Source organism: Parabacteroides caecihominis, assembly GCF_023656785.1.
Lineage (GTDB): Bacteria > Bacteroidota > Bacteroidia > Bacteroidales > Tannerellaceae > Parabacteroides > Parabacteroides segnis.
Map to the genome: position 1 here is coordinate 57,672 of NZ_JAMOKS010000001.1, position 57,671 is coordinate 115,342.

General features: G+C 41.2%; 37 protein-coding genes and 1 pseudogene (1 of these 38 only partly in view). 2 read left to right on the forward strand and 36 right to left on the reverse strand.

Translation table 11 applies throughout. From position 1 onward, the window contains the following. From NBH14_RS00115 to NBH14_RS00170, 12 genes are all read right to left on the reverse strand, one after another. Window positions 1–1,490 carry the 5' portion of a carbohydrate-binding protein gene (locus NBH14_RS00115; RefSeq protein WP_186957840.1) on the reverse strand. 814 nt of this gene lie to the left of the window's left edge, so the window shows 1,490 of its 2,304 coding nt (coding positions 1–1,490); it begins with the start codon at window positions 1,488–1,490; its stop codon lies beyond the left edge, outside the window. A gap of 125 nt (window positions 1,491–1,615) precedes the next feature. Beyond that, window positions 1,616–3,502: a right-handed parallel beta-helix repeat-containing protein gene (locus tag NBH14_RS00120; protein ID WP_250817006.1), complete on the reverse strand. Its 1,887-nt coding sequence runs from the start codon at window positions 3,500–3,502 to the stop codon at window positions 1,616–1,618. Between the two features lie 153 nt (window positions 3,503–3,655). Then, window positions 3,656–5,326, reverse strand: coding sequence for a RagB/SusD family nutrient uptake outer membrane protein (locus NBH14_RS00125; protein ID WP_186957842.1), 1,671 nt, complete (start codon window positions 5,324–5,326; stop codon window positions 3,656–3,658). Between the two features lie 20 nt (window positions 5,327–5,346). Then, window positions 5,347–8,700, reverse strand: coding sequence for a TonB-dependent receptor (locus NBH14_RS00130; RefSeq protein WP_186957843.1), 3,354 nt, complete (start codon window positions 8,698–8,700; stop codon window positions 5,347–5,349). A gap of 194 nt (window positions 8,701–8,894) precedes the next feature. After that, a complete protein-coding gene (locus tag NBH14_RS00135) occupies window positions 8,895–9,875 on the reverse strand; it encodes a FecR family protein (protein ID WP_186957844.1) in 981 nt (326 codons plus the stop codon). A 65-nt stretch (window positions 9,876–9,940) separates the two neighbouring features. Beyond that, on the reverse strand, window positions 9,941–10,486 hold the full coding sequence (locus NBH14_RS00140; protein ID WP_186957845.1) for an RNA polymerase sigma factor: 546 nt from the start codon (window positions 10,484–10,486) through the stop codon (window positions 9,941–9,943). Window positions 10,487–11,387: 901 nt separating this feature from the next. After that, on the reverse strand, window positions 11,388–12,965 hold the full coding sequence (locus tag NBH14_RS00145) for a glycoside hydrolase (RefSeq protein WP_186957846.1): 1,578 nt from the start codon (window positions 12,963–12,965) through the stop codon (window positions 11,388–11,390). Between the two features lie 11 nt (window positions 12,966–12,976). Further along, entirely contained in the window at window positions 12,977–14,611 is a 1,635-nt protein-coding gene (locus NBH14_RS00150) for a RagB/SusD family nutrient uptake outer membrane protein (RefSeq protein ID WP_186957847.1), read from the reverse strand. 11 nt (window positions 14,612–14,622) lie between these two features. Next, on the reverse strand, window positions 14,623–17,934 hold the full coding sequence (locus NBH14_RS00155) for a SusC/RagA family TonB-linked outer membrane protein (protein ID WP_250817008.1): 3,312 nt from the start codon (window positions 17,932–17,934) through the stop codon (window positions 14,623–14,625). A 255-nt stretch (window positions 17,935–18,189) separates the two neighbouring features. After that, window positions 18,190–19,176, reverse strand: a complete 987-nt coding sequence (locus NBH14_RS00160) for a FecR family protein (RefSeq protein ID WP_186957849.1) — start codon at window positions 19,174–19,176, stop codon at window positions 18,190–18,192. Between the two features lie 140 nt (window positions 19,177–19,316). Beyond that, window positions 19,317–19,877 carry an RNA polymerase sigma factor gene (locus NBH14_RS00165; RefSeq protein ID WP_186957850.1) on the reverse strand — a complete coding sequence of 187 codons (561 nt, stop codon included), beginning with the start codon at window positions 19,875–19,877 and terminating at the stop codon, window positions 19,317–19,319. A gap of 176 nt (window positions 19,878–20,053) precedes the next feature. Further along, window positions 20,054–20,920, reverse strand: coding sequence for a DNA-directed RNA polymerase subunit alpha C-terminal domain-containing protein (locus NBH14_RS00170; protein WP_186957851.1), 867 nt, complete (start codon window positions 20,918–20,920; stop codon window positions 20,054–20,056). Window positions 20,921–21,520: 600 nt separating this feature from the next. On the opposite strand from NBH14_RS00170, the gene NBH14_RS00175 reads away from it, so the two are divergent. Then, window positions 21,521–21,982 (forward strand): helix-turn-helix domain-containing protein, encoded by a 462-nt coding sequence (locus NBH14_RS00175; RefSeq protein ID WP_186957852.1) that lies wholly within the window; start codon window positions 21,521–21,523, stop codon window positions 21,980–21,982. Between the two features lie 114 nt (window positions 21,983–22,096). On the opposite strand, the gene NBH14_RS00180 is transcribed toward NBH14_RS00175, so the two are convergent. The 16 genes and pseudogenes from NBH14_RS00180 to NBH14_RS00255 all read right to left on the reverse strand — a co-directional run bounded on the left by NBH14_RS00180 (window position 22,097) and on the right by NBH14_RS00255 (window position 49,615). Then, entirely contained in the window at window positions 22,097–24,568 is a 2,472-nt protein-coding gene (locus NBH14_RS00180) for a hypothetical protein (RefSeq protein ID WP_250817010.1), read from the reverse strand. A 177-nt stretch (window positions 24,569–24,745) separates the two neighbouring features. After that, window positions 24,746–27,643: a hypothetical protein gene (locus tag NBH14_RS00185; RefSeq protein ID WP_186957854.1), complete on the reverse strand. Its 2,898-nt coding sequence runs from the start codon at window positions 27,641–27,643 to the stop codon at window positions 24,746–24,748. Window positions 27,644–27,648: 5 nt separating this feature from the next. After that, entirely contained in the window at window positions 27,649–29,763 is a 2,115-nt protein-coding gene (locus NBH14_RS00190) for a hypothetical protein (RefSeq protein WP_250817012.1), read from the reverse strand. Between the two features lie 169 nt (window positions 29,764–29,932). Continuing rightward, window positions 29,933–31,795, reverse strand: coding sequence for a RagB/SusD family nutrient uptake outer membrane protein (locus NBH14_RS00195; protein ID WP_186957856.1), 1,863 nt, complete (start codon window positions 31,793–31,795; stop codon window positions 29,933–29,935). Between the two features lie 11 nt (window positions 31,796–31,806). Beyond that, window positions 31,807–35,175 carry a TonB-dependent receptor gene (locus tag NBH14_RS00200; protein WP_250817014.1) on the reverse strand — a complete coding sequence of 1,123 codons (3,369 nt, stop codon included), beginning with the start codon at window positions 35,173–35,175 and terminating at the stop codon, window positions 31,807–31,809. Window positions 35,176–35,381: 206 nt separating this feature from the next. Further along, window positions 35,382–36,371: a FecR family protein gene (locus tag NBH14_RS00205; RefSeq protein ID WP_186957859.1), complete on the reverse strand. Its 990-nt coding sequence runs from the start codon at window positions 36,369–36,371 to the stop codon at window positions 35,382–35,384. A gap of 78 nt (window positions 36,372–36,449) precedes the next feature. Further along, window positions 36,450–37,034 (reverse strand): RNA polymerase sigma-70 factor, encoded by a 585-nt coding sequence (locus NBH14_RS00210; protein ID WP_186957860.1) that lies wholly within the window; start codon window positions 37,032–37,034, stop codon window positions 36,450–36,452. A 408-nt stretch (window positions 37,035–37,442) separates the two neighbouring features. Further along, complete coding sequence (locus NBH14_RS00215) at window positions 37,443–38,294, reverse strand: sugar phosphate isomerase/epimerase family protein (protein ID WP_186957861.1); 852 nt, start codon at window positions 38,292–38,294, stop codon at window positions 37,443–37,445. A gap of 29 nt (window positions 38,295–38,323) precedes the next feature. Beyond that, window positions 38,324–39,838, reverse strand: a complete 1,515-nt coding sequence (locus tag NBH14_RS00220; RefSeq protein ID WP_186957862.1) for a glycoside 3-dehydrogenase — start codon at window positions 39,836–39,838, stop codon at window positions 38,324–38,326. A gap of 12 nt (window positions 39,839–39,850) precedes the next feature. Then, complete coding sequence (locus tag NBH14_RS00225) at window positions 39,851–41,491, reverse strand: SusD/RagB family nutrient-binding outer membrane lipoprotein (protein ID WP_186957863.1); 1,641 nt, start codon at window positions 41,489–41,491, stop codon at window positions 39,851–39,853. Between the two features lie 30 nt (window positions 41,492–41,521). Further along, on the reverse strand, window positions 41,522–44,938 hold the full coding sequence (locus tag NBH14_RS00230) for a SusC/RagA family TonB-linked outer membrane protein (protein WP_186957864.1): 3,417 nt from the start codon (window positions 44,936–44,938) through the stop codon (window positions 41,522–41,524). Between the two features lie 168 nt (window positions 44,939–45,106). Next, window positions 45,107–46,201: a FecR family protein gene (locus NBH14_RS00235; protein ID WP_186957865.1), complete on the reverse strand. Its 1,095-nt coding sequence runs from the start codon at window positions 46,199–46,201 to the stop codon at window positions 45,107–45,109. Between the two features lie 108 nt (window positions 46,202–46,309). Then, a complete protein-coding gene (locus NBH14_RS00240; protein ID WP_009860396.1) occupies window positions 46,310–46,864 on the reverse strand; it encodes an RNA polymerase sigma factor in 555 nt (184 codons plus the stop codon). 88 nt (window positions 46,865–46,952) lie between these two features. Then, window positions 46,953–47,276: pseudogene (locus tag NBH14_RS00245) on the reverse strand (ORF6N domain-containing protein); the annotation flags it as partial. Window positions 47,277–47,507: 231 nt separating this feature from the next. Further along, on the reverse strand, window positions 47,508–48,800 hold the full coding sequence (gene tyrS, locus NBH14_RS00250) for a tyrosine--tRNA ligase (RefSeq protein WP_186957866.1): 1,293 nt from the start codon (window positions 48,798–48,800) through the stop codon (window positions 47,508–47,510). A gap of 134 nt (window positions 48,801–48,934) precedes the next feature. Then, window positions 48,935–49,615 (reverse strand): TatD family hydrolase, encoded by a 681-nt coding sequence (locus tag NBH14_RS00255; protein WP_186957867.1) that lies wholly within the window; start codon window positions 49,613–49,615, stop codon window positions 48,935–48,937. A gap of 92 nt (window positions 49,616–49,707) precedes the next feature. On the opposite strand from NBH14_RS00255, the gene NBH14_RS00260 reads away from it, so the two are divergent. Then, on the forward strand, window positions 49,708–52,008 hold the full coding sequence (locus NBH14_RS00260; protein WP_186957868.1) for a hypothetical protein: 2,301 nt from the start codon (window positions 49,708–49,710) through the stop codon (window positions 52,006–52,008). A gap of 17 nt (window positions 52,009–52,025) precedes the next feature. On the opposite strand, the gene yidD is transcribed toward NBH14_RS00260, so the two are convergent. Genes yidD through NBH14_RS00300 form a run of 8 tightly spaced genes read right to left on the reverse strand, consistent with a single transcriptional unit; the run spans window position 52,026 to window position 56,703 of the window. Further along, entirely contained in the window at window positions 52,026–52,247 is a 222-nt protein-coding gene (gene yidD, locus NBH14_RS00265) for a membrane protein insertion efficiency factor YidD (protein ID WP_009860402.1), read from the reverse strand. Then, a complete protein-coding gene (gene rnpA, locus NBH14_RS00270; protein WP_046145890.1) occupies window positions 52,247–52,633 on the reverse strand; it encodes a ribonuclease P protein component in 387 nt (128 codons plus the stop codon). The genes yidD and rnpA overlap by 1 nt, the downstream gene beginning before the upstream one ends. Further along, complete coding sequence (locus NBH14_RS00275) at window positions 52,623–53,390, reverse strand: uroporphyrinogen-III synthase (protein ID WP_044215119.1); 768 nt, start codon at window positions 53,388–53,390, stop codon at window positions 52,623–52,625. Before NBH14_RS00275 ends, rnpA begins: the two co-directional genes overlap by 11 nt. Next, the gene (locus tag NBH14_RS00280; protein WP_186957869.1) at window positions 53,387–54,115 is read right to left on the reverse strand and encodes a DUF4271 domain-containing protein; all 729 of its coding nucleotides are present in this window, start codon (window positions 54,113–54,115) and stop codon (window positions 53,387–53,389) included. The genes NBH14_RS00275 and NBH14_RS00280 overlap by 4 nt, the downstream gene beginning before the upstream one ends. 37 nt (window positions 54,116–54,152) lie before the next feature. After that, window positions 54,153–55,502 carry a dihydrolipoyl dehydrogenase gene (lpdA, locus tag NBH14_RS00285; protein ID WP_186957870.1) on the reverse strand — a complete coding sequence of 450 codons (1,350 nt, stop codon included), beginning with the start codon at window positions 55,500–55,502 and terminating at the stop codon, window positions 54,153–54,155. A gap of 10 nt (window positions 55,503–55,512) precedes the next feature. Then, entirely contained in the window at window positions 55,513–55,899 is a 387-nt protein-coding gene (locus tag NBH14_RS00290; RefSeq protein WP_186957871.1) for a hypothetical protein, read from the reverse strand. Next, entirely contained in the window at window positions 55,896–56,318 is a 423-nt protein-coding gene (locus NBH14_RS00295) for a PH domain-containing protein (RefSeq protein ID WP_186957872.1), read from the reverse strand. The genes NBH14_RS00290 and NBH14_RS00295 overlap by 4 nt, the downstream gene beginning before the upstream one ends. A 1-nt stretch (window position 56,319) precedes the next feature. After that, window positions 56,320–56,703 carry a hypothetical protein gene (locus NBH14_RS00300; RefSeq protein WP_186957873.1) on the reverse strand — a complete coding sequence of 128 codons (384 nt, stop codon included), beginning with the start codon at window positions 56,701–56,703 and terminating at the stop codon, window positions 56,320–56,322. Window positions 56,704–57,671: the final 968 nt, after the last annotated feature.

Here is a 57,671-nt window from a genome sequence, read left to right on the forward strand (position 1 = left end):
ATTCCGGCATTCTCATACCCCCAAAAGTTCTCATTTTGACCAATCTCATGAATCTCATTTCCTTCAATAAGGCTGAAAGAGGCACCGCTACATCCCACAATTCCGGCTTGCCCGCAATTGTAAATATGATTGTTCTTTATCACATGAAAACCCGCTTCCTCTTTCGTCCAAGAAGCATTATCAAAAAAGTCTTTCAACTGTTCCACCGTCTGGCCTCCGTTCGGCATGGCGTAAACTTTCGGCGGCATCCGCAAATAATGATGCGCATGGCCGAAAGTCGGACGTCCCAAAGAAATTCCCGAACAACGGGAATTACGGATCAGATTATCTTCTATCACCCAACCTTTAGCCCAACGAGGTCCAATCAATCCAGGCTGTTCAGCCGAAGGCGGTGCCCAGTTGGTGGCTGCATTCTGAAGTATAAAACCGCGAACAGTGATATAATCCACTCCTACATGTTCAGGATAAAATACCTGTGGACGAGCCGTGATCTCCACACTACCGCCATTCGGATCGGTTCCGTCGGGGAACTGGGCATAAATGATCGTAGGAACGGTGGGATCCAACTTCGGCGCACGGGTCACCAGACGAATATTCTGCTTTCCTTTCAACTCGCGCTTCATGTTGATGGCAAAGGTCTTTTCTTTCAGCCAATCGCCGGTATTTGTGATCTCACACGTACCCAACAACTCCCCGCCAGGCTCATCCAAACGCATTTCTATCGTTGCTCTTTTCACCAACGTAGCAGCACTGACAAAGAACGTATTTGTACCCTTTTCACCAAAGTCCACATTTTCATAATGGATAACAGACCCTTCCTGCAGATAACCCAAATTGGCTCGGTCGCCTCCTAAAACAATCCCTTGGTCTCCCAATTCCACAGAAGCATCCATCGGAAGGATTTTCTTGTTATCCAACGCCCACACCTCTCCGATGTTCATCAGCACATTTCCTCCGTTTCCTCCGGATTCCACATACCAACGCGGTTCCCCCTCCAACGGCTTCATCACATCTTCCAGGGAAAAGATCTCACGGATAGGCTCATCACCCAAGAAAACCCAACCGGTATGGTTCAACTTGCCTTCGCCATAATACCAGCCCCCGTAAATTAGTTCATCAAACGGATTAGCACCTTGCCAAAAATCGTTGTCCACCACCAGCTTCCATGTGTTATTCGCCACTTTTACCCACCCTTTGGTTGGTTCTGAACCGGTGATCACCACCCTTTCACCTTCCGCAGCCTGATAAACGATAGGCTTATCCTTGGTTCCACTTCGTTGCGGACGAACCAACTCCCTATAAGTCCCTTCATGAACCGTGATCACATCACCGGGTACAGCTTCTTTGGCTGCTTTATTGATAGTCCTGTAAGGAGAGTTTGCAGAACCCAGATTTACATCATTTCCATTCACAGAAACATGAATATCCCTTGCCATCATAACACTGCATGACACAGCAAACAGCAATGTCAAGAAAGTTTTATTATTCATACGATTTTTATACATTTTAATCCAAAGCAAATATAAATTATCGTACTCCCTCAAGAAATAGCAAATAATTGTTTATTTGGTGGATTATTATTGTTTACTATTATTTACTTTAAATATTCAATCTACTACCACACCTTAATCCGTTGGACTCCTTGTTGTAATAATTCCATGGGGCCTACCTTAAGTGACTGCTTTGAACGAGTATTTCCCAAATAATCTTTATTCAATATAAAAGGAGTCTCATTTACATAGTCATACAAATAACCTGACAATTTAGTTATTCCCAGTCTGGCTGCATCAACAGGTTTAGCTACTAATGCATGAAAAAGATCATTATCTACCGAAAATAACAGAAAAACACCTTCTGTCGTCTCTTCCAGTCTGATTTTCGGATTATAGTTATCCTTGACAGCCCCCTGTTCTTTCCCAGTCATTGGTTTTGCTCCATTACAAAATATATTATCTTCTCCATAAATCGGCCATTTGGCATGATCGTACACAGATAGCCCATACCTGACATCAGTTCGTGTGCCACCAACAAACATATTATTATAAAAACGATGATCACCGTTCGTGATTATAAACATACCCTTTACTTCAGTAGAATGATTCAAATGATATGGAACATAACGCTCATCGTCATTCCGGCTAATAAATCCTGCAAAGAGATTATTAAGGTAGGCACCCCCATCCGAGGATTCTCTCACTGATTGATCGGACAAGAATAAATTATTATCAATTATATAAGGACCATGGTTCACTTCCAGAAATAAATCCAACTCTGTATTATCATAAAACAGATTAGATGAAACATGTGCACCCTGAGCCATCCAATCCAACCACATCCCTTTATCACAACCATGAATACGGTTATTATGAATATAAGTATCAATAGGCCCATGTAGTTTGATACCAGCCATTTCAAAGCCACTAAACTGACGTTTTGAATGAATATTATAGATATGATTCCCGTAGATTTCACAAAACGCACCTCCCATACTTCCGCAGATACCTGTTTGTTCACAATCAGATATCACATTATTACGAACAATATGTGAACCAACATTTTCACGATTCCATCCATGACGTAACGTATTAAAAATGACCTCCCGATAATGTTGTGTACCATCCAAACGTTTATCTGTCATTTCTAAATTATGTCCGGTACTACGTTCTTTCCCTAACGAAATACCATTACAACGTGAATTCTTTATCACATTATTTTCAATTATCCATCCTTTACACCAATGTGTTGCAATCATTCCAACCTGTTCCGCAGTCGGTGCTCCCCATTGCGTAGCTGCCTGACCTACGTGAAAACCACGGATAGTGATATAGTTCAATCCTTGCCGGGTTGGATAAAAGCAAGTAGGACGAGCCGCTATTTCAACGGTCTCTTTATTAGGATCGATATCTCCGAAATTAGCATAAATAGTCGTATTATCAGCATCCACCGTAGCAAACCATACACGTTGTGTGCCTTCAGGATCACGTACACTACGGATAGTATCAGGATTCAGCACTTTCTCCACACTAACTACCTCATATAATGAAACATCATTCAAATATACATCACCTGTATGATGAAGACGTCCATTATCAAAAAACCAGTCACCAAAAAGTTTATCTACATATGGGTTATACGAACCAAAGAAACTATTAGGCAATGTCACTTTCCAAACACCTTTACCTCTCTTCTCTTTTATCCAGTTCTTAATAAGCTCAGAACCTTTCAACTCTGCTTTTTCTCCTTCTGCGACTTGGTAAACAATACGTTTTTCATTATTTTCTCCCCCGTTCAACGGATTAACCCATTCCCGGTAAACTCCGTTATGTACTATCACCACATCACCAGGTAATGCTTTTTGTGCTGCGGCATTGATTGTTTTCAATGGAGTAGAAATATCCCCATCATTAACATCACTTCCCATCGGTGATACATGGTATTCTTTCGCGAATATCAAATTTCCACACAAAAAGGACAAGAAAATTATATTTAATACATTTTTCATATAAATTAAGTTTCCTCTTTATTAAAAGAGGCTTGTTAATAAGTACCTATAAATTATTAAGGAGATATTTCTGTTAGCATTTTATGAAATACAGGCATATTCAATCAATCGGAGAAAAATATTACTACTTTTCTCCGATTATATTATTAAAAATTACTCATAAGGATTAAATGTTCCATTATCCCATCCTTGAGTCTGCTCTAACTTGCTATTCGTTTCCAAATGTTTTAAAGGCAATGCATAGAAGTAATAATTATCCTTGAAGTCGATCGTAAATACTTTATCCAACTCTACAATAGAATCTCTAAAGAAAGTAGTATAATCTTTATTCAAATCAACGGTACTTTCTATAGCCAGGAACTCCTCCTTATTCATTTTCAATATTGGATAAACACCATGACGTTTTGTTCCGTTCAGTTCATCAGCAAACAAACGTCTTCTGCGTAAATCCCAATAACGTTTACCTTCAAATGCGAACTCAATCTTACGCTCTAACATGATAGCATCAATCATTCTTGAAGAATTCATATTTTCCTCCAGACCATACATACTATTATCACCCGGTAGTATGCCTGCTCTACTACGAATTTGTTTTAATACATCATATGCTTCCATTGTTTTACCAAGTTCAGCTGCACATTCTGCATAATTCAACAAAACCTCGGCGTAACGAATTTCAGCCCAGTCTGTACTACCTTTATCCGCAAAATAGGGCGTATTTGAAACATTCACGGCACGTCTGCAATAAAATCCAGTAGAGCCTGCTGCATTTTCAGCTCCCACAAAAGTCCATTGTTTCCGACCAGTCTTACCACTTAACTCCCATAAACAACCATTATAAGCGATAGAAGCCTTAAAACGTGGGTCCCTATTTTCCCAGTAAGCGTCAGGATTATAACCAGAGCCGGCATCCGTAATCGGTTTGCCATTAATCATCGGATAAGATTCCACCATTTCCAACGTGGGTTGATTAAAGCCTGTAATATTTTGCGAATCATCCAACGGACGTGTAGCCGCCTCCCAGTTATGAGTAACATCAGGTTCCTGATAACGATAAGCCAAAACCACCTCCTCATTCATCTCATTAAACCAGAAATTCTCATAATCGGCATATAAGGCATATCCGTTTTTCGCCAATTCATCTTTAGCCACTTTATTGGCTTCGTATGCTTTTTCCCAACGGCTCATGTCTTTTTCCGGATTAAATTGCGGACTTGCATAATACAACAATATTCTACCTTTCATCGCCAAAGCAGCAGCCTTAGTAATACGTCCCACATCTTTGTTGCTCCAATGCCAGGGTAAACCGGCAGCCGCTTTATCCAAGTCACCCACAATGAAATCAATACATTCCGAAGTCTTATTTCTAGCAACATAGATATCATCCGACAAAGACTGCGGTTTTTCTATGATCGGAACGCCGCCATACTGACGTACCATTCCAAAATATTGCCATGCCCTAAGAAAATAAACCTGTCCTTTCAGTTGATTTTTCGTTTCTTCATCTATACCTCCAGACTCGATACTTTCCAAAAAGATATTGATATTCCGGATATTCGTATAATTCCATGTATCAATGGAAGAAGAAGTCAGTTGACCGTACATAACCTCGGTTTTAGACCTTGGTGCTGCTTCATCAGAAAGACAAGAAGCATCATAATCCCATCCGGGCAAGTTATCTCTGCATAATTTGTTTACATAAGCTGTCGCATAACTCACATCAGACCACACTTTATCTTCCGGAATTGCAGACAAATCAGTTTTATCCAATACATCGCAACTTGCTAACAATATCAATGATGATAAAAACAATATATATTTCATATCTACTCTCTATTTAGGAATTAAAAACTCAAGTTCAGACCCAAAGAATAACTTCTCATATTCGGATAATCCGCAATAGAAGAACATTCAGGATCATAATACTTTATCTTATTTTGTAAAAGGAATAAGTTCGTACCTGTCAGGAACACTTTCAATTGCTCTATTTTCAATTTAGACAGAAAACTCTTAGGAACAGTATAACTCAGATTCACATTCTTCAGACGCAGGAAATCGGCATCACGTACCCAGAACGAAGATCCCATCCAGGCATTATTTCTTCCGGCACGCGGGAAAGCAGCACTCGGATTTTCAGGAGTATAATGATCTTTCAAATAAGCGAAAGGCGATTCTTCCAGAGGCCAAGGCTGATCAAAATAATCCAACATTCTCTTAGCACCGGCTACGCCTTGGAAAAAGAGTTCCAATTCAAATCCTTTCCAGGCACCTCCGATAGAGAAACCATAATTGATAGGAGACGACGTATGATTAATGATCCAATCCTGGTCGTTCTCATCAATAATACCATCGGGAGTATCTGAATTTGGTCCACGTAAGTCTCTATAATTGAGCATACCCAGTTCTGGTTTCTCCCCGAATATTGTATATCCTTCCGGTAGAGCATCCAAATCTGCCTGTGTACGGATAATACCAGTTGCTACATACCCCATTTTACGATCAGTGTTCAAACCGAGTTCTGATTTATAAGCTCGCAAGTTCTCTGCTTCATCTTTTTCGATCAATTTATTAGTAGCATAACCGATGTTACCTTTCACCCAGTACTGAACATCAGAACCGATCTTATCTTGCCATCCCAATTCGATTTCGAACCCTTTGGAATTGATAACCGCATAATTTTCAGCAGGCATTTTAGCACCGAATGTTGTCGGCAAACTAGCCAATCTATCACCTAAGATATCATACGTATGTTTAAAGAAACCTTCAACACTTAAAGATAATCTATTCTTGAACAACGCTGCATCTAATCCCCCATTATAAGAAAGAGACTTTTCCCAGGTAATATTGGGGTTAGGTACTACACCTGCCGACAAACCATTAGACAACTCCCCAAAATATGCACCACTATTCAATGAATAATTTTGTTGCCATTGCCAACCACCGACGGCATCGTTACCCAACAAACCGACAGATGATCTGAGTTTCAGATAATCAACGAAACGAACATTGTTTTTAAAGAAGTTTTCCTCCGAAATACGCCAGGCCGCCGAAACGGATGGGAAAAATCCCCATCGTTTATTAGGGGCAAAATTAACCGACCCGTCATAACGGAAAGATGCTTCAAGCAAATATTTGTCATCATAACCATAATTTACACGTCCGACATAAGATAGACGTCCTGTTTCTGAGCCTTTACCATCTACAGAAGAATCTTTCGGGTCTGAACTTCCGGCAAACAGTTCATCTACAATATTAGAAATAAAATATTTCCGTTGAGCATTGAACCAATCTACTGTTCCTTCATACTGTTCATAAATAAAGGTTCCGCCGACATCATGCTTGCCAAACCGATGATTATAGGTTATAATAGCATTCAGCTGGTAGCTGTTATCCTTATTATATTTTTCCAATAAATAGTCACCATCATCACGAATAACCATTTCTTTCACTACATTTGATGTCTGGAGATGATTATGTCCTCCCGAAGTTTCAAATTTGTATAAAGGATAAGGTCTGTTGAATTGTTTGATAAAAGTATGTTTGTTAAACTGATTATACATCAGCTTCAGGCTCAACCCTTCTATAAAAGGGACATTATATTGTAACGCAACAGTAGCATCATAGCTGGACCATTTCTTCCGGTTATATCCGGTCGAACCGTTGATTGCTTCCAGTGGAGACCAAGCCATATTTGTTCCGTTAGCCTTTCCGTCGATATAAGAGGGGAACCAACGCCCTCTACGCAACAAGCCATTATACAAATTATTCAATGTCTCTTTATCATCATCATACAACCAGAAAGGTTTATCATCATTTCTGGTGTCGATATTTATATTTAATGAAGCTACCAGATCTTTGGTTATATTGGCTTCCAAATTGCTTCTTAAATTATATTTATCATAAGTCAGATTCTTAAACGAACCATTCTCATAAAAATAAGAACCGCCGATAAAATATCTGACTGCATCATTTCCTCCGGAAACATTGACCGTATGGCGTGTTACCATCGATTGCTTCCAAGCTTCATCCAACATATTGAATTGTCCGCTGTTAGCACGCAGATATTCTAACTCATCTTCCGTAAAATATCTCATATCGGACGGATCTACATTTTGATCCCTCATCTTATCGTTATGATACATCACCTGGTCGTAACCATTCATCACCTCCGGTATTTTAGTCGCATCCGAAAGACCTATACTTCCGGAATAAGTGATAGTCGGCTTACCGATTTTACCTTTCTTTGTTGTCACAACGATAACGCCATTTGCTGCACGCGAACCGTAAATAGCAGCAGAAGCTCCGTCTTTCAATACAGAAAGATTCTCAACCTCCGAAGCATCCAAACCATCAAAGGCAAATTTATCCCGGACTACTCCATCAATTACATACAACGGATCTGAGTTATTCCAGGTGCCTACCGCACGGATTGATACGGAAGCACTGGCTCCCGGTTTACCTGTGTTCTGAGTAAATCTTACACCTGCCAGACGTCCGCTCAAAGCATTCGATAAGTTTGAAGATGGTATTCCATTTATGTCTTCTGAATTTATCGTAGCCACAGATCCTGTCAGATTCACCTTTTTCTGTGTACCATAACCCACTACAACGACTTCATCCAAAGCCTGTGAATCTTCTTCCAAGCTGATCACATAGGTTGACTTATTGGATACAGATATATTCTTCGAGTTATATCCAATGTAAGAAACCAACAATACAGACTTATCTTCCACATTCAATGTAAATTTTCCTTCTATATCTGTTACTATTCCGTTCGTTGTTCCTTTTTCTACTACATTCGCCCCGATAATAGGATCGCCGTTAGAATCTGTAACAACACCGGTAACCTTTCTCTTTTGCTGCTGGACTTCCAGCATCTCCATTGCTTTATTCTTCTCTGTCGGATTTATCAGAATGAAATTATTCTCTGTAATCTCATACTTGATCCCTTCCTTTGCAAACAAGCGGTTCAGGATGGTTTCTACTGTCTGGTTTTTTTCACGTACAGATACCTTCTTATCCAGGTTTACCTTTCCGCTCTCATAAATAAAACGGAACTCAGACTGATTCTCTATCAGGAAAAGAATTTCCTTGATGGACTGATTATTGACATCCAACGATAGTTTCGTCTTCTGTGAATAAACGGTAGCCGAGATATTGAGTGAGAAAGCAATTAAAGCTAAAGTTGTCAATCTCATAATAGCGTATACCTTTTTAAGGACCGGAGAGGATTCCGGCCTTGATAATTTAAAAAAATTCATATATTTGTAATTTGATTGTTAGTTAACGATAGTGCTGGACACACTGTATATTAATGATCAAAAAATAGGACGGGAAGTGGTGCAAACATTTCCCGTTTTTATGTTTCATGGTATTTATCTCATAGGCAAATTTATTTAGAGGTTATACTTATATGTTTTCCTTTCACGTGATAGGCAATATTACTCAGTTTGGATAAAGCCTCCATGACTTCCGCAATCGTATCTTCCTGAATGACACCGTTATAGCGTATCTGTTCTCCCAAGTCTTCCTGAACAGCGATATCCACATTATACCACCTCTCCAGATATTTACAAACGTCGGCCAAAGACATATCATCCATATACAGCTTATTCTTCAGCCAGCCGTAGGAATGCGAGAGATCTCCTTCAACCTGTTCCAGCCGGTTGGTCCGTTTATCGAACTCCGCCATTTCGCCGGCTTTCATCACCAGCCTGTCGTTCTGGTGCTCCAATTCGATATGGCCCTCTATCAAAGAGGCCCGGATAGTCGGATCATCGGGATAGGCTTTTAGATTAAAGGTAGTCCCCAATACTTTTACTTCCACCCCGTTCGCCATTTTTACAACGAAAGGCCTTTTACTCTTCGACACGTCAAAATAACCTTCCCCCTGAAAACGTATCTCCCGGACCTTCTTCTGCGGGTTATAAGCATAGGTCACTTCCGAACCGGAATTCAACTTGACGGTCGACCCATCCGGCAGAACGATCTCCGAACGGTTGCCATAATCGGCAGTCAGGCTCACTGTCACCTCCTGTTCCCTGTCGAACCATCCGGTCAAGGAAAGGGCGACCATCAATAAAACAGCCGCGGCAACACCTGACAATGCATAAGAGATATTTTTCAGTCGTCTCTGCAAAGATACCTTCCGATGGTTCACCTTATCCACCTTCACCCAGGCCCGGTTTGTATCGAACACGTCCATGTCCATGTAATTTGCGGACTCTTCCCAGATCCTGCGATAACGTTCCAGCTCCTGCTGGTTCGACTCACTCCCGGCCAGCCATTCCTGCAAAACCGGGTCGGTGATCTCCTTTTCACCGCCGAGCAGGTAATTTACGATGTGATCGTTTATGAGTTCTTTTCCTTCCATGAATCTTCTTTTTATAATTAAGACACCTCAAAACAAAAAAGGTCCTATACGGACCTGAAAAAAAATTATACACCTTTCAGCTCCAGGCATCTTTTCAGACGTTGCAGGGAGCTCCATATCTGATTTTTAATCGTTTTAACGGAAATGGACAACTGATCGGCAATTTCTTTTTGCTTCAGTCCTTTCACACGGTGAAGGAGCAATACCTCCTTACAGCGGCCGGGCAGGCGGTTAATGCAATCGTTGAGTGCCAAGCGGAACTCTTCGGATTCAAGCGGGTTTTCTTCATAGTAGGAAAGCGGCTCCTCCCGGCTTTCCAAAACGGACCTGTAATTCGTTTCGGTACGGATGTGGTTCAGGGCCAGATTTTTTGCCATCCTATACAGGTAACCGGAAACATTCTCCCCAATCTCTATTTTCTTCCGGTTATTCCACAGAGTAAGAAATAATTCCTGCACGACATCTTCCGCATCCTCCTTATCCATCAATATACGATAGACATAATAACACAGACGGCTGTAGTAACGGACGAACAGCTTATTGTAACTGGTGTAATCATCTTTTCCGATTGCAGCAATTAATATTTCATCTGTAACAGAAGTGTTCTGCATATTTTAGGTTAATATATTAATAATAGTTGCTCTGATAAAAATCAGATAAAACTTTCAGGACATACTATACAATTGTTTTTTCATAAAAATGCGCTATAACCCTATGCAAATATAAACTTATTTTTATGATAAAAAAACTACTCCTAATTACCATTTATATAATAGTATCGCATATCTGAAAGCTTTCCATAATATACTGAAATTCAAAAAAGCATAAAAAAACGTGGAACCGTTGTTACATCTCAGCCACATAGGGTATCCCGACCCGATACACTGATAGTAAGCAACGGCCCACGTCATATCATATATAACTAAATATACAAACAACATGGGCATTTTGTTGCTACTATCTCAGTTGTATCAAAAATTTGGGATAATTATGTGGACCGAGATAATATCTTAAAATGCCTTTTTATAAAATTAATCTGTGCAGAAAGAGATCAACGCTATGACTTCAAAACTATCCGCACACTACAAAGATAGCGGATGCGATTAAATAAACAACGGAAATGATAAAATATTCTGTTTTCTTGTGTTTTACTAAAAAAATTATCCCTACTTTGCCATGACAAATTAATACGCTTGTTTTCAATCACTTGCCATTATCGTCCTTTCTTCACTTCCTATTCAAATCAGCGGCCGATAATTGTCTGCCGTTTGGTTGATAATTGTGAGCCAATCGGCCGATAATTATGAACCATACGGTTGATGGTTATCAACCACTGATTACATGGCATACTAATTCTAATTAGTACGTATACTTTTTCCGGTTAGGTCGGTATAAAATTCTATTCATGCCATAGTAAAAATACAAGCGGTAATAACCACTCCAAAGAAAGGTTCCGCATGTCTTCAAAAAAATCAGTCCTGCAAAAGACTTCGGCAGGACTGAACTTTTCAACTAGATTACAACTGTAACCACAGCCTTCGGGGCAATTATCAATTCCGATAATTTATGTTCTCCCGTATATTCCAGATTTTTATCCATATCAGTAACAAACATTTTCCCTTTCGTTGAATTACCACATCTAATCTTCACTTCTTTCTGCTTATCCTCATAATTGATAAAGACCAACACTACCTTTTCCCCATCCGTATAAGCAGAACTCATTAACGAAGTTGCCGCCTCCAGTTCAGAAATCTCCGGTTCTCTGTCCAACGAAATCCTCCACATCCCCGGACGAATAAACAGACTAAAATTACCTGTCGCCCACAGCATCTTCGTAGGACTTACAATTCCGTCATATTTCAAACTTTCGGCTGTTGAATGCTCTTTAGGCTTCAACTGGATAGGAACATCTTCACCCAAAGAAACAGCAGTCCACCACTGCCATGCCGATGCATTGGCTACCGCCAAATCAGTATGGATAATCCGTGCAACATATAATCCCAGATTCAGACTTTTGGCAGGGGAAGGTTCACCGGATATTTCATCATTTTTCTCCAAAATACAATATTCCGAAGCCCAGAACTTAGTACCATTATCAGCCGCCGACAGAGCCCCACGTATTTTCTGTCTCAGTCCAACCAATGTTTTCGCCGGGTAAGCACTCCAATAATCATGGGCAGAAACACAATTATACACATTGGGCATCCCCATAATATTGTACTGTCCTTTACGAGTAAAAAACTCTTCTATGATATTATCCGGCATTGTCAGACTGGTGTCGCAGTCGAACAAATACTTCATATCAGCCACCTCTCCAAACACAATTTTCGATGAAACACCATGTCTGGTTAATGCTTTATCCAACTCTCCGACAAGCATATATGCATCTTGATTGGTTGCAAAACTACCTTCCTGCCACTTATTTTCTCCCCAATCAATCTGAGGTTCATTTATAGGACTTATATACCTGACATTAAAACCCTCATCAATGAAATGCTTGGTTGTTAACGCCAGAAAATCGGCAAAATCATCAAATTTATCATGCTGCAAATTAATCCTCTTCTTATCCGACGCCAATGTCGAACCACTTCGCGTCATAAAATAAGGAGCCGAATTGGTGAAAAACAGAAAGTCATCGACCCCTCTTTCTTTTGCCGCCTTCATGAACCACTGTTGTCCAGCCTGCTTACTAAAATCATACGAGCCATCCGGTGATAAAAAACACTCTGTACGATTCCAGGTGCTCGTGACTTCTTTATTTTCTCGGTTTTCGAAACTCCCGGCACCAATATTCACCCTCCAGTTACTCAGACCTATACCGATCGGATTTCCGTTGGTATCCATCTTCGTGCTAAAAAGCAGGTCAGCAATCTTTTCACGTTTTTCTACCGGCCAATACCGACCGACAAAAGCGATCCTCCAGGCATCCGATGCCCCGAAATTATCGATCACCTGATATTTTATATCTTTCCTTACCTGAAACATCACCGGTTTCTCTTTCTTTTGCGTAACTCCGGCAAAAAGGTTCGGAATAATACAGGCAGAAAGAAACAGCAAACCTAGATATCTTTTTAATAATCCATATACCATAATCATTCCTTTTATTCAAAATTTGTTTGAACCAGATTCGGATTTCTGTCCAGCTCCGATTGTGGTATAGGAAGATAAGTATTTTTGAAGGAACGTATTTCCAATACGACTTTATTCTCCTCTCCAGTTTTAATAACAGCCCGTTCTTCCTGAGGAATATTCGTATCCATAATGACTGTACCATAGTTGGTTGCATAAATAGGTCCGTTAAGTACTTCTTTTGCAATACCCCATCGTACGATATCACTACGTCTTAATCCTTCGAATGCAAACTCAACGCGTCTCTCACGCCTTAACAACTCACGCAAGGTTGCCTGTGTCGAATATTTATTTCTGTCTACCATCGGCATCCCGGCACGTTTCCGCACCTCATCCATCAAATTGCAGGCTTCATCAAGATCCCTGTTGAGTTCGATCAATGCTTCTGCTTTTGATAAAAGCACCTCGGCGTAACGAAAAACAATAAAATCGAGTCCTGTATTGTTGATATCCGAATATTGCGTAAGAGGCGACATATACTTACAGCATGTATATCCCGATTGTGAAGCATTACGTGAATCATTTGCATTATCCTTGTTCGGTTTCCCATCTATAGTCCTGTCGAGTGTATTATATATTCTGTAAACGCCGTTAGGATTTACCCAATCTGCTCCGGAGTACAAAACTGTTGCATAAAAACGGGGATCTCTATTCTTATAAGGATGAACCGGGTCATATTCTCCGTTTTTTTCAGCTTCTTCGATCGTCAGACCGGAAGATGTTTCATAAGCGTCGACCAGGCTTTGTATAGGAACAAATGCCGACCATCCCCCGTCGTTCGCATTACAAAATTCAATAATTGTCTGATTCTTATAATCATTCTCCACCTTTTTAGCAGCCAGGATAATCTCGCAATTATCTTCATTCGCTTCTTTAAACAAATCGGCATAAGGAGTCGTTCCGGCAGTAAACAAATTATAAACACCCAGTTTCTCTATTTCATCGGCTGCTGCGATCGCTTCTTCATATTGCTTGTAATACAAACACATTCTCATTTTAAGTGCCAATGCCGCCCCTCTTGTGATACGACCAGACTCTTTAGGCGTAACATCCAAGTTTCCTTCTGCCGAAAGCTCATTCAATTCATCCAATATAAATTTAACTATATCAGCTTCGGGCGATGCCGGTATTTTGGATTCTTCCAATGTAGATACAACTTCTGTTACCAAAGGAATATCTCCATAGGCTGTCGCCATCATATAATATCTCCAGGCACGAAGAAAGCGAACCTCATTCCTCAGTTGTTTCAGTCTGTTCGGATCTTTAAACGGAACTTCGGTATTTTCAGTAAGAGCCAGGAAATTATTACAACGGGTTATCAAAGTATAATCAAACCATCCGATTCCTGGATTTGAATGCGTCGCTTTTCCGTTGGCATAAGCAGACCAGTTCGTATTGATGGCACAATAACCATTATCACTAAACACATCATTATAAACAGTAAATGTCTGATCCACATAGCCATCATAACAACCGACCACTAACATTTCAATATCTTTTTCCGTTTTCGGGAAAGTAGCAGTCGATAAAGAATCTTTAGGTGCACGATCCAGAGAACAAGAAGTAACCAGAATACCTATAATGAATAAAAATAATATCTTTTTCATACGATTAATCTTTATAAAGTGATAGAAATTCCAACCGAATTAGTTGTTATATGCGGATAATATGCTCCCCAACCACTTGGAGCCTCAGGATCGATTCCTTCCGGACATTTTTTTATTGTCAGCAGATTTTGTCCGCTGTAATAAATACGGACAGAAGATATCTTCATATTAGTACACCATGTCTTAGGGAATGTAAAGCCTACCTGTACATCTTTCAGTCTCAGATAATTCGTATTGACCAGCCAGAAATCAGAGGTTGTCACTTCCGGCATATTATAAGTTCTGAATTTGGATGCACGCGGCATTTTATTCGTCGGATTTTCAGGAGTCCACCTATCCAACCACAACTTGGAAGGATGGCCTGAATCACCGTTAAATTCACCATACATTTCATCCGTAAAATAACGGGCAACGCCTGCCGCCCCATGGAAGAATAAAGAGGCATCAAATAGCTTCCATTTAGCCCCCAGATTAATACCAAATGTAAACTTAGGATTTTCTGAGTTCAGAATAATCTTATCCTTTTCATCGATAACATTATCCTTATTCCTATCGACCAGCTTAATGTCTCCTGGTATCAGACGTGCATTGTCAATCATCGTATATTTAGGAGCCTTATCTATCTCTTCCTGACTCTGGAAAATTCCGTCAGACTGGTAACCGTAGAATGCCTGATACGGGCGACCAACCATTGTTATGGTGCGGCTACCTTTCTGGTCGTCGAGGTCTCCCAGTGACAATACTTTGTTTTTATTATAGGCAAAATTCACACCGGCATTAAAAGCCACCTGACTAATCTGCTTATTATAATTCAGAGAGGCCTCAATACCTTTATTGCTCATCTCACCGATATTGTCATAATATCCTCCGTAACCAAAGGTAGTAGGAACATTAACCTGCATCAAAATACCCGTCGTTTTACGATTATACCAATCAAGAGTCATCGACAATGAATTCAGTACAGTCATATCCAAACCGACTCCCCAGGTATAGGTTGTCTCCCATGACAAGTCATTTATCTTATTATTTGTCTGTGCTGCTCCAGTATTGATTACATTACCAAAAGGATATTTAGGAGATGTAGAATATGTATTAATATACGGATAATAATCATTCGGAATTTCCTGATTTCCTAATACACCCCAGGAAGCTCTGACTTTCATATCATCGACAAAAGTACGTGTACCAGCCATAAAATTCTCATTTGATAAACGCCAGGCTCCGGAGAAAGAAGGGAACCATCCCCATCTATATCCTTTAGCGAAACGGGAAGAACCATCCCCTCTGATATTACCTTCGAACAAATATTTATTATCAAAATTATATTTAGCTCTTGCAAAGAATGAATTCATGGCAAGTTCGCGGGTATATCCGCTATTAGTCATTCCGACAACCGAACCTCCGTTCAGGTCGGTTACATCCGAAGAAGGAAAGTCTTTCCTGTAGGCTTTCGTTTCCTTGTATTTATACAATTCCGAATGGAAACCAGCCAATAGATTAACCGTATGCTTTTCTATAAATGTCTTATCGTAAGTCAACATAGCATCTGCTTGTGTACGGTTATTCGTATAATAAGATTGTGTATACTGGGTAGGTCCGTCATATTTGGCTTCATTATATTGAATTTCTTTTCTATACAAATTATAATCCTGGTTCTGTACATAATATGAACCGTTCACTCTGGCTACCAATCCATCCAGAATATCATAAGAAAATTCCGCAAAAGCTGTAATATAGTCATTCTGTCTTTCACCTTTTGCCCCCGAATCCTGGAAAGCAATCGGGTTACCATCACTGATTGTTCCATATGTACCATCTTCATTCTTATAGGGAACCATCGGAGATATTCTATTTACTTGACGGTAAGTCTGTTCGCTTGTTCCCGAATCCCAGGATATCGGGTTTGTAGGCTCCTGAATCAAAGAATTGACATAATCCAGATTTATTTTGGATTTTAACCGCTCTGTAATTTTCATATCCAAGTTTACACGCAGGTTGAACTGCCTGTTTGCTGCATTTTTCACTATACCTTCCTGTTTTGAATATCCCAGCGAAGTACGGTAATTTACCCATTCGGTACCTCCACCGACACTTACATTATGCCGGTTGGTAAATCCGGAACCCACAAAGAAAAGTTTATTCCAATCTGTATTTGGATGTCCGTACGGATCGGTTCCATTTGCGTACAAGTCGATATCGGTCTGAGAATAAGGCATACGCTTTGTAGCCTGTTCCGGGGTAGCACCTTCGGATATAGCACCCCAATATTCTGCTTCATTAGTCAACTGAGCTAATTCTACCGAACTGGTACGCGGCATCAATTCCGAAGGGGAAGACCATCCGAAAAGAGCGTTGTAATTGATCTTGGGAGCCCCCTGTTTTCCCCGCTTCGTGGTAATAAGAATTACCCCGTTAGCAGCTTTAGAGCCATATATAGCAGCTGAAGCAGCATCCTTCAAAACAGATATACTTTCGATATCCTGTGTATCCACTATATTCATATCTCCTTCGATACCATCAATCAATACCATCGGTGTCGATACATTGAAAGAGCCGACACCACGAATAAGTATTTTGCCGGCATCCATACCCGGTTGTCCTCCACTATTTGTAACAGTCATACCCGGAACCAGGCCCTGTAATCCCTGAGAGACATTGGATATTGCACGATTAGCCAAAGATTCTGAATTTACGGTAGCCACCGATCCTGTCAGGTTTACTTTTTTCTGGCTGCCGTATCCGACAACGACTACCTCATCCAACGCCTGAGTATCTTCCTCCAAAATGACAGTCAATACTGTATTGTTCCCCACTTTTACTTCTTTAGGACGATAACCTATATAAGAAATCTCAAGAGTCGAACCTTCCGGCACTTCTATATCAAAATTACCATCCAGATCAGAAATTACTCCATTTACGGTTCCTATCTGAACAATATTTGCTCCTATAACAGGTTCGCCATTCGCATCTGTTACGGAACCTTTCACTGACTTATTTTTACCTGTACTCGTATTTTGAGGCTCAGACTCGGCAAGAACTATCTGAGTATCCCCTTTTATAGTATAAGAAACAGGAATCTGCCCCACAATCTGTCCCATCACGGCTTCAATACCCTGATCGTTCACTTCAACGGTAATCGGAGTAGTCATACCAGGAAGTCCTTTCTTATAGAAAAAGCGGTATTTGCTCACCTTTTCAATTTGCTTCACCACTTCCGAAGCAGGTTTGTCTTTGATATGTATGGTTATCTGAGCGTGAATCTCCAGCAACGGAAAGGTTAACAATAATGTCAGAAAAACCATCTGTTTAAATAAATGCTTCATGTTACTCATTTTTCTTTTAATTAGAAATAAGACGTAGATAAAATAAATGTTTGTAACTTTGTAAGCAGAAGAGTCCCGTTAACAACGGCCGGTCTCCTACATCGGCTGTATCAACATAAGGGATATCTGCAAAAACAGTAATGAGGAGGTAGCTCGATTAGAGTTACCTCTTTTTGTTAATTTTTTATTCCTTTCTCATAGGCGTTGTATTAGATTAGACATATTCGTTTTATTTTTCCGTACGGTTAACTCCTGCTAAGGAACCCTCTTTCTCAAAAATACGGTATCTCCTTTATTTTCATATACAACCGGGGTTGTCAGGCTAATAATGTCGATAAAGTTTTCAAGGTTGTTATTTCGAATGGTTCCTATGTAACATACTTTTTTCAAAGATTCGTCTTCTATGCATATTGTTGTATTATACAGGCGGCTCATAATATGGGTTATCTCCTCCAAAGACTCACCGTCAAATGTGATCTCGTTTTTCCTCCAAAGAGCTATATTCTGCATACTCTCATCCTTATACCGGGAAAAACTCCGGTTCAATAAATCGACCCTAATAGATTCATGCGGTTCGAGAATTGCCACATGACGATCATAGCTTACCCTGACAGAGCCGGAAAACAACGATGCAATAATTTTATTATCATTCTGATACGCATTAACATTGAATGAAGTTCCCAAAGCTTCGACCTGCATACCTTTTGCTTCCACAATAAAGCGTTTATCCGGATTTTTGGCCACTTCAAAATAGGCCTCTCCTACTAATGTTACGTTACGTTCTTTCAAGCCATAATCTGCCGGATAACTAATTTTTGTATCGGAGTTCAGCCACACTTTCGTACTATCAGGCAAAGTAATGAATGCCCGTTGCCCTTTTTCTGCCAATACCATGAAATTCTGTGTCGACAGTTGCTTTTGTTTATCGCTCATACGATAATTAACCAAGCCTAAAACAATGATAATACAAGCTACCGCAATCTGTGGCCAAATCTTCCATGAAAAACGTGAATGTAATAAAATAGTTTTAGTTTTCTTCTCATCCAACTCCCAGCTCAGCCTGCGGTACATACGTTCCTGTACATCCCTGGGCATCTCATCCGGGCTCTCTTTCCATGCAGTCTCAAAAAGCATGAAGAACTCCTCTTTGGATGCGCACTGCCGGAACCATTCCATCAACTGCCGGTTTTCTTCTTCGGTAGTCGTACCTGCTATCAGACGGTGAAGTAATTCTATTCTCATTAGTAATCCGTTTATATATTATAGTGGGATAAATATACCTACTACTTAGTCAAAAGATAAAACAGGCTCATTTTTAACTTTAATTCACAAACGAATTCTGCTTAAAGACAAGGAATATTCAGAAAAGAGGGAAGTCGGTTTTATAAGGAAAGATAGATAAGGATAAAAGCTACCGCTTTATTTCCAAGCACTTTACGAAGTTCTTTCAGGGCCTGATAGATATGTGCTTCAACCGTTCGTTCGGACAGGGATAATTTTTTCGCAATTTCTGCATGCGACAAGTTTTCAAAACGGCTCATGATAAATACTTTCCGCCGCATTTCCGGAAAGGAAGAGATGACATTGAAAATATATTCCCGCAACGAATCGGCCTCAATCGCATCTTCTTCCGAGCTGGAGATCAGTTTCGCATCCCTGATTTCTTCCACCGGAAGGTTTTTATGAAGAGCTTCTTCCACATATTTATAGGCTAAATTACGGGCGATGGTCGAGATATAGGCTTCAAAGTTAAGCTCAGGTAATATATTTCCACGCTTTTCCCAAATAGTCAGGAAGAGTTCCTGAACGACATCTTCAGCCAAATCTGCGTCATTCAGCAAATACAGAACGGTGTTGTATACCTTCGGACTGTATCGCCAATAGACAGTATTAAAAGCATCCCTGTCTCCCTCCTTCAGACGATATAAAAGTTCACTATCCATGTTTATACTGTAATTCTCCTCATTAAATAGCTGTCAGGTTAACAATTCGGCAAAAGATAATTATTTTTCACCTAGCAACATATCCTAATTTCGATACAAATATAAACCTATTATTATTATTACAAATAGTATTTGCCAATACATGAACCACAAAGTTATAAACAACCGGATCACAGTTATTTCTTGGAAACCGTCACATATCGTAAAAGTTCGCAATGCCCGCTGACATCCATTATTCCTTTTTTGAACAATTCGCTTTTCAACCTCTTAAACGAGACTTCTCCAAAGTTATGTAATGTTTTCAACCTTTCCATCTCTTCATTTTCTAAAATATATCTCACTAAATCTTCCAACGTATCTATATGATTATCTCTTAAGGCATTATAGGTCCTTGTATCCAAATCAAGAGAGACAGTCAATGGCTTCTTCAGCAAAAGTTGCTGGTTCTCTAATGAAATCTTTTCTCCGGCAAACTTCATTCGCAAGGCTTGCTCATCCTGCAGTTTATTTATTCTGGCATTCAATGATATAATCTTCGATTTCAGTTCCCTGATTTCCTTATCTTTCTTTTCGCTCTCATCCAGATAACTCCTAATAAATCCGGTCTGAATGCCGATATCCACCAAGGCTTCCTGAAATATGATCTTTACTTTGCGTTGTGTAATTTTCAGATGTTTTGCCACCTTTTTAATACTTATATGGGTTGCCAACGCATGGAATACGAATTTTTTGTTCTCAGAGTTAAGCAAGTTGCGCATTTCCGTTATAATAAACAGATATTCCGGAGTGAGCTTTTTAAATGATTCATATACAACATCTTTTTCAGTCACATATTTTTTGGGAGGTACAGGTTGTGGCTGTGCTTCTACACGTTGTTGCTCAGGCACGGAAGGTTGTTCTTCGGGTGTTGGAGAGACAATAAGAACTTCTTCCTGCAACGTTGCGTCAGGAGCTGTAAATGCATTATTTACAAGACAAAGCTTCTGTTCTCGGGTAAAAAGAAGTTTTGCATAATCGCGTAATCTAGTTAACATACTCATCATAACATAAATAGTTTAGTTAAGTCAAAATATAAAGAATGTGATATTACTATCTCAGCCGAAATTAGAACCGGGGATAATTTATGCAAACTGAAATAAAACTTTAAAATACCTTTTTTCCATAATAATAACGGAAGGAAGTCAACGCCATGGCTTCTAAAACATTCCCCACAGGAACAAAGGTAACAGATATGATTAAAAAAACAACAGATTACGGTAAGAAAATCAATGCTAAAGATTAAAACTGCCCTATCCTCGCGAACCAGACAGCTATTTACATATTTGAATATATTGTATATTATTTCAAATATGAATAGTTGGGAGCTTATAAAAAAGCCCTAACCCCCTTTTAATGTTTACCAATCCTATCTCCTTTCGCATCTTCTACATATATGAATCCAAAACCTGTTATCTTCTTTTTACAAAGAAAGCCAGAATATCCCATGCCCCAATATTCATGGCTAGGTAAAATACATAAACATCTGAATATTTTACATAACATGAAGGAAAAGAAAAAAGCAGGACAGATTGTTATTTCCCATATGATAAGTAAGGACTTTATCGTTTTGTCCTTATATTTGTCTCAAATAAAATAAGTTCGATATGGAAAGAGAAACAGAAGAGAAAACCGGAAAGAACGTTCACCAAGGTGCGAACGTCCGCAGATTACGTAATATAATGGGTGTCAAACAAAGCTCATTGGCGGAAATGCTCGGTACCACGCAGCAAAAGGTTTCACGCATCGAAAGCCAACGGGTGATCGAACAAAATACGTTGATCCAAATCGCGAATATCCTCCATGTTGCTCCCAAGATCATTGAAGAACTGGATGAAAATCCGCTGTCAGTTGTTATTGAAAATAATAATTTTGAAAGCGGAAGCTATAATACAGGAGTTGATAACTCGAATGTTGGAGAAGAAAATCATCACAACACGATTAACAATCCCCTGGACAAAATAATGGAATTGAACAAACAGACTACCGACCTTTTTGAACGCATGCTGGCTGTTGAGAAAGAAAAGTCCGCCTTGCTGGAACAATTGTTGAAGGAAAAGGAGAAATAAAGCCTGCACTATTATAGCACATATCTTGTCAGATATAAAAAATATAACCGATCTCGTAAGGGTAGGTTTGAAATCTACCCCTACGAGGAAATCGGCTAAAAAAGTATCCGGCATTTATCTACCGGTTATACTTTCTTTATTACCCAAGGACTTGAATTCTACCTCCACAGAAGGAGCTTTTGAAGAAGAGAAGTCGCATTGTACCGTCACATTGTTTTTCCCCTTTCCCCATGCAGTAGTTTCGGATACGGCAAAACTTTTACGAGGCTTCCAGTATTCATCACATACATATACGGAATTACCATCGCAATAGAGTTTGTCGCCCGCTTTCAATATCTCTTGCACTTGGATCGGAGCACAACCTTCCACCAATATTTGCAGGTTGGTGATTTGTGCACCCGCTTCGTCTCCGACTTTTATCGTTGCATAAAATTGTACTGGTTGCTTCTCATACGGATTATCAAAAGTAAACTTACTTAACAAAGGTTCTCCCGTTTGTACCGAACGATACTTGTGGACATTATCCCCTTTCAAGGTTACTTCATACAAGTTCCAAGCATTATCACCCGCTTTCTCCAAATGGAATTCGTTTTTAGGATTCTTCATCTTCTCTCTTTGTGCAGCTGTCAACAAATGATTGTTACGTACTTTCTGCCATTCACGAATGGCTTCAAAGAGGTGACTCTTAAATCCGCTCTGTTCGATGCTTTCGTCTACACGCAACAGATAGCCGGCATCAAAAGCGGCACTACGTGCCTGGATCCATTCAATATCTTCCGGTCGATAAGTCTGTTCCAATTTAAACCAACCCAACATACCCGGCATCAAGTTACGTTCGAAATAACGCTGGTTCTCCAAACGGTAATTGACTTGGCTCTGGCGCAGGTTGTCATACCACGGTTCTCCCCAGTTCATGAAAGAATAGATATGCCACCAATAATGGAACGGTGATGAACCACAAGAGATAATACCTTTCTGATCCAGGTCGTCAAACCATTGTTTCAAGAACCTGGAAGCCCCATATAAACCATGTCCCGTAGGTGATCCACCGTAATAACCGTCGAAGTCCATCAATCCGACTCCCGTTTCATTGCACACTTCAGCCAAACGTTTAGCAAAAACATCACTCAAATGAATATCCGGAAAGAGGCCGCTATAACAATTATTCAGTAGCTTATCAATCTTATCGCCTGCCTGATGAGCCGTAGGCTTCGTTCCGAACTGTCCACGTGTACAATCCAGCAGTTTATAAGGCTTCTCTGTAGTTACCTCCCGATACGACACAATCTCCGTACCTATCTTTGCCGAATGCGTTTCACCCAAATAGGTAAAAAATTCCGGTGATTCAATTTCTATATCCTTATCAGTTGCACTGATCTCTTTTGTCAAAACAGAACTTCCTGAAATGGCCAAACTATCACTAGGCACGGGAGAGACATACGGATCATGCGTAGAAGTAAACATCGTCAGCGTATGTACGCCGATTTCAATACCACGCGCTTTCGCCTTGTCAGTAAAAGCTTTAATTTGCTCTGCTCCCTCCGGAAAACGAGAGGTGTGTAAATCAAAATGTCCCCAGCTTTTGAATATGTCCCCGATATGAACCAAATTGAAGTTACAAGAATCGGCATAATTCAATGCATTATCCAACGAACGACCCTCATATAACATATAAGCCGGATTCTGGAGCTTCCGTTTTTTGATCCACTCTCCGTTCATCATCGGATGTGGCAATCCTTCCCCTACTTCGATCTTACCGATGACATCGACAGCTTCCGAAGATGGTGCGGCAAACAAGGCAATAGAACTTCCTATGAAATCCTGATCCAAAGCCGTCACAGTCTGTCTTCTCCCTATATAGTCTATCACTTTTTCTTTTCGCCAATCACGTGCGAAAAATTGAATATCACTACCATACGGACGTGCAACAGCCGCATTCCCCCTTATCATACGCACATAAGCAGGCATATCTCCTTCTTCATTCACATTGATGTCGTACGTTTGCTGTCCGATCTTATCTTTCAAATCATCGGGCACCTCTTGTCCCGGCAGCGGATCGATGTAACAGCCACCTGTAGCATCATCCCCCAAATGAGGTCGTCCCTCTGTCGTATTTATGCCGAGTGCCTGTACACCGACAGCAAAAGTCGTATCACGTACCACTCCTACCGTCTCTCCTATATATTGAGATATTTTGGTCGCATACGGTCCCCAAGCGATAGCATCAATCCCGTCACGATTACTCAATGAAACCAAAGACAAGCGAATATACCCGTCTTTCACTTCTTTTGAAACGACAGCTTCCGACTGGTTTGCAAAGGTTAGTATCCAGTTGTCTCCTTCGACTTTCAGGTTGGTGGGCATGATGTATTCTTTTCCATCATAGAGACTCAACAAGGGAGATGCCCCCTCTTCCGCCAGATAATTCACGCCTGTTCTGTTATCCGCTACCTGGCGAATAAAACCTTTTCCATCCACACTGAATGTTGCGTATTGGGTCGAGAGCTCATCGACATACGATTGTTTGCATGAGCATAATATCAAAAATGCAACAGCACAAATACTACTAATTTTTCTAAATCTCATAAGGTCAAAAATTAGATTATCAGATTTCTTAATTTACATATATTTACTACACAAAAATAAAGACTACCATTCACATTAAACATAGCAAATAATTGCCTATTCAATGGATTATTACTGTTTACTAGTATGTCCGGCTATTAATCCTTAAAAGGGACATAATACCGAACATACTTGTTATTATTTGGATATGGATGAAACTGGGCAAATCTTATATTTGTAATATTGAGGTTTATGTTCAAAATGAACTTGATCAGCTAAAGGAACTTGGTTTATCACTGTTATGATATTTCCATTCTTATCTATAGCTTCTATATCTACGCCTAACTCCGAAAATCCAATTAAAGACAAATTGAAATCAACCTCCTCTAAATCCTTCAAAGGGATGATTTCCCAGCCAAATTTTTCTTTCTTCAACATATAAGAACCCTTACCTCCAAATTCTCCCTTTTCTACTTCCCCATACGTATCAATATAGAATAAATGATCAGAATAAACCTTGTCAAGTAATTTACCTGTTGATGAGGCAGGGTTTGTAGAAGAAACAGAAAACAAACGGCTTCCAGGCAAAACGGCCAAAGTTCCATATTTAGGCAATGAATAATCATGGTTATTTTCTTTAACCAGCCACGGTTGATCGGAAAAGTTGGCATAAATCTTCAAACCACTATTATATTCAACCTGGATACAAGGAGATTTTAATAGATCTTTTTTGATTGCATCTGAAGATGACACATAAGATTTTCCATCAAAATACCGGATACTTTTCACCGGAATCATCGAATAGCTATTTTGGAATGGTTGCAAGAAAGCATATCTACGAACTGCATCAAAACCATCAGACAAAATACCGATATTACCGAAAGCGTAAGCATAAGCAACATAAGCCTCGTTAGAGACATTAGACATTCCATCCATTTCCAACGGATTAATCTTCAACAGTTGAAAATCAGGGAATATAGGCAAACTATGATTCATATGTGAATAATTCCCATCTAACAATCCTGCATAGAACCAATGTGTGCCACCTTCCGAATAAACTGGACCTTGATAGGCGCGGCGTTCGTTCATCAAAGTCATACCAATATATTCAAACACAGTACGAAATTTTCCTGCTCCAGGAGTACGATAATCGTAATCCACCCGGTCCATAGGAGAAATACAAGTCTCCACATCACAATAAGAAAAGTTGGTACCAAATGTCTTATGTATTTGCGGTGCCAAAAGGGCCTGTTGTTCCCAACCGATCGTTACTTTATTGGCATAACATCTACACCAAGCAGATCCCCAACCATAATCATTGTGGCTGATACGTACCCAATCTTCATTCCACAGAGCATTTACAGGGGCAAAATCCATGTAATTCGAGTAAAAACCGATCCTCCAATCTTGTCCTTGTACAAAACGGACATATTCTTTCAAACGTTCCGTACCCAGATCAGGGTTAGGTATTGTTCGAAATGTATAGCTCTCTCCACCAGCACGCCAAAAATCTTCGTGATAGCGAATACTAACATTTTCTACACCTTTAGACCGTAAATCAGTCACGAACTTTCCTAATTTAGGAAGATCACTTCCACCGTTGATCGCCCACAAACGATCTACCTGGTTAGAACGCATTGGAGAAGCCGGATTATCAATCGTTGGGAATACTTCGTGTACATCCGGTGATACATTAATAAAGAGACGTTCGCGTAACGGGTTGCGCTTTTTATTGTTCAACGGATAATATCTGACACCTCCATTATAGGTCGCTTTACCCTCTTTGATACCCTGTTCTCCACCATAATACATGGAAGCATTGGTATAATACCAATCAAACATCGTCAAATAGAACAGATTGTCGGCATACAGTATACTGGGAGCATCAGCTGTATAGGAATCATTGGCAAAAGGGTTATACACCAAAAAAGGAACACCCACCAATTTACCATCCGACACGTTGTCTGTCGCGCCTAAGCAGATCTCTTCCACTTTCCCATCCGCTGCTTTTTCTTCAATCGTCCAAATCAAAGACTTCTGCTTGATCGTATAGGAACAGTCAAAGCGTTGGTTCAAACCTTTTCCTACTGCTTTATAACAGATGAACAAAGTATCGTTTTCTACTCTCTTATCCATAACTTTCCACTCTGCTTCTGTCCGTTTTTCAAAAAGGATCTTAGCGTTGGTATTCACCTTTTTCTCTTGTCCGTCACACAAGAGTGTCACGCCACCTATCGGATAAGCCGGGTCTACTTGATACGTCAGCTTAGCATCTTTCCCTTCGTATGAGAAAAGGTATTTCTCGCCTTGTTGCTCCACACGATTGCTAAATCCGGTCGTCTTATTCGTCGGCAAGATCGTCTCTTCACGAAGAGGAAAAGGTAATTTCTCTGGGAACGGTTTAAACTTCATTGGCTTCAAAACTTCTTGATATCCATAGATAGGACCCAAGAAAATATTGTTCTCCACATCCGGTTTTGTACCATTCCCTTTAAATTCCAATCCGATGAATGTAATCGGTCGGACAATGCTATCATTCAATTTTATATGGTTCAAAAACCAATACTTATAATTCATATTCCGCCATAACCATTCTTGCATGAACGGAATTGTTATCTCCCGGCCTTTGGCATCTTGGATAACGGCATAATGGGTCATGGCTTCTCCACTGTTCTCCCATAACCAATGGTTTCCATAATTCCAAAAGTTAATGCAATCCCACTCTTTATCGAATTTATAAGGTTCAACAAGTTCTACACGAAATCCGGCTTTTGCCTGTTTGGTTTTGTAAACGACTTTTCCGCTGTAATCGCCTATTACCCGTTGTTCTTTAGTTCGATATAATGCGACCTCGGATTGGTTTGCCCGAACTTGCCACTGCGTACAATCATCAAAAGTAAACAGTGGTTCTCTGGCTTCCGTACGTCCTTCCATTTCATAAGGTTTACTACCGATACTTTTTTGCTTCGGATCTTGATTCACCCCTTTGATCGCCTCTCCATATTCCAATTCATTTGTCTCTTGTGCTTTTCCTTGTTGGATATTCAGAGCCAAACACAGCAACACACATGCGCGTAATGATTTATGTTTTAACATATTGTCTAATTTATAAGAGTTCTCGGATTGACATGCTCACCGGAGATATCCACTGTATATAGCGTCCATGTATGATCATTGATACGTTCCAAATGGTACCGGTTCTCTTGAGCTTTCATTTCTTCTTTCAATTCTTTAGAAAAAATATCGGCACGCCGGGCATCTTCCCACACACGAAAAGCCTTAAACACGCGCTCTTTATCCAAACATTTTTCAACAGCGTTTTCACTTAAACCAAGCATATAAGTAGCATTCCATGCAACAGCCTTTGATTGTAGATTCTCTATCACTTGTTCATCCCATTCCGATTGGAAATTTTGGATACCGAAAGTGGGACAAATGAAATTATTAACATTACCGTTTCTTTCATCTTTCCCCTGAATTCCGAAAGAATTGGTTACAGGGTTAAACATATTGTTTCCTCCACCAATATTTCCATTCCCCATATATAACCAATTACCATACATGATACCAGATCCCATCACACGAAGTTCATTTCCGCCATACGTATGAAACTTCTCAAACAAATTCCGATAGAATCGTTTCATAGAATAATAACCATGTCCTTGATACATGAAACTTTCCTGTCCATCAAAATCGACATAATCCATGCCACCGTCAACCAATAACCGGGCATAATAATCGGCATAATCGTCTTGCAGATTCATATCCGGAACAAAACCATTATAACAGTTCATCTGTAATTTTGCTAACACCTCACCCGCTTTATGTGTTTGAGCCACCGTATTGTAAGCACCACGCTTCACACCTTTCAATGTATAAGGTCGGGTTGTTGTAACTCCTTCGTAAGTAAGTAGTTCTTTCCCTAATTTCAAAACATTGAGTTTATTGCAATGCCAAGTTCCCCATTCATTTAACCAACTGGTATCAGCCACACAAATATCCGTTTGAGAAGCATTCAAATCATGAGTGATCGTTGTCTTCAACACCATGCATAAGCTATCATTAGGAATGGGACTGACATCACTGCAATGTGGTTGCAAAAACTCACACAACGTATGTAACCCATAAGCGATTCCAGCTTCGTTCGTCATTTTTGTAAACTCAGCGATAGAAATTTGTTTTCCACCATAAGAAATCATCTTATCCGCCCATCGATTTGCCGGGTTGACATAATACTCTCCCAAACCTTCATCCTGTACAGCACGTACTCCCAACTGAGTTGCATAAGAGATCAAACTATCATGCCGTCCCCACCATGCTAAATCGGCACAAGCAGCTTTCGGATCACGAACCCATTTCCCTTGCTGGGTAATATAAGGCAGTCCTTCCTCCAAAACGACCTTCTCATAAAGTTTTAACGTATGCTCTTTAGGACAAACAAAAAATGCAACCGATGATCCTAAAACATCCTCATCTACAGCCTCCACCCGATGATGCTTAGGTACATTCACATTTTCAAAACCTGGTATAAGTGTAAAAAATATATCACGGGTAGCACGACGATCACGCGAACTCATTACAATGTAAGAACCATATTCCGGTATATACTCAGCCCCATTCCCTTTATTGAAAAAGAAATGACCTTCTTTCCGATTCGTAAAAGCAACATCGCTAATGCCATCTCCACCTATACGCAATTGCTGCCCCTCATATAACGAATCCGGCAAAGGATATTTGATCGGATCTGGTGTATGTACTCTGTAATACATTTGGTGCATATCTCCATCTGTAGGGAGACCGGTATTCGTATTGTCATTACAGGCGACCATACCGATCGTACAACGTTCATTACTGACTACTCCCAACAAATCTCCAATATATTCACGTATCGTAGTATAATAAGGTCCCCATACTACATGATCCGCTTTACCACGATTAGTCAGTGATATAAGTTTAAACGTCAAGTACTCTTCTTTTTCTCCTATTTCTATAACAGCTTCAGCTCCATTGGTATACGTTAACATCACCTTTTCGTCGATTTGCCGAGCCGAAACAGGCAAAATAGCCTCATCGTTACCGGCATAAAGAGCCAACAATGGAGAACTTTTCTTATCAGATAAATATTCTATATTATCAACTTTACTGTAGATACTCGTTAAGAATCCTGTAGAATCCATCTTTAATACTGCATAATCCGTTTCAAAGCAAATATTCATCTCTGCCTGATTACACGAAAAGAGTAGTGGAGATATAACTACCCACACCCATTTTAATAAAACATTTTTCATCTGTCTCATATAAGATTTGAAAGGTTTAAAAAACGGAGTAAAAGATCATTAAGACAAATATCTTCTACTCCGCTATAAAAATAATGAGTTTTTAGTATTACTTCAATGGATCAAATGAGCCACCCCATTCATTGTTTTGTTGTGACATATCATTGTCGAAGTTTGCTCCCATAGTCTTGTCCCCAATGGCACCGAACCAATGCTTGGTAGAGATATTAAACGTGGAAACTTCAACTTGCTTCACATTAGGCACGAAATCAATATGGAAGAACTTCTGCGTGTCTGCATCTTTCAACGTACGTGTCCATTCGAATCCTTTAGCATCTTCCTCATCCCCGTTAAATACTACATACAGGTTGTTGTAATGCTTCTGGGCATTGATGTTGTCGAAATTCATCCAACGGCGGAGGTCGTCATAACGGAGGTTTTCTTGAGACAACTCAGCAGCACGTTCGTTGTATAACAAACGACGAACCCCTTCGAGCGTATTATACACATCCAGTCCATACCCGATAGCGCCCGCACCTTTATCGATACCAGCACGTTTACGGATTGCTGCTACATAACCCAACGCTTCATTTATATGACCCGCTTCAGCAGCACATTCGGCAAGGTTCAAGTAAACTTCACCCAAACGCAAAGCGATGGCATTATTTTCACCTTTATATGAATCTGCATTATTCAATCCCGGCGTAATGGCCTTTAACGGGAAGAATGAACCATAATGGGTAGTTCCGGCATTACGTTCCAACTGTATGTTGGACATCGCTTTATAGAACGTTTCTGTCTTCACATATGAAGTCCAGAAATACTGCCCGGCAGGAATCTCCAATGACGGAAAATCACAACCCGGAACTGAATAAGAGTCGTAGAAACGCGAATCCATTCCGTTCACCAATTTATCAAGAATTTCAGCATTGTAGGCAGCATCCGTAGAAAGGCGGTTTACATCCAGTTTCTGGCTCTTATACTCTTCATTTTCGTAGATAGCCATAGAAGAGCCATCCTTCAACGGGAATGCAAGAAGTTGAGGTGTCTGCGGTACTTGACGGCATGCCCATCCATGGGTAATATCTTCAGGAAGATATTGGTTCATGTCATAATACGAATCCGGATATTTGTAATTTCTATAAATTAAGGCTTCCGTATTAGATTTCCCTTTCGTCAACCAAATGTCGCCAAATTTATCCATCAATTTATAGCCACTCTTTTCAGCCAGTTCTAGAGCTTCCTTATTGGTTGTATAGGCTGTTTCCCAACGTCCCTTATCATTGGAACGGTTGAATAACTTACTAGCATACCACATTTGCACGCGTCCTTTGAAAGCCATGGCAGCACATTTGTCTATACGACCGTAATCAGTACCCGACCAACGGTCTGGCAAGCCCTGGATAGCCTCATCCAAGTCTTTCACAATCTGCGCCATACATTCAGAAGTAGAACTACGCTTCACCATCAACGAAGGCAGATCGTTCACATCCTGCGATTTAAGGATCAGAGGAACACCACCCAAATCCTTTACGTAAGACCAATACCGGTAAGCCCTCCAAAACTTGGCTTGTACTGCCACAGCATCTTTATCTTTAAGCGCCATGACACTTTCGGGCACTGTCTCCAACTGCTCAAGCAAGTAGTTAATCTTATCAATAATTGTATAATTAAAATCGATCCCACGGCTGGAAGCTGAAATGTTTACCCCACGCAACCACTCGCTCATGCTATCGTTTGAATCCGTTGTAAGATCCGTGTCGGTATCAGACGTAGAAGACCATCCCGGCACCATGCCGCTATAGATATCGGTCAGATATGCCTGGATCATTGTTTCATTCTGCCATACATTATCCGGATTAATTGCAGATTTGTTCTCGTAATCTAACTGACAAGAAGACAACGCCAATACGCATGCCGATAAAGTCAAAAATTTACGACCGCTTCTTTTTATTATATTGAAATTGTTCATAGATTTTATTTTTAGAAATTAACACTAACACCACCACCAAAGGTTCTCATTACAGGATAACCAACACCGCTCCATCCTGGGTTCAATTCCGGATCCCAGTGACCGAATCCAGAGATGTAGAATAAGTTCGTACCTGTTGCAAACAGCTTGATACTAGAGATTGCGTTACCTAGAGGCTGGGCAAAATTAAACGTGTAACCGATATTTAAATTGGAAAGGCGGATATAGTTAGCCTTCTTCCAGAAGAAATCAACATCTGTCCAACCATATGAACGATAGTCACGCGGAGCCAACATAGGCAGGTCTGCATTGGGGTTTTCCGGAGTCCAAGAATTTTCAATCCACTCCATATTCCACATCTGGTTGTCATGGTAATCTCCTATTACACCAAAGTTTTTATAATTATGGAATTTACCAGTGAAAGTAGCTTCTACAGAAAGTCCCTTCCAAGTAGCACCCAAATTCAAGCCCATATAAACCGGGTTATTGTTGTTGTATAGGATATCCTTATCATACTTGTTGATAATACCGTCTTTCACGCCGTCAGGACCACTCTTGTCAATATAGACGAACGAACCGGGACGAAGATCTACGCCACCACCTGAAGGCATGACATAATTAGGATTTTCCTTTTTGAAAGCATCTACTTCCGCTTGCGAACGGAGGATACGTCCTTCATAGGCAGCAATATAACTACGGTCTTTACCTACGGGGATTTCCCAATCCAACAAACCGGCAGCATAATCCTGAACCTTTACATTGTTCCATCCGTATGACAAGTTCAAACCGGCATGCCAATTGACATTACCTGTCTTATCTTCCCATCCTACACTGAAATCGAAACCTTGTCCGTTGATCACACCGTAGTTTTCAGCCGGCATCGTCTTGGAGAAAGTGGTTGGAAGCGAATTTTGGCGGTTACCCAAGATATCATACGTATGCTTGTGCCAATATTCAACAGCACCGTGCAGGTGACCTAAGAAACGGTAATCTACACCGACGTTGATACCGGTAGATTTTTCCCAAGTCAGAAATTCATTCACCAAATTTCCATACTGCAAACCATTATTCACAGCAGCATTTTCACCAAACATGTAGTTACCACCATTCTTATAACTGGTCTGCCACTGCCATCCACCGACAGCGTCATTACCTGTTAAGGCAGCAGATCCACGCAACTTCAAGAAGTCAAGCCATTCAACATCTTTCAAGAAACTTTCTTCAGATGCAACCCAAGCAGCCGATACAGCCGGGAACACACCCCAACGTTCGCTCGGAGCAAAGTTCATTGAACCGTCATAACGTACAGAGAAATTCAAGATATATTTGTTGGCATAATCGTAACCACCGATAAATACCCAAGAAGCACGCCCACCGTCTGTATCAGGACCACCATTGGAGAACTGTTTATCGGCAGAAGAACCGGCTGCCCAGAACTGGTCGGTCTGGTACAACGGGAACTGTTCGCGTCTACCATATACATAATAGTGATTGTAGTTCGAAGCTTCGTATACGGCAGCCGCATTCACATGATGATCTCCCCAACGTTTATCGTAATTAACCTGGAAGTTCAACTGTTGGTAAGTCCACCAATTGCCCGAAGCAGAAACACCGGCACCTTCATTGCTGACATAATAATTAGTCAAATTGTTTACATCGATGATATGGTTGTTTTCACCCGATTTTATCGGATAATAAAACCTTTGCAGCTCAGTGTAGTCTTTACCACGCGATGAGTTCCAACTTCCCAAATAAGAAGCCTTTACGCTCATTCCTTCTATCCATGGTAATTTATAAGTCAAGCTGACGTTGGCTTCGGGTCGTATCCAGCTATTTTTTCTGTAACCGGAAGCACCTTCGGCAGCCGCAGCCGGGTTACCGTATGCCCATCCATCGCCAATCCACTTACCGTCTGGAGAACGTGAAGGCATATATTCAAATGATACACGTGCTTTCGTGTAAGTCGCGTCCGTACCTTCTGTCGGTGAAGAAGCATAGTTTGTATTTGTATTGGCAACAGAAGCGTACAATTGCAAATCGTCGGTTATGTTAGCCGTCACATTCAAACGTATATTCAACTTATTATAGTCGGTTGACTCCATGAAACCACTCTGTGTATAGTAGTTGGCTGCCCCAAAGAATTTAATTTTTTCCGAACCGCCGCTGACGCTTAACGCATGATTCATCACGTAAGGTGTATGCCATGTGTCATCAAGCATGTTAAACCCTTGCCCGGGAAGGTTTTTGGCCCATTCCAACTCTTCATCGCTCCAACCTGAACCTTGGGGAGCAGTCAAGCCGAAGTTTTTGTATGCCTGATTAATAGCCATACCTTGCTGATAAAGATTCGTCAAAGCTACTTCTTGCGTAGCAAAATCGGCAGAGAAGTTGGCTGTATAGTTAACCGATATCTTCCCTGAAATTCCGGAACGTGTCGTAACCAAAATAACCCCTGCATCCGAACGTGCTCCATAAACAGCAGCCGAAGCGGCATCCTTCAACACGCTTACCGATTCAATTTCATTCGGGCTTAAATTATTGAACGTTTCCGCATCACGTACAATCCCGTCAATTACAAACAACATCGGTGAGGAATTCCACGTCGTACCGGTACGTACTCCTACACTTGCCTGTTCGCCCGGCTTACCGGAAGGAACGGAGATATGCACACCTGCCATTTTACCGACCAACGACTGTGCGGCACTGTTTGTCGGAATCTGTGCCAACGATTCCGTGAATTTGGTTGTCTCAACAGATCCAGCCAACAGCCCTTTCTTCTGAGTAGTATAACCCACTACGACCACCTCTTCCAAAGCCTGGGTGTCTTCTTTCAGAATAATCGAAAAATTATTTTTTTTACTTACAGATATTCTTTGGGTTATATAACCAATATAAGAGATTTCAATTGTTGCATTGTCGGGCACTTCCAAGGTAAACTTTCCGTCCATATCCGTAGTTGTTCCTGTGCTTGTTCCCGGAATGGACACGTTTGCACCGATAATAGGTTCGCCGTTATTATCGGACACGACTCCTGTTATCGTTTTAAGTTTCTGATTCACACCTGGTAATTCAGACTTATCAGCTCTGTATAATACAATATGTTTATCACTGATCGTATACCGGATATTCTCACTTTTGAATATTTCATCCAGAATATCCGTCACCAGTTTATTCTTTACATTAACAGATACTTTACGGTTTACATTTACCTGATTCAGGTTGTAAGTAAAATAGAATGAACTTTTCTGCTCTATCATTGACAAGACATCCTGCACTGTCATGTTCTCCACGTTCAACGATAGTTTTACCGATTGCGAGTAAGTGACACTCGCCGTGATTTGCATTGTACCCAATAATAAAAACAATAAGATACACCTCATAATAAATAGACTTTTCCGGAGCCATGACGATTTATGCGTACCGCATGGCATACACTTCTTAATAAAATTCATACATTTGTAAATGATTAGTTAGTAATAAATTTAGGTTGTCTCTAATGCGTTACTCGCTTAATCCGAACCGGGGATGTTTGCAGCATCTTCGGTTCTTCATTTTTATAACATCCATGTCTTCTTCATAAGCATTCTCATTTTATAGGTTTATAAATCTGTATCTGATCCCCCTGAATTTTATAATCCAGTTTGCGGGTATCTTTCAATAGGGTAAGTATCTGATTTATTTTGGCTGTTTCCTTGAAACGGCAAGTAAATAATTCCGTATTGAGTTCCAGATCTTTCACTGTGATATGAACATTGAAACGACGTTCCAGATCAACTACAATATCGATCAGTTGTTTATTAATATAAGCCGCTTCGCCCACCGTCCACGATTTGACTAAAGAGGCGTTGACCGTTTTATTGACTACCAGGCCGTCATCTTTAGAATAGGTAACCTGCTCATTCGGTCTTAGAGTTACTTTATGTTCATTGTCATTTGTAGCGACTTCCACTTTTCCTTCTGCCAACGTTATGGAAGACGGTTCTTCATTGTATGCTCTCACATTAAACTTCGTGCCCAATACTTTTACCTGGAGTAAATCAGCATGTACGATAAACGGCGCTTTTTCATTATGTGCGACTTCAAAAAAGCCCTCGCCTTCAAGCTTAACATCCCGCTTCTTTGATGAAAACTGAGCAGGATAGGTAAATTTACTATGAGAATTCAGCCAGACTTTTGTACCATCGGATAAGGTTAAAGAAGCCCTTTGACCATTAGGGACTTCAATCGTATTCATGGAAGAGGGCTGTTCCTGCCATAAAAAATAAAGATTAGTACTTAATAATCCGATCAACACAATTGCTGCAGCATATTTCATCCATGAAATATAAACAGGACGTCTCCGGCTTATTTCCACTTTTACTTCCTTTTCCTGCAATCCGGACATAAAACGTGCATAGGCCCTTTCGACCTCTTGTTTGTCGGAAAAACGTAGCTGGTCTTTCAAACTCCAGATACGCTCCATCTCAAACAGCCAATCAGCATTTGCCTGATCAGAAGCAATCCATTGATCGACCACCTTTATTTCTTCCGAAGTACATCGGTGGGTCAAAAATCGTATTAGTATTTCCTCATTCATAGATCTTTCTTATCGTTTATATAAAGAAGACAACTGGGGCATCGGAAACTACGTAGTCAAAAATGAAAAAAGTTCAAATTAATTTATAATCCGGCAAAAGGCGATATATAGTATCAGCAAATCTTTTAAATCTTCCCGCAGGAAAAGTACTGCATTACGGACATGAACTGCTACCGTACGTGGTGATATTCCAAGCTTATCAGCAATTTCTTTATGCGGCAAATCCTCATAATAACACAACCGGAACACTTCTGCCGCTTTAGGTGGTAATTTTTTCACGGAAGCTTCGATCTGTTCACGAATATCACAATCGATCACTTGTTTCAGTACATCATTTGAATCGGTCCGGTCATTTAGAAAAGCGATACGTGCTTCGGCTATTCGTATTTTAGCATTATACTCTTCTACGACCATTTGATGTTTCAAATAATTCAGACAGCGATTTTGAAGGGATTTAAAGAGATAGGACTGTACACTATTTACATCGATTTGTTGTTTTTGTTCCCAATAGAATGTAAAGATATCCTGCACCAGATCTTTCGCTGCCTGTTCATCCACAAAACGACAAGCCAACGACAGCAGTTTCGGATAAAAGTGAACAAAGAATCTTTTAAAAGCTTCCTGATCTCCTTCCTTTATTCTATGTATATCAATAGGCCCCAAGTTATATAAGTCTTAATTAACAACAATATCTATCAGTGGTAATACCAAGTTCTTGAGGAACTATGGCATTATTTTGAGATAAGAGGCTTGAAATCAGGCACCTAAGGAGAATAGTGCAATTATCTTCGAATATTCATTTTTAAATATTATTTTTCTGTTTATAACAGATCAATGGATTTTCCTACCTGAATTAACTATTTATAATATAAATAGATTATATTTGCGGTGGGAGAAATATATTAGTTCCTCAAGAACTTCATACCAATACCTAAAACGAGAGAATAGCCTGAATCCTTTAATTTCTATAGCCTAGAAAACGAAAATAAAAAAATGAGATACAAAGACTATAATAAAAATAGCTTTGAACCTCATTTTTTATGTGAACGGGATATTATTCTATATCCTTACTTATTCGGTCAGTTCATTGAAATACCGGATGCACTCTTTTATGTCCGGTACGGAATTTTCCCAGTTGTATTCGTATTCAATAGAGAAAACGCCTTTAAAATGCTGCCGTTTCAGCTCCTGTAACATTCCTTTCACGTCGAGGATACCAGTTCCCCAGATTACGTCGTGTTGCTCTTTTTCTCCTTCCTGTTTTGCTGCAATGTCTTTGAAATGGAGAGAAATGAGGCGTCCTTCGAGTTTTTTCAGGCAATCCAGCTGGTTCAGGCCCTCACGACGCCAATGGCCGACGTCCGCACAGGAACCGATCTGCTTGCTACGGCCGGCAATCGCTTGCAACAGGTTATCCGGATTCCAGTAATCGGATGGTTGCGGGTGGTTGTGCACAGAGATTTTTATGCCGTACTGCTCAGCCAGTTTTTCTACGAGGTCCCAGTCGTTTAAAGCAGGTTCGCAGGTGATAAACTCCATGTCCATATCTTTTGCAAACCTGAACATCTTCTCCCAGTCTTCCGACTTGTTGGCCACATACACACCCGTTGCTATGATCTTTATACCTTTGGAAGCAGCCAGTTCTTTGAGTTCTTTCCGGGTCTGGGCATCCAGGTCGAAACCAAAGACTTTATCGCCCCACTTTCCGCCCAACTTATGGCCCGGATATACTTCTATATACTTCACTCCCAGTTCCTGAGTTTTATCCAACGCTTCCGTCAACGGAAAGAGATGGAATGTATAAGACTGTATGGCTATCCTCCAATCTTGTTTTTCCGCTTTCGTCTGTTTGCAGGCAGACAAAAAGCATGCAAACAACAAAAGACAAACAACGGGTAATAATACTTTCTTTATTCGTTTCATCCTATTATCTTTTTATTGTTGGCGGGGAATTATTCAGGCATATCGGGTAACGAGAAGCCATTTTCGTAGGTATGCCTGATCCATTCGGATGCCATATCTGCCGCACTGAAGTCGGCATAACGCCGGTCGAAACGGGGATCTCCGTCAATTACCTTGAAATCGTCTACCGTTACAATCTTTATCTTATCATTGGGGGAAATATTCGTAAAACGCATATTTTCGCCATCCCATTGGAGTTCACGATGGAGGCCGTATAAACCGGAAAGACGGACAGCCAGAACGCCCATCACAACCATCTCATTGAAAGGTCCGGAGAACTGGAAGTTGGACGATGCCTCCGTTCTACTACCCGCCGGTTCCTTACAGGCACGAATCCAGTCCTGTTCATGTGCATTCGTATTCCAGATATCACCGTTACCTCCTTTGACACGAGGTATGGTCGGTTTAGGCTGGTTGAAATTCTCCATGGCAGAGAACGGCAACAAAGTAGGATTCATTCCGTAACAACCGGTCATGATCTTCCCTTTCGTTCCGACGAAGATAATGCCCCCGTTCTCATCTCCCATCATCTCCCCGTCTTTCAACTCTTCCGGCCGGGGCGGCATCAGGCCACCGTCATACCAATATACTTTCACCTCCGGCATCTTCACGTTTCCTTTTGGCGGACGTGCCGGGAAGGTATAAGTCACCACCTGGGCATGAGGAGGAGAATACAGGTTGCTAAGAGTAGAGCTGCCGATCACACTTGTCGGATACTTCAGGTCGAGCGCCCAATAAAGCGGGTCCATGATATGACAGGCCATATCGCCCAGTGCACCGGTACCGAAATCCCACCAGCCACGCCAGTTCCAGGGAGTATAAACGGGATTGTACGGACGTTTCCGGGCAGGGCCGATAAACAGGTCCCAGTCCAGCGTCTTCGGACATTTCACGACCGTTTTCGGTTCCTGCAAACCCTGCGGCCAGATAGGACGATCGGTCCAGCAATGTACTTCATACACATCGCCTATTATACCGGATTGTATCCATTCCGCCACCTGGCGGCACCAGTCGAAAGAGTTACCCTGGTTACCCATTTGTGTCGCCACCTTATATTTTTTAGCCAGACGGGTAAGCAGACGGGATTCATAGACAGAATGTGTAAGCGGTTTCTGGGTATAACAATGCTTGCCCAGCGTAATTGCATGGGCGGTCACACCGGCATGGGTATGGTCCGGGGTAGCCACCATTACAGCATCGATTGAACTGCCGATCTCATCAAACATCACTCTCCAGTCTTTGAACCTGCGGGCATTAGGATAATCCTTAAAGGTCTTATCCGCATAGTGCCAGTCCACATCACATAGGGCAACGATATTCTCCGTGCTCATGTTCGCCAGGTTACGGCGTCCCATTCCACCGACTCCGATCCCGGCAATATTCAGTTTATCACTCGGTGCTGTAAACCCGAAAGAACGCCCCAGTACATGTCCGGGAACGATGGTAAGACCGGCGGCAGCAAAGACCCCGGTCTTGATAAATGTTCTTCTTGAAATGTTCGTCATGGTATTCTTTATTTATTGTTTAGCATCCCACCACATACGGGTTGTCGTTTTATCCTCGCCAATACGGGATACCGCTGCATTATAATTATCTTCATTCACAATAGCTTCCTGTGCCGGATACGTAATACGCCGGACAGATCCCCGCCAGTCACGTTCGCCGGCTTTTACTACATAACCCGGTTCGGGAGCAACAAACGGCTCCAAATCAGGGATGTTCAGACGACGATAATCATTCCAGGCTTCCCAACCGTTATCCGGGAAATTCGCAAAATACTTCTGGGTGATGATCTTCTCCAACTGGGAGTCGTGTGAAGTTCCTTTATTATCGAAGGGAACGGTAGTCCCGTAAGCATTCGGCATTGTCGATTTCATATATTTATCGACAGTATCGTCCGGAATTCCGGCTTCCGCCATAGAGGCTTTGATCCCTTCTTCATAAAACTCTTTTGCAGAGCCTCCCATATTCCAGCCACGGAGTGCCCCTTCCGCACGCAGGAAACATATTTCGGCGTAATACATCAGAATCTGGTCGCGGTTAAACTGGATGGTAAAAGGAACTCCCGGGGTCTTCGTGTCGCTCACATAATAGACTCCAATGCGGGAGTTATTCGTCCGGGAATTCTCGGGAAGTTCTCTTTCCGCTACCGGCAGACCGGACGGAACGCCTTTCCATCTTCCCCGGAAATCTTCAGTTGCACCATTATACTCGTTAGTCACATTAAAATAAACAGGACCGCGCGGATCGACACAGGCAGGTACATTCGTATATCCTTCTCCTTCCGGGAACGGGATACCACCCAAACCTGTCAGCAATTTCTCCATCGAGTAACTCATAGTCTGCCGTTTCCCGTTGAACAAATGAGCATTCGCATAATAGAACCGTCCGTCAAAGATATAACTCTGGCAACGCCAGATCTTCACATTATCGTTGTTCGATCCGAGTAATGCACCTGCTGTCACAGCGGCTTCGGCTTCTTCTTTCGCTTTCGCCGGGTCGACTTCCGTCAGGCGCATGGCAAGACGCAACCGCAAACTATTGGCGAAGCTTTTCCAACGGGTTATATCTCCATTGAATATCAAATCACCTTTACCAGGGTTCGCCCCTTGTACGTCCAATGCGGCAGACGCTTCCGCCAACTCCTTGAACATATCATAATAAATATCTTTCTGAGGATCATAGGGCGCAGCCAGGCCGGAACCATCGGCAGCCTTAAAATAAGGGATATCCCCCCACAAATCGGTAGCCCTATGAAATAGCCAGACTTTCCAGATACGAGCTATCTGAACGGTATTTACCAATTTGGGATCGTCAGAATAGTTTTTAATTATTTCATTCAGTGCATCGATCCATTGCCAGTGCATATTCCAAAAATCCTGTGTCCAGCTTTCTACCGGCACACAGTTGTTAGAGGCATATTTATCATTTGCAAAATACTGCGCGAAATTATCCACATACAGGTTGTGAATGCGCTGATACATATCTACATCCAATGTTCCTTTTATCATCGTCGGAGTCAACAGGAACGTGGGATCGACGGTCTCCGGTGTCGGGTCGTTCGGATTGAGGTTGATACTATCGAAACTCTCGCACGAGGTTAAGGCTACTCCGCAAAAAGCCAAACCTAACAAATATGATTTTATATGTATATTCATATCAAATACTATTAATGATCCAACAATCGTTTAGAAAGAAACATTCAGGTTGAAACCGAAACTACGCATGGATGGCAGTGAGGCATATTCAATACCCTGCCCGTTTCCCGTACTGTAAGAAGATTCGGGATCATACCCCGGAATATTGTTTTTGATCAGCCACAGGTTACGACCTACAAAACTCAGTTTCAGATTGGTAAACGGAGTTTTGGCCAGCATCTTATTAGGGAACATATAGCCAATAGTCAGTTCACGTAACCGAAGATTGGTTCCGTCGTAGATAAATTCTTCACCAGCACGAGATACACGGTCCCAGTATGCCTGGGGATTAGCTGCGACTGTATTCTGTTTTCCGTCGGCAGTAACTCCGTCCACCACGATACCACCTGTACCGGCATACCATTCGTCACGGCCTGCCAACGACATTTCAGTTGTACCGTATTGGGAACCACGAGCCAGAGAGTTTACGAAAATATCACCACCATAACGCATATCCAGCATAAAACTGAATGATAAATTCTTATAGGTAAATGAGTTTATCATACTTCCTGTCCACTTGGGCATATAATTACCGATTTTAGTATTCATATCGCTTTCCAACAATGGCAGACCATTCTCATCAATAATCTTACGCCCTTGTTCGTCACGCTGGTAAGCCCGCCCGTACAAATCGCCATACGTACTGCCTTCCGTAGCAACCACATTCACGAAATCGGTATTCGACAGGATAAAACGCCGGGAATCCGGATGTAATTCTTTGATCTTATTGCTATTCTTCGAATAATTTACAGATACATTCCATTCAAAGTCTTTCGTCCGAACCGGAGTTCCGCTTAGAACGATCTCTATACCTGTATTCTGAATATTTCCGGCATTGATCATCCGGGAACTCTTACCGGTTGTCGAGGAGATAGGCAGAGCCAGAATCTGGTTGGTTGCATTTTTCTTATACCAGGTAAAATCCGCTCCCAACCGGTTATTAAAGAAACGGATATCGAAACCAGCCTCGGTCGATTTGATCAGCTCCGGTTTCAGGTCTGCCAATGGGATCGTACTGGCAGTCGATGCTCCCTTGATATCATCGATAACAGTATAAATACCATAAGTGGTGAGTAAGCGGTAAGGATCGGTATCGTTACCAACTTCCGCATAGGAGGCTCTCAGTTTTGCGAGGGACAACCATTCCGGCACATTCACTTCATACGAACGAAGCATATCCGACACAACCCAGCCAAGCCCTACTGAAGGGTAGAAGAACGAACGGTTCCTGAAAGGCAGTGTAGACGACCAGTCGTTGCGGGCTGTCACATCCACGAAAACCCAGTTTCCATAACTCAACTGAGCAAAACCATATACTGAATTTACTGACTTCTTGGTGATATAATTACTTGGAGTAGGCGTTTCGCCATTGCTGATCGCAAAGAAATCAGGGATCGCCAACAAGCCTGTCGACATCGCATACGAATTACTTTGCTGGAACATCAGGTTGCCACCGACACTCAGGCTCCCGGAGAAACCGGAATCCCACCAGTTATCTTTTGAAGCAGTTACCAAAGCATCCGTATTTCGTTCCCTGAAGTCACCCGTATTCAAGCCGTAATCACCTTTTCCGTTATATTTTCCATAAGGAGTACCGGAAGCATGGCGCCAATCCCCTTTTTCCCAATACATATCTTCACCGTGACGCAACTTGATGGTCAGCCAGGATGTAGGGGTGTACTGCAAAGCCAGAAAACCGATAAAACGGTCACGCTGGTTATTATTCTTATTGAAATCGGTTGTATAATAGGGATTCAACACATAGTTCGCTTCATCCGTCGTCCAGCGCTTTACAACTCCGTTCTCATCTACACCACCAACCATATCCGAATAATGCACATTCCGGGGCATCATCAGGTAGTTAGCCATGATATTCTCCGGGCTGCCTGTCAATTGCGGACGGTTCCAACCACGCTGTTTCACATAGTTGACTTTAGCATCCAAAGAAAGTTTTTTGCTGAGATTGACCGTAGAACGTAAGTTCAGCATATATTTATCCTGATAATTGGTAGGAATAATCCCATCCATACGTTGATACGACAACGTTCCCCGGAAAGATGTTTTTTCATTTACAGCGTTTGCTTCCAATGTGTTTGTTGTCGTCACACCGGTCCCCAGAAAGTCGGTGATATCATTATCATAGGGCGAATAAGGGCGTTCCTGACCAGTCCAGTCTTTCAGCATCTGACCTTCCATCTTCGCTCCCCAACTATAATTGCTGTTGGCATCGAATATGCCATTCGTACCTTGTCCGTACTGGTTCTGCATTTTAGGTTTAATCAACGGAGTTTCCATCATTACATTTGAGTTCCAGGTAATTCCCAGTCCTTTTGCTTTGGAACCCTTCTTGGTTGTAATCATCAGGACACCGTTACCGGCGCGTGCTCCGTACAAGGCGGCAGCGGCTGCACCTTTCAAAACGGATATCGATTCGATATCATCGGGGTTTATATCAGACAAGCCATTACCGCCGTCACTACCACCCCACTGATCTATACCGGAAGTTCCACTGTTAAAGTTATTGACAGGGACACCATCCACCACCACCAATGGTTCATTATTACCGGCAATGGAGTTATTACCACGAATGACTATACGGCTGGAACCGCCTTCCCCGTTACCGCTCCGGCTGATCTGTACCCCAGCGAGCTTACCACTCAGGCTATTCAGAACATTATTCTCGCGGGCTTCCGTCAGGGATTCGCCTTTAACTTCCTGTACGGCATATCCCAATGCTTTAGTCTCGCGTTTGATACCTAAAGCCGTTACTACAACTTCCCCTATATGCTCTGTCGAAGGATGTAATACAATAGTAAAGGTACGCTGGCTCCCTACCGGTATTTCCTGTGACAGGTATCCGATATAAGAAACTACCAATATAGCATTCGCCTGCGATATTTTCAGGTTAAAACGCCCGTCAGGATCGGTTATCACACCGTTATTAGTTCCTTTTACCAAAATATTGGCACCAATGACCGGCTCACCGGTATCATCTTTTATCACACCGGAAATATCTATTGACTGCTGAACGGAAGGCAATGCAGATGTAGCAGCTTCTTTCCTTTTGACAAGTATCTGCCGATTATCAATTTTATAAGTGAGATCCGTCCCTTTAAACAACTGGTCGAGTATCACCGTTACAGGCTGATTATCGACATTTACATCAACAACTTTATGGGAATCAATCACATTGTCCAGATAGACAAATACAAATTCACTGTTTTTCTCTATGTAATTGAAAACCTCTTTGATTGATTTATTATTCATCCGCATAGTCAGCGTAGCCGACTGTGCATATGCTTCGGCAGCAAATACACTGCCTATACTCAGGTTTATTAAAAAGCAGAAAAAGAAAACACTTTTAGGTATTTTGGTAAGTGTTTTTATCAAGGCATGTTCTTTTTTCATACATTTGTGATGTTTTTTCGTTAAACAATAAATAGTTAACAGCTAACGTTTAATTGAAAACTCAGGCCGGATAATATTCCCAGTATTATCCGGTTCGTTTTTACAGTTCCAAATTCACTCCATAGGCATTACGATTTAAAAGGTTAATATTCCGGATTTATTTTATTTTTATTCTATCAGTTCCACTGTGATAACATTTTCTGTTTTATCAAATGTTACCGGGGCAAAGCCTGTGACCAGTCTCAATACCTCTTCAAGGCTATCCCTCAGATCCAGTTTTCCACTCACATAATACGGTTGCCCTACGCTTCCCTTATATCTGATATCCTGTCCATAGTAGCGGGACAAACGGTTGAACACCTTATCGAGAGGTTCCTTGTTAAATATCATCAGTCCCTGCGTCCAGCAGACATATTCCGAAGCGTCCACTTTGCGCGTACTTATTTCCGAATTTTTCATGCTGAATAATTCGTCAGGCGCTAATGTAACTTTCTGTTTTGCATTTGTTTCGACCTCAACCTTCCCGGAGACTAAAACAACCGACGATTCTTTATCCTCTTTATAGGCACAGACGCCGAATGAGGTTCCCAATACCTGAACACTCATGCCTTCCGCCTTCACATAAAACGGTCGGTTTACATCACGCTTCACCTCCAGATAAACTTCCCCGTCTACATATATCTCACGTTTTTCTTTCGAAAATACTGCGGGATAAGTAACTTTTGTCCCTGAATTCACATAAATATGCGTTCCGTCAGCAAAATAAATATGGGTCCGCTTCCCTTTAGGCACAATTATCTGATTATAGACAGGAGACTCATTTGTATCAGATTTGACTTCCTGACCTACAGTCTGAGAATTGACAATGACTGTTCCATCGCTCTTATATTTCAGGCTGGCATCATCATCTACATTCAGCAGCTTTTCTCCGGTAGTAACAAGCAATATTTTATTATTCCCTGTTTCCTGAGTACTTAATGTTTGTGCGAGTTCCTCAATAGATTGTCCGTCTATCCTGCCTGAATGCAGCCAAAAAGAGATACCCCCGACGACAAACAGGACTACAGCAGCTGCTACAGTATAAAGAAGCCTGCGACGTATCGCATGCCGCTCCATCCTTTCAATACGTTCAGTGATTACGTTCCAACTTTCCCGTTCTCCTTCGCCATACCTATCTGCTTCATAATGACGATAAGCAAGAAGATGTTTACGGATCATTTTCCCAAACTGTATTTTCGGTTCTTTCCCTATAGCAGATTTCATTTTTTTAAGTCTTTATATCAAAAACACCTTCTACAGGAAAAAGTACTCAACTTTTTAAAGAAAAAGATGAGACAAGCAAAATTTTAACACTTTCTGATAAATACCTCTTTAGAGAGAGAGGTAAAATTCACGTAATTTGATCAATGTTCGGGACACTAAATTTTTGGAAGACTGATAGTTTATCCCCAACACCTCTCCTATCTCCTCATAGGACAGATCGCGAATAAAACGAAGATAAATTGCTTCCTTCTGACGCGAAGACAGTAATTTTATAGCTTTCTCAAGCTTCTTTTTCTGCATCCATTCCTCATCATTGTCTACAAAACGATCAAAAAACTCTTCATCTGCAGTAAAGTCGAAGAGAAAATCTTCGATTGTTTCCATCTGTACGGAGCTTGACACTTCTTTAAACAAACGATGTTTAAGTGCACAAATAAGGTATGTATTAATATTTATAGTCTCACTCAGATTACTTCTATTCGTATGTAGCTTTACAAACAGATCCTGGATACAATCCCTGACAAGCTCTGGATCATTACAAAGTTTTATACCGTAAGCAAGCAGTAACCGGTATTGCTTTTTATAAATATAAGCCAATGCCTTTTTATCTCCTTTCAGGAAAAGGTTCCATAATTCAGTATCGGATAACAAAGAATAAGGCATATCACACTATTAATAATTTAAACACTGCCTCAAAAATATCCATTTATTTTTATTTGTACCAAATTCTCAGCCCCCTAAAAGAAAAACGTAAGTTTATTTCAATAGCCGTATCAGAGTTGAGAACACTACTCAACATTGAAACCCCTAACTCACTGAAAGCGTACGGCATGTATTTAGGATGCTGCCCTCTACCTTTGTTTAAGGTGCTAAAATTGCACCTTAAAGACTCCCACTCATCCTTTGTTAACTCAAACATAAAGTCCGGTGCCGGGAAACGCCTAATATTATTCTTTACAGATCGTTTCAGGTATTTTGTTTCAGTACCGTACATCTCAGCTAAATCAAAGTCCAGCATGACCTTTTGCCCTCTTACCTCGTATATCTTACTTTGTATCAACTGCAGTTGTTCCATACTATTCTACTTTGATGTTGATATTCTTACCGCAAAAGAAAAACCGTTTACTATCATATTGATAATAAACGGTCTATTTAGATTGTGTTGTCCCACGAGGACTCGAACCTCGTCAGACAGAACCAAAAACTGTAGTGCTACCATTACACCATGGGACAATCCGGCGCTTTATCTAAAGCGATGCAAAGGTAAGAATAAAATCTTACCTTGCAAGCGTTTTCAGCATTTTTCTTATTTTGCAATCAGCAGATAATAGTTCTTTTTACCTCTCTGAACCAGCAGGTATTTTTCATTCAACAGAGAAGAACAGTCGATAACAGTTTCTGCATCAGCCAGTTTTTCTTTGTTTACACTGATACCGCCACTCTGCACCAGTTTACGCATCTCACCTTTTGAAGCGAAAACGGCAGCTTTCTCTGTGAGCAGGTCGATAGCTTTTACGCCGGCACTCAGTTCGTCACGGCTGATCTCAAACTGCGGAACGCCTTCAAATACGGCCAACAGCGTGTCTTCGTCGAGCTTCATCAAAGATTCGTGGGTAGAGTTACCGAACAGGATATTGGATGCTTCAACAGCAGCTTCGTAATCTTCCAGGGAATGAACCATTACAGTGATTTCCTTTGCCAGGCGTTTCTGCAACGGACGAAGGTGGGCAGCTGCGGCCTGTTCCTCTTCCAATGCGGCTATTTCTTCTTTGCTCAGGTCTGTGAAGATCTTGATATATCTGGCGGCATCGGCATCGCTTACGTTCAACCAGAACTGGTAGAATTTGTAAGGAGAGGTATAACGACGGTCCAACCATACGTTACCCGATTCCGTCTTACCGAACTTACCACCGTCGGCCTTTGTGATCAGCGGGCAGGTCAGGGCGAATGCCTCACCACCTGTTTTACGGCGGATCAGTTCAGTTCCGGTAGTGATGTTACCCCATTGGTCGGAACCACCCATCTGCAAGCGGCAACCTTCGTTCTGGTACAGGAACAGGTAATCGTATCCCTGCAACAACTGGTAAGAAAATTCAGTGAAGGACATACCTACACTCGATTCGGAGCTAAGACGTTTCTTTACAGAATCCTTAGCCATCATATAATTAACTGTCAGGTGTTTACCGATATCACGGATAAAATTCAGGAAGGTATACTCTTTCATCCAGTCGTAGTTGTTCACCAACTTGGCTGCGTTAGGAGCATCTGAATCGAAATCCAGGAACTTTGACAACTGTTTTTTGATGCTGTCCTGATTGTGGCGAAGCGTTGCTTCATCCAGCAGATTACGTTCTGCAGACTTCATTGAAGGGTCTCCGATCATACCGGTGGCACCACCGACCAGAGCGATAGGACGGTGTCCGGCACGCTGCAAATGCTTCAGCATCATTACACTAACAAGGTGTCCGATATGTAATGAATCGGCCGTCGGGTCAATGCCTACGTACGCAGAAGTCATTTCTTTCTGTAACTGCTCTTCTGTTCCGGGCATCATATCATGAATCATGCCCCTCCATCTTAATTCTTCAACAAAATTCATCGTTTTAATTATTCATTATTATATAGTTAATGTGGGCAAAGATACGACTTTATGCAGACACATAAATCATAAAGTGAACATAAACGTGATGAAAATGTTACATAATTGTAGCAAAATTGTTACAATTATGCACTTCATAGAATCGGTAACAGACGATGTACTGTTAGTTCAACCTGGTTACCCAACTCATCAACAGATATTTGAAGGGCAGCAGCGATATGCTGATAGATTTCCTGTATAGGACAGGAGGATTCGTCTGTTTCAATCAACAAACGTTCCGGCCAGGCTTTGCGCAAAGCCGATTCCTGGAAGTGCTCCCCAAAAGAGAGGTAAAAGCCTTGTTTCAATAATTGCTCAGCCTGCTCTCCCTTTTTACGGAAGCCGTGAATAATCCAGGGCATAGACGGAGCGCATTTCTTACGGATAGCGATCAATTCTTCCCACGCCCTGACGCAATGGATGATCAAGGGTTTCTTCAACTCTTCAGAAACACGAATCTGTTCTTCAAATACCTTGACCTGCAAATCAAACGGTATGGATATTTGCTTATCCAGCCCGGCTTCTCCTATCATTATCACTTGCTCATTCAGGGCCAATTCCCGGAACCACGCCAGTTGCTCTACCGCCTCCTCCTCCCGGATATACCACGGATGGATACCGCAGGATACAGGTTGCCCGGAAGATACATCTGAAAGAGTGCCTTTTCCTACAATTACATTGTAACAAGCCACTACATCCTCTGCCACAAAAGTCTGTACCGAGTGAGCATGTATATCATAATATACAGTATTTATCTGCCTTTTCAATTCATTCATAATGAACGACAAATATAACAAATAGACGGAAGAATATCTTGTAAACACACATTATTATACGTATATTGCAAACACGAATAAAAACCACTCTTATGAAACGCTTGAATATATGCCAATCCGTATTGACACTGATCTGCCTGTTTTGCCTGCAACACAGTTTTGCCCAAGTCTTCCATACAGAACAAATTTTTGTGGCCCCTGCTAAAGAAAGTTGTATGCCGGGCGATACATTATCAGTCAGCGGACAACTGTTCGCACCGGGTAATCCGGAGTACCAGCCATATAGCCGATACGTTTATCTGGAATGCATCGACCAGAAAGATTCTCTCCTACTCAGACAAAAAATAACATGCGACGAAAAGGGATATTTTTATACCGCTATCCCGACTTCGCCTGAATGGAGATCAAATATCTGTTATCTGCGGGCATACACCCGGCTGATGCAGAACTATTCAACGGAAAGTTTTGCCATAGTGCCATTCTTGCTGGGAGCAACACATCCGAAAAAAGAAAAGCCGGCCCGCGAAATACACAGTCACTTCTTTCCGGAAGGAGGCAGATTCGTGAATGGATTCCAACAAAATGCAGTGTTTCAGCTAACTGATGATGACGGTTTCCCTGTTTCCACTACCCAGGCATTCCTTCTCGATGAGAAAAATGATACGATAATACATCATATTCCAGTTTCTGAAAACGGATTAGGGAAACTCACATTCCAACCGGAAACAGATAAACAATATCAGTTACAGGCAGAATATGACGGGCGTTTCTTTACCTTCCCATTGAATTTGAATCCGGCAGAAGCCACCTTACAGGCTGTCATAAACAGAAAACGCCTGTCATGCCGTATCCTGTCAAATGAAGAAGGGAGCCATTACCGGTTGTTCCTATATCATTCCGGCAAAGGACTACAGGAAATCCCCTTCCATGCCGAACAAAAGATAGCAGCCGTCGACTTATCCGATTATCCGACAGGAGCACTTGCTCTTTTTTTGACGGACAGCGCATTCAATTTGTTAAGTGAACGCATTTTATGGCAAGAAAGCCCGGAAGAAAAACAGATCATATTCAACTGCTTATTACCACAGACGACTGTCTCCCCGCAAGATTTCCTGAAGTTTCAGCTGGATACCCCACAGAATAGTTCTGTCTTCGTCCGGATAGCCCGACAGCATGACCTGCTAGCCACACAAGCCTACCCGGCTTTATGGCTCGGTGGAGATATTATTTCGCCGGTTCGTTTTCCATTTATAAACAGTCAACAGACAGAGGAACTGAATACGGAATTAAACCATTGGCTATATATAGCCCGGTTTGTTCTTTTCGCACCTGAAACCATATTAAAAGAAGGAATAGCTTATCAATACCCTATCGAAGACGGGCTTTTTCTATCGGGAAAAGCCTGGAAAGATAAAGACAAGCCTTTCGGTCCCGGACTGATCGATGTGCAAAACACAAAGGACTTTTCTTTTTATACCGGCGAGATTGATAAGGAGGGTAACTTTATTCTTCCGGTCGACAATTACCCGGACGGCACCGGATTCCTGCTGACCGGCAAAAACAATAAAGGAAAAAAGACAGACTGTTCGTTCACCTTATCGGAAGAGACATATCCTGAAATCAACATACCGAACCCGCTGTTCCTGAAAACCCGGTTACAGACAGATATTATCCTGGGTGATACCAGTATCCGGTATAGCATTGATGAAAATGAACAACGTGTTTATCATATCGACAATGTAACCGTACAAACCCATAAGAAGGTAGACTTCCGGGAAATGAACCGGAATCCGAATAATTATATCGATGAAGAGACATTAGCCCAACGCTCCGGTCAAAGCATACGTTCCCTGTTGAATCGGTTTACAAAAATCAGCTTGATAATGAGCAAAGGGAGCGGGAGCGGAGAAGTCGGATTATTACAGAAAGCCGCAGCCATCCAGGAACCTAAAGACAGAGAAAAAATGGAAAGAGAGTACAACGAACTGACTATCGTCTGGAAATCGGCAAAATACAGTTCTTTAAGCGGAGGAAACACTCCTTTGAATATCGTCGTAAATGGCGAACCGGTCTTCGGGAACATTGAACATATCCTGCAATGGAATGCTGGAGATATCAAATCTATCGAACTGATCGAGCCGAAAGATTCACGCAGTACAATTTACAACACCCCCAACGGAGCAATCGCAATCGAAACATTAAAAACTCCCCGGACGTATGAAGACGGATCACAGGGAGAGACGGTTTATCCCTTCGGACTAACCATCACAGACAAACAACCCGAAAAGCATATCAAAGCCCCGTCACAACCGGGAAAATACCGCCTGCTCATCGACGTGATAACAGATGACCGGAAGATAGTCTCTTTCAACAAAGAATTTGAAGTAAAATAAGAAACTGGGAAATGATTTTACGGCACCGGATCATATCCGCTTCCGCCCCAGGGATGGCATCGGAGCAGCCGTTTGACAGCCAGATAAAGACCTTTTATGGGACCGTGTTTTTTCAGTGCCTGCACAGCATATTCGGAACAAGTAGGTGTGTACCTGCACGAAGCCGGTGTCATAGGTGAGATACAATATTTATAGAAATAAACCGGCAACAGGAGAAGTGTTGTAAAGAATTTCTTCATTATTCCTTGTCGCGCAATATCCTGATTGCTTTTGTCATCGCTTTCTCCATATCGGTAAAAGGATGGATTTCCTTATCCAGATAGAGGAAGGCAATAAGCATGCGCTTGTTTTTTTCTGTCAACGGATCGATCAGATCGTATTTACGCACCCGGTAGGCTTCACGCACCTGACGCTTGATCAGGTTCCGTTTTACGGCGCGTTTGAATTTCTTCTTGGGGACGCTGATCAGGATAGAGACAGGAGCAGACATCTCTTCCTCCAGCGGTAAATAAACAACCCGCAGTGGAAACGCCACAAACGATTGTCCTTTTTCAAATAACAGGTCAATGTAACGTTTCCACGACAGGCGCTCTTCTTTAGAAAGGGTATACCTTTTATTTTCCATTCTTTTTGTTTCCACCCAACTCTTTCTTCAGATACAAATCCAGAGCAGCCGTCATCGACGGAGCCTCGGGAGTAGGTGCTTCCACATCCAACCGGAGTCCGGCGTCCTTCACAGCCTTCGCTGTCGTAGGGCCAAAGCAGCCGATCTTTATATCTTCCTGTTTAAAGTTCGGGAAGTTCTTCAATAATGAAGAGATTCCTGAAGGGCTGAAGAAGACCAACATATCGTAATCGAATTTCTCGTCTTTCGCAAATTCGTTACTGACCGTTCTATACATTACAGCTTTTGTGTAGTTGATTTTCTTAGCTTCCAACATAGCCAACAGATCATCTTTGTGCACATCGGATACAGGCACCAGATATTTTTCTTTCGCATGCTTTCCGATAACAGTCACCAGATCTTCAGGCTTTCCGGTCTGGCTAAAAAAGATTTTACGTTTTCTGTACACGATATACTTCTGAAGATAAACTGCAACAGCTTCTGTCATACAGAAATATTTCATTGTTTCCGGAATGGCTACACGTAGTTCTTCACATAAATGAAAAAAGTGGTCAATAGCTGTACGGGCGGTAAATATTACTGCCGTATAGTCCAGAATAGAAATTCTCTGCTGTCTAAACTCTTTGGAAGAAAGAGCTTCTACTTTGATAAAAGGACGGAAGTCGATCTCGACCCCATATTTCTCCGCAATGTCGAAATACGGTGACTTCTCGGATGCAGGCTTCGGTTGTGATACCAGCAACTTTTTGATGTTCAATGCCATAGAGTACTCGTCTCAATAAAGTTATACAAAAAAATCATACCTTCATACAAAAATATGAGGGGTAGGATTTCTTGGGTGCAAAGGTACAAACTAATATATAAAAAACCGACATTATTCTTGTGAAATATCCGTATTGTCTTATAAATTATTACAAAACGACACAAAAAATAGAAAATACAAAACAATATTACGGGAGCTAATGTTTTACTTCCTACGAACATCAACCATACGACCGGAATATATAATAACATCCCCCAGGACCCCATAATTGCATTATAATTCTTCTTCCAGAATTTATATTTATCGGGGGGCGAAAAGACAAAGCCTAACAGATAATAACTCAACTGTTTGAACTGGTAAAACAGAAATAATACTGAAAAAATAATCAGAATGGCAAAGAGTACCTCCTTTTCTTCCAGATGATTGACCATCCCTCTTGCCCGGGCAATGGCAAACAAGGCAATACTGCAAAGAAACAAAGCCTGAAAAGTCATAAAATTACGGAAGAAAGAACCACTTTTACCGATGGTTTCGTCAAACAGGTTTTGCCGCTCCTTCAGATACACGACATCTTTCAGCATCTTTACAAAATGCTGAAAATTAGAGCGAAATATAATAGCAAAGGCAATCAGCAGGGACAAAAGCAGCGAGAAGATCACATCATCCACCAGCTGCCCGTCCCATAAACGAATGCCTACATACCCTTCAAACATATCCATGCGCTGCGATTTAGCTTTGCAAAGATAGAGATTTAAATCAATAAAGTGCTTCTTTGATTATCTCTCCGACAGTAGGATGCGGGAATACGATTGATTTAAGCTCTTCGGCTTTCATGCCTTTCTCGATGGCAAGACCTGCTATCACGATCAGTTCAGAAGCTGGATTTCCCAGCAAATGAGCGCCAATCACCGTTTCATCTTCGGCCAGGATCAGCTTGCAGACACCGTTTCCTTGCTCATTTTCTGCCACGAAACGACCGGAAAAAGCCATCGGCAACTTCTTTACCGTATAAGGGATTCCTTCCGCCTGCAATTCTTCTTCAGTTTTACCTACACCGGCAATCTCCGGATTTGTATAGACAACACCCGGGATTGCTTTATAGCTCATTCCGCCACCGGCTTTTCCCTGAATATGTTTCACGGCGACTTCCGCCTCACTTACAGCGGTATGGGCAAGCAAAGAGAAGGCGGTGATATCACCACAAGCATATACGTTCGGCAAAGAAGTCTGCATGTATTGATTCACTTTTATACCGTTCCGGAAAGGCTCGACACCCAACGTTTCCAGTCCGAAACCTTTGGTTACCGGATGGCGGCCAACGCTTAACAATACTTTTTCTCCATTGATGACAAAGCTCTCCCCGTCTTTCTCAACGGTGACTTCGCCATTATGAACAGCTGTCACTTTATGACTCAGATAGAATTTGATACCTCTTTTTGCATATTCAGCCTGAAGCATATCGGATAATTCCTTATCCATCGGACCTAATATTTTGTCCAGCATTTCTACCACATGTACCTCCGTTCCCATGCTATTGAAAAAAGAGGCAAACTCCATACCAATCACGCCGCCACCGATAATAACGAGGGATGCGGGAAGCTCTTTTGTCTGCAATGCTTCACGGCTCGTCCAGTACTCAGTTTCTGCCAGGCCGGGGATCGGTGGGATCACCGTTTCAGAGCCGGTACACAGTAACAGGTTGGCTGCCTCATAAGTTTCTTCACCACAGGCGATAGTGATAGTTCCGTCAGCAGCACGCCCTTTAATTTCAGCCTCTCCGTTGACGACAACAACCCCATGTTCCGTCATTTTCATTCGGATACCGGCAGTCAGCTTTTTCACCACCTTATTTTTACGGGCAATAATTTTAGGAAAATCAAATGTAGGATTCTCCGCTTTAACAGCATATTTCTGTGCATGTTTAATAGTATCATACACTTTAGCCGAATAAAGCAATGTTTTTGTGGGAACACAGCCTTCATTGAGGCAGACACCTCCCAAGGCATTTTTTTCAAACAACACAGTGGATAGTCCACTGGCAGCCGCTCTCTCAGCAGCCGTATAACCGGCAGGTCCTCCCCCGATTATAGCAACGTCGTATTTCATGTTTTCAGATTTAATTAAGTTTTATATTTGGATTTATTTCTAATAAAGTTGATATAAAAGTATCGATATCTTTCACAGCAAAGAAACGTTTCCGTTCAGCCTTACCTCCTGGCCAAGTATAGAATACCCTGATCCCTTTATTGATTTCTTGAATACGGTAAATCTGATCTACCTGAATCGTTCCGTTTCCTTGAAGTACATTTATATCGGTCAGCTCATAAGGTTTCAAATAGGCCACTATCATAAAAGGCAAACAACCTAATAATCCTCCACAGTATGCAAATCTGAGTGAAGTCAACGCCACACAAAGTAAGACTAACAATAAAAAAACAGAAAATAAGACAATAGGAAACCATATCGCCTTGTGACTGAAATCTTTTTTAAATTTCGCTTTCATAACAATCCTTCATTACTCTTGATCTGAATATCCGGATTAATTTTCTTCAACAGCTTCACAAACTCTTTCTCGTTTTGCGGAGATATCAACATCCACATTTTTCCTTCTTTCCAGATAACGATTCTGTCCAACGATAAGGAATAACTAAATACAGGCAGAATGGAAGGTTGTAACGCCTCTATATCAGCGATGGCAATCTCTTTTTTAGGAAAGAAGCCGCAACGGAGCAGCAACATTCCGTCTGCCGTAATCACATAATAGGTATTAAAAAATACATGCAACGTCAATGCACTGGCAACCAACGATGTAACAATAGCCGCTACATTCTGATGTAACACAGATATTACACACAATACTGCCAGCACAATGATCAATAAATGATACCACCAGCCGATCTTAGATTTAAAGACTCTATCCATTTTACGAATTTTCGCGCAAGATAGTCATTTCTTCATTTACTTGTTGTAAAGCAGCCACAAATCCTTCGGTATCGACCGGATAGACCGTGTTGGTGTACTCCTTGTCTTTATAAGGTCTGCTGTAATAGACCACCACACTGCCAGATTCTTTTACTAATATCTTATCAATGGATTCAACTGGGACAGCGATGAAATTACCTTGCGTCAAATATTTGTCATCTACATAATAAGGCTGGAAGGCAATAATAAGCGGTGCCAGTACTATAATATAAGTAAACCAAGGAAGATTATTCAAATAAAATAACCCCAAAATAATCAATACACAAACAGCGATTGAGAGATGTTTCGGAGTTATCATCCGTTTTCTAAATGCTTTCTTTTCCATAACCTTATGTATTAAAGTTAGTAATAAGCAATATTACGAATTTTTGCTCACATTAAAAAGTTTATTGGCCTTCAATATCATTGCATGAAAAAGCATAAATAACAAAACGATAGCTAAAAAGATCATTTTATGACTCAAATAGCATATTAAGCCTATTTATATAACTGCACAACCAAGCCAAGTAATCATTCTAGCACATCAAAATAAATATATATTAACAGTTTTCTTCTTCAAATAGATTTCCTACTTTTCCTAATCATTTTTCCAAACTCGTTTAAAACGAATTTTTTTTCGTTTTAAACGGATTGTTAATTTGTTTTAAACAAGAAAAATGTTAATTATAGTCAAAACGAATAGTCGTTTACAACTTTATAAGTGGGAAATAGATGTTATCCAACAGGTTTTACGATCTGGAACAACATTATAACAGAGCGTTTTAAAAATACATTATGAACACAAACAAACCTGACAGCATAAACTTTGACACTAAAACGCGAAAGAATAATATATAACAACATCAAATCAACGCACAACATACCATTATGTCATATCACAAAATCCCGACAATCGCATAAAACTCAATCGCCCCGCCCTTTACCCAACACAACGCAACTACAACGAGATAAAATATCATTTTGATATATCAGTATAAGACGATATTTTATAATTTAGCAAATAACAAAATAACATTTACCTCACTGATGCTCTAATTATTTTCATAACGTACTTTAGTTTAGAACTTATCTGACGGATGCCTGCACATAATCTTTCCCCTATATGATCATATTAGAAGGAGTATCCCAAAAAAGGAAAGCCAATTTACTGAAATGTAGATATTTACAAAAAATAAAAAGATAAAAAAGACAAAGATAAAAGAAGTATAAAAACGACCTGAGTTCTGATAGAACTATTTAAATATTCGCTACAAATATATAATATATTTTTTAATATTCTATCATGTATTTCAA

Bases quoted from the DNA above. Each gene is read 5' to 3' on its own strand.
- NBH14_RS00120 (WP_250817006.1), bottom strand. From the start codon at position 3,502: ATGAAAAATGTATTAAATATAATTTTCTTGTCCTTTTTGTGTGGAAAT.
- NBH14_RS00125 (WP_186957842.1), bottom strand. From the start codon at position 5,326: ATGAAATATATATTGTTTTTATCATCATTGATATTGTTAGCAAGTTGC.
- NBH14_RS00130 (WP_186957843.1), bottom strand. From the start codon at position 8,700: ATGAGATTGACAACTTTAGCTTTAATTGCTTTCTCACTCAATATCTCG.
- NBH14_RS00135 (WP_186957844.1), bottom strand. From the start codon at position 9,875: ATGGAAGGAAAAGAACTCATAAACGATCACATCGTAAATTACCTGCTC.
- NBH14_RS00140 (WP_186957845.1), bottom strand. From the start codon at position 10,486: ATGCAGAACACTTCTGTTACAGATGAAATATTAATTGCTGCAATCGGA.
- NBH14_RS00145 (WP_186957846.1), bottom strand. From the start codon at position 12,965: ATGGTATATGGATTATTAAAAAGATATCTAGGTTTGCTGTTTCTTTCT.
- NBH14_RS00150 (WP_186957847.1), bottom strand. From the start codon at position 14,611: ATGAAAAAGATATTATTTTTATTCATTATAGGTATTCTGGTTACTTCT.
- NBH14_RS00155 (WP_250817008.1), bottom strand. From the start codon at position 17,934: ATGAAGCATTTATTTAAACAGATGGTTTTTCTGACATTATTGTTAACC.
- NBH14_RS00160 (WP_186957849.1), bottom strand. From the start codon at position 19,176: ATGAGAATAGAATTACTTCACCGTCTGATAGCAGGTACGACTACCGAA.
- NBH14_RS00165 (WP_186957850.1), bottom strand. From the start codon at position 19,877: ATGGATAGTGAACTTTTATATCGTCTGAAGGAGGGAGACAGGGATGCT.
- NBH14_RS00170 (WP_186957851.1), bottom strand. From the start codon at position 20,920: ATGATGAGTATGTTAACTAGATTACGCGATTATGCAAAACTTCTTTTT.
- NBH14_RS00175 (WP_186957852.1), top strand. From the start codon at position 21,521: ATGGAAAGAGAAACAGAAGAGAAAACCGGAAAGAACGTTCACCAAGGT.
- NBH14_RS00180 (WP_250817010.1), bottom strand. From the start codon at position 24,568: ATGAGATTTAGAAAAATTAGTAGTATTTGTGCTGTTGCATTTTTGATA.
- NBH14_RS00185 (WP_186957854.1), bottom strand. From the start codon at position 27,643: ATGTTAAAACATAAATCATTACGCGCATGTGTGTTGCTGTGTTTGGCT.
- NBH14_RS00190 (WP_250817012.1), bottom strand. From the start codon at position 29,763: ATGAATATTTGCTTTGAAACGGATTATGCAGTATTAAAGATGGATTCT.
- NBH14_RS00195 (WP_186957856.1), bottom strand. From the start codon at position 31,795: ATGAACAATTTCAATATAATAAAAAGAAGCGGTCGTAAATTTTTGACT.
- NBH14_RS00200 (WP_250817014.1), bottom strand. From the start codon at position 35,175: ATGAGGTGTATCTTATTGTTTTTATTATTGGGTACAATGCAAATCACG.
- NBH14_RS00205 (WP_186957859.1), bottom strand. From the start codon at position 36,371: ATGAATGAGGAAATACTAATACGATTTTTGACCCACCGATGTACTTCG.
- NBH14_RS00215 (WP_186957861.1), bottom strand. From the start codon at position 38,294: ATGAAACGAATAAAGAAAGTATTATTACCCGTTGTTTGTCTTTTGTTG.
- NBH14_RS00220 (WP_186957862.1), bottom strand. From the start codon at position 39,838: ATGACGAACATTTCAAGAAGAACATTTATCAAGACCGGGGTCTTTGCT.
- NBH14_RS00225 (WP_186957863.1), bottom strand. From the start codon at position 41,491: ATGAATATACATATAAAATCATATTTGTTAGGTTTGGCTTTTTGCGGA.
- NBH14_RS00230 (WP_186957864.1), bottom strand. From the start codon at position 44,938: ATGAAAAAAGAACATGCCTTGATAAAAACACTTACCAAAATACCTAAA.
- NBH14_RS00235 (WP_186957865.1), bottom strand. From the start codon at position 46,201: ATGAAATCTGCTATAGGGAAAGAACCGAAAATACAGTTTGGGAAAATG.
- NBH14_RS00240 (WP_009860396.1), bottom strand. From the start codon at position 46,864: ATGCCTTATTCTTTGTTATCCGATACTGAATTATGGAACCTTTTCCTG.
- tyrS (WP_186957866.1), bottom strand. From the start codon at position 48,800: ATGAATTTTGTTGAAGAATTAAGATGGAGGGGCATGATTCATGATATG.
- NBH14_RS00255 (WP_186957867.1), bottom strand. From the start codon at position 49,615: ATGAATGAATTGAAAAGGCAGATAAATACTGTATATTATGATATACAT.
- NBH14_RS00260 (WP_186957868.1), top strand. From the start codon at position 49,708: ATGAAACGCTTGAATATATGCCAATCCGTATTGACACTGATCTGCCTG.
- yidD (WP_009860402.1), bottom strand. From the start codon at position 52,247: ATGAAGAAATTCTTTACAACACTTCTCCTGTTGCCGGTTTATTTCTAT.
- rnpA (WP_046145890.1), bottom strand. From the start codon at position 52,633: ATGGAAAATAAAAGGTATACCCTTTCTAAAGAAGAGCGCCTGTCGTGG.
- NBH14_RS00280 (WP_186957869.1), bottom strand. From the start codon at position 54,115: ATGGATATGTTTGAAGGGTATGTAGGCATTCGTTTATGGGACGGGCAG.
- lpdA (WP_186957870.1), bottom strand. From the start codon at position 55,502: ATGAAATACGACGTTGCTATAATCGGGGGAGGACCTGCCGGTTATACG.
- NBH14_RS00290 (WP_186957871.1), bottom strand. From the start codon at position 55,899: ATGAAAGCGAAATTTAAAAAAGATTTCAGTCACAAGGCGATATGGTTT.
- NBH14_RS00295 (WP_186957872.1), bottom strand. From the start codon at position 56,318: ATGGATAGAGTCTTTAAATCTAAGATCGGCTGGTGGTATCATTTATTG.
- NBH14_RS00300 (WP_186957873.1), bottom strand. From the start codon at position 56,703: ATGGAAAAGAAAGCATTTAGAAAACGGATGATAACTCCGAAACATCTC.